This is a genomic window from Arthrobacter pascens, assembly GCF_017052465.1.
Lineage (GTDB): Bacteria > Actinomycetota > Actinomycetes > Actinomycetales > Micrococcaceae > Arthrobacter > Arthrobacter pascens.
Map to the genome: position 1 here is coordinate 115,150 of NZ_JAFHKT010000141.1, position 52,308 is coordinate 167,457.

Consider the following 52,308-nt stretch of genomic DNA (forward strand, 5'->3'; position numbering starts at 1 on the left):
ACCCCCGTGTTCGGTTGGGCAGGTTGGGATCACGCAGCTGCTGCCTTGGCATTGGCGCGGGCTACCGCCGAGCTTGACGCCGAAGGCGCTACTCCGGAGCAACTGAAGCCCCTGCTGGCTGGCCTGCACGAACTAGAGCCCTGGGTGGCTCAATGGCATGCTGACGTGGACCCGGCCATCGGCTCAAGCCCTGCAGTAGCCATCACAGGGATGTTGGACGGCTATCTTTCACGGTTGGCCCTGACGCGAGCTGACCTTATCAAGTTGCGACCCGCTGCATCCGCACTGAGAGGCCGCCGTCGTACTAGCGCAAGCGCCGAGGATACGGAGGCCTCTGTATGAACGCGACTATCAGCCTGCTGAAAGACGCCATTGATATTCCCGAGCATGTTGACGCAGCGGACTACGTTCTTCAACTTCACAGTGGCGTGGAAGCCGCCGAGAAAACCCTAAGTGAATATGTCGTCACTGATTCGCTGGCCAAGTCCTTTGATGAGGCCTTGGGACTTGTCGAACGATCCCTGGAGAACGGGCGCAGTAACGGTGCGTTTGTCCACGGTTCATTCGGTGCCGGTAAGAGCCACTTCATGGCCGTCCTGCACCTCTTGCTTGCAGGAAACCTCCACGCCCGGCAGCTGACAAATCTCCAGTCGAGCGTTGCCGAGCACGAGGGTCTCTTGTCGAAAAAACTGCTGGCAGTCGACTATCACCTGCTGGGCGCGGAAAGTTTCGAAAGCGCCTTGTTCCGGGGCTACCTGGACCAGACGCGAAAGCTGTACCCCGATGCGCCTGCGGCCGTTCTGCACCGCAGTGACGAGCTGTTTATAGATGCTGCAAACATGCGGAAGGAGCTCCAAGACGAGGCATTCTTCCGCATCCTGAACGGTGATTCGCAAAGTAGCGGTTGGGGCGAGCTCACAACCAGCTGGAACGGAGACAGATTCGATGCAGCTCTACTAGAGCCAGTCGGCAGCTCAGAAAGAGACCAACTGGCCCGGGCACTAACCGCCACGCTCTACCGAAGCTACGAGAACACCGGCCAATGGCTGGATATCTCCAGTGGGCTCCGAGCGATGACCGACCATGCGCATGGCCTCGGTTACGACGGCGTCGTTCTGTTCCTGGATGAACTCGTCCTCTGGCTGGCCCAGCACCTGGGCAACAACGACTTTATCCAGTCGGAAACGTCCAAAGTGGCCAAGCTCGTTGAAACAGGTACCGGCTCTCTCAGCATTCCACTGATCTCTTTTGTGGCGAGGCAGCGAGACCTGAAAGACTTCCTCGGAAGTACGGCCATCGGCGCCGAACGTGAAGCTATTGGTCAGAGCTTTTCGTGGTGGGAAGACCGATTTGAGGCTATAACACTGAAGGCCGCAGACCTCCCCCGCATCGTCAACCAGAGACTCCTGCAGCCCACTTCCACTGAAGGGTCCAGTGCCCTCGCCCAAGCTACGGCCAGTGTCAAAGCCAATCCCGGAGCCATGCGCCACCTGCTCTCCGATGAGGCCGGCTCGAGTGCCGTGGACTTCGAACTGGTTTACCCGTTTTCCCCGGCGCTCATAGACGCCCTGGTCGCGTTGTCCTCGCTTCTTCAACGCGAGCGGACGGCGCTGAAGGTGATGGGTGAGCTGCTCAGCTCGGGACGCGAACAGCTGCTGGTCACAGACGTTATCCCGGTCGGCGACCTGTTCGAGGCTGTCGTGTTGAGCGACAAGAAGCCTCTCAGCTCGGATATCGAGAAGCTATTTCGGATCGCTGCCGACTTCTACCTCAATAAGCTGCGACCCTACCTGCTGTCGAAGCACGGGATTAGCGAAGCTGATGCCGGGGCGCTTCCTCGAACTCACGCATTCGTTGCCGAAGACCGACTGGCCAAAACACTCCTGGTGGCCGAGATCGTACCGGGTACGCCGTCGTTGCAGAACCTCACGGCGGCAAAGCTGGCAGCACTGAACTACGGCACAATCAAAAGCTTCATTCCAGGTCAGGAAGCATTCGCCGTGCTGGAAAAGGTCCGGGACTGGTCCGGGGAGTTCGGCGAAATCAGTATCTCCGGTTCTTCCTCGGACCCGATTTTGAGCGTCAGCCTCTCGGGGGTCGACTATGACTCCGTTGTAGAGAGAGTCCAGAACGAGGACACCGAAGGCGCACGGCAGTCGGTTCTGCGCAACCTGGTCAGTGAATTCCTAGGTCTCCCACCGGCGGTGGGGTTGATGTCGACGCGCGAGTTCCCTCACGTGTGGCGAGGAACCAAACGGGTTGTTGACGTCATTTTCGGGAACATCCGTGACGCATCGTCGCTCCCGGACGATGCTCTCCGCGCTGAAGGGGATCGATGGAAGGTCGTCATCGACGTTCCCTTTGACTCCGGCAATCACAGTGCACAGGAAGATCTGAACCGCCTTGCACAACTGCGTGATGCTGGCCTTGAATCACGAACTATTGCCTGGGTTCCGCATTTCCTCTCCTCGGCACGTCTGAACGACGTCGGTCGGCTGGTCCTTCTCGAGCACCTCCTCAAAGGATCTGGAGAGCAATTCGAGGCGAATGCCAGCAACTTGCCCGTCTCTGATCGGCCGATTGCAAAACGTCAGCTTGAAAGCCAGCGCTCCAATATCAAGGAGCGCCTAAAGAGCGCGCTCCTTCAGGCCTACGGAATTGATAGCGCCACTGCAGATGATGTGGACGCGGTCATCGCCGGCGATTCAGTCCTCACAAGTCTCCTGCCCGGCCTTCAGCTTCAACCGCCGGTAGCAGCTGATCTGCGGGCCGGTCTCAACTCCGCGTTGGCGAACGCACTGACTTACCTCTATCCCAGACATCCGCTGTTTGAGCCTAGTGAAACGGAAATCAGAAAGGCCGAGCTCTCCGCTGTTGCCTCGTTGGTCGAAGAATGTGTATCCAGGGGCGGCCGTCTGGACGGGATAGAAAGGTCCAAAGCAGCGACACTTCGCCGCATTGCTATCCCCCTCCAGCTGGGTGAGCCACGAGAGACCGTATTCTCCCTTAATTCGTCCAACTTTGGGTGGATGGAGAACTTCACCAAGTGGACTGCCGCCGAAACACTCGACGTCAAGATACCCACCCTTCGGGCGCATCTGGAGGACTTTGGGGTATCCACCGATGTGGGTGACCTGCTAATCCTCGCTTGGACTTTGCTCGAAGACCGGCAATGGTTTCGCGCTCAAGCGCCGCTTCCTACAGCCCCAACGGTCGGTGGCATCACGTCCGACATGTCGCTCAGAACACCAGAGCTCCCTTCTGCGGATGATTGGACGATTGCAAACCACCGCGCCGCGACAGTGTTTGGTATTCCAGCAGAACCCCGTCTGAGCGCCCAGGGCGTCAGCAGACTGGCACGGCTGGTTCGGCAGGCCGCATCAGTGGCCCAGACGTCAGCTCACCAGCTTGTCCAAGAACTTCAACGGCACGCCGAGGTTCTAGGGTTTAACACTGAGAAGCATGAGTCGACCGGCAACGGCAACCGACTCAAAACCGCTACGGAGGCTTCAAGTTTGACAGCTGCGCTGGCTAGCGAAGTGAACGACACTTCGCTGCTAAGTGCCTTAGCCATTGCCGACATTCCAGCCGAACCTCAGGCGTTAGGCAAGTCTATTGCCAGTGCACCAGCCGTTGTTGCCATGCTCCGCAACGCGGAGTGGAAGGTTCTGAACCAGCTCACAACACGATCAGAGTCCGAATGGACCCATGTGCTGGACACACTCCAGACTGCCGCGATCGCTGACGAGTTCCATTCACCGCTCGCTCCGGCAATCGCTGCTGCCAAAGAGACCGCCCTCAGCATCCTCATGCGCCAACCTCCTCTGCCTCCGACGACTCCGCCTGAAGAGGTCGAAACCCCGACCACGGGCGGCGAGGCTGCTCCCGGGGACCTGCCAAGCAGGACTCAAGAGCCTCAATCAGTTCCAACGAAGCCAGCTGATCAAGCTAACGAGCCTACTGAAAAAGAGACATTGGCTACGGTTAACGCCGTCGATCTCATCCTGAATGGGCATGTAGTGGACCTGAGCCAATTCGAGATGCAGCTCAAGCGCGCGATGGTTGACCACCCGGGAAAGACAGTCCATGTGAAGTGGTGGATCGAGTGACCGTTTCGGAAGTTGGGTCCCCTCTTAGGGTGGCCTCACCGCAGATCATCGAGGAGTACGCGCAGCGGATAGCGCAGTCCCCCGAACCCGGCCGGATCATGCTCTTGGCAGCCCGCCCCATTTGGCAAGGCCCGTCATCGATCGCTACTCAGGGTGTGACGGTTTGGGTCAGGGCGGCCGTGTCGCAGCTTGCCGCTCTGGAGGCGGTCTCGGACCTTCCTGCTGGTGATCTCCTGATCATTCTGACTGACGTCCCGGAGGAGGAGCTAGGCGATGCAGTCACCATTCCGTCCCGTGGACAGCGGGTCAACTTCTTAGACGAGTGGTCGACCATTCCTGAGCTCTTCAGTGCTGTGAGCTATGACCCACAGCTACGGGAATACGGCAATTGGCTGCCGCAGAGCCTTATCGCACACCGCCCACCAGGAGGCTGGCCGAAAGCACCTTCTGGCATTGTTACTGCAGATCTGGCGATGAGCGGTCTTCTCACGTCTGCACTGGGGATGAGCGTCAACGATTCGACCGATGAAGCACACCTTCTGGTCGCATTGGATGTTCCAGAAATCCGGACTCGATGGGCCGGGGCTAGCTCGGAGCTTCGAACCGCCCTAATCTCCTGGGCCGGCCGAAGTCTCGGAGAGGCCGCTAGGCTCGCCTTGGCAGCTTCATCCACGAGCAAGATTTCAGTACTGGCCTTTGGAATCGCGCTAGATGTGTTGTGGCCGGATGCCGCCGATGCGGGCAGTCCAGCGACCGAACAGATAGCCGCGAGGACCCGAGCCGAACGCTATTTTGACAGCGCCCCGATTAGCCCCAGGGAAGCGCGTGCACTTGCATCGGCTTCCAGGCAGGCCCTGCTGCGAATGAGTCTCGCAGGTGACTCCATGGTCCCCGCGGTGATGCAACAAGCTGAAACGTGGCTCTCGGACCTCGGCTGGGCCGAAGGCGCTTCCCGGTCCGATCTAATGCCGGCAGGATTCGCTGCACGGGCCGGGCAGCTGGCCGAGGCCCTCATGGGTGTGGACCTGGCCTCCGTAGATCTGCCGCGGATCGAAGGCGTGCTTAATGATCTCTTGGACCACCAGCTTGCAGCAGGGCCGTCGGGGGAAGCCTTGGCGGCCCGTATGGTCGTCAGGCTCGTCCGTTGGCTAGCTTCGGAGGAACCAGTTCCGCAGTCGTTGAGCGATTGTGTTTCACTCCATATGACTGACGGCAGCTGGGTGGACCGTGCAGCTGCCACTGTCTGGACTGGATCCAACTTCGAGTCCAATGCTGCCGCCTACGCCCGTGTCCTGAATTCGGTTCAGGTGCGACGAAGTCTGCGTGATCGACAGTTTGCCAGAGAAGTCTCGGAAGAGCTCGCAGGTCGCCCTGTCGACACTGTGCCGGGAACGGAGGACATCCTGCCTCATGTTGTGAGGCCCCTTACTGGAGCGACTGGCTGCCTGCTGATAGTCCTCGATGGCATGAGTGCAGCTACGGCAAACTCAATTGTCGAAGATGTATTGAATAGCGGATGGCAGGAACTTGTGGAAGATCTCGAGGGGTCAGGCCATTCCCGCCGTGGTGTTCTCTCTGTAATTCCATCCGTAACGACCTTCTCCAGAACGTCCTTGTTTGCTGGTCATCTTGCGGCCGGCCAGCAGGCCGACGAGAAGCGCTCTTTCGGAGCGCCCTTGTTTCATAAAGACGATCTTCGTGCACCGGCCGGTGCCCGCTTGCCCGGCGAGTTAGTTGCGGGCCTCAACGACCCGCGAAAGCCGCTCATCGGCGTCGTTCTCAACACAATAGACGACGCCCTTGCCAAGCAAGATCCAGGTGGAACCACCTGGACGCTTAACAACATCCAGCATCTGGCGGATCTGCTCCAAGCCACCGCATTGGCAGGTCGGACGCTTATTATGACGTCGGATCATGGGCACGTCGTCGAACGAGGATCTGAATACCGACCTGTGGCGGAGGCCGCTGCCCGATGGCGCCCGACCATGTCGGGGCCGGCAGCGGCAGATGAGGTGGAATTGTCAGGGAGACGGGTGCTGGCACCGGGCGGCTCCGCTGTCCTGCCGGTTATTGAGGACCTCAGATACTCACAGAAGCAGGCTGGTTACCATGGGGGCTGCACGCTGGCGGAAATGATAGTGCCGGTTGTGGTTCTCAATCGGGCGGGGGCGCCGGCCCCCAAAGGTTGGCGGCCTGCGCCGCCTCAAACCCCAGGATGGTGGAACGATCCGGTCCGCGCGCAGCCCACGGACTACATTCAGGCCCGCCCGAGAGCCTCAAGGAAGGCAAAGGCGACAGAACCGCGCCAAGAACAGCCACTCTTCCAATTCGGCCCAGAGCCGGTGGCGGAACCGCTGGCCGCGGTTACTGGCCCATGGATCCCCCGGCTGCTGCAGAGCAGCATGTACAAGGACCAACGGTCCCGCGCGGGGCGCCGAGCACTCTCGGATTCCCGCGTAGAGCAGCTTCTGGCTTTGCTCGGGCAATACGGTGGGCGCATCCACAGGGACTCTCTGGCCAGCGCGGGTGGCGTGTCTGTGGCCGAGTTAACTAGCGAATTGGCTGCATTGCGGCGGCTTCTGAATGTCGAGGGCTACCAGGTTTTGACCCAAGACAGTGATGGCGTCACAGTCGTCCTGGATGTTGGCCTGCTGACTGAGCAGTTCAGTCTCGGAGTGGTCCGATGATTGACATCAGCCCTCGCCGACGCCGCGAAGTCATCGATGCTCTTCGTAGGGGCACGGTGCCTCAGCAAGGGCTTGATGTTCTGGCAGTGGGCCTGAATAGATTCGATCCAGCCATTTCCCACGAACTCGAATCCGTTGCCACGGGCGGTGCAGTTTTTAAGGCGGTCCGCGGTGAATATGGATCCGGCAAGACCTTCTTTGCGCGTTGGCTCGTGGAGGCGGCCAAGAAGCGTGGATTCGCGACTGCCGAGATGCAGGTTTCAGAGACAGAAACACCTCTGCATCGACTTGAGACGGTATATCGTCGGGTGACTGAGAATCTTGCGACTTCCGAATTCGCACCGAGCGCGTTACGAGAGATCGTCGACGGTTGGTTCTTTGCACTTGAGCAGGATGTGATTGCTGCCGGTTCCGCTTCCCGTGAGGATCCTGAGGCATTTGACGATGCTGTCGTGGCTCTCATGGAACGCAGGTTGGAGCGGGTAACACGCACAGCGCCTGCATTCTCAGCGGTGCTCCGCGCTTACCGTGAGGCGCTTCAGGTTTCCGACGCCGGTCAGGCGGAAGGACTTCTTGCCTGGCTGGGTGGTCAGCCTCACGTGGCAGCCTCCATACGACGAACGGCAGGAATCAGAGGAGAACTCGACCATTTCGGCGCTCTTGGCTCGCTACAGGGTCTTCTCGCCATTCTCCGGGACAGTGAGTACAAGGGCCTTGTCATCGTTCTTGATGAGGTCGAAACGCTCCAACGGGTCCGCTCCGACGTTCGCGAGAAGTCGCTGAACGCGCTTCGACAGCTGGTTGATGAAGTAGACGCGGGACGCTTTCCTGGCCTCTACATTCTGATGACTGGTACCCCTGCTTTCTATGACGGCCCCCAGGGCATGCAACGGCTCCAACCCTTAGCACAGCGCTTAGCAGTTGATTTCAACACCGACAGCCGGTTCGACAACCCTCGCGCGGCCCAGATCAGGCTTACAGGGTTCAGCCAGGAATCTCTGGTGGAGCTGGGCTGCAGGGTGCGGGACATCTACGCCTCGGGCAGCGACACGCCGAACCGCATTTTGTCCATAGTGGATGACCCGTATGTTGGGGTACTAGCACGTGCCATCTCCGGCGAGCTGGGAGGCCGTACCGGCGTCGCCCCAAGATTATTCGTCAAAAAACTCGTGGGCGATGTTCTGGACCGCGTGGATCAGTTTCCAGATTTCGATCCGCGCAGGGACTACGCGCTAACGGTGGCGAATGCTGAGCTCAGCGAGTCAGAACGGGCTGCTTCGAAGATGGGCGAAGTCCGCGGACGATCCGTGGACGATGTTGACCTCGAAATCTGATCATGGGTGACCCAACTGGACTGAACGAAGCTGTCGAGTATCACATTGTGAATTCGCTGGGGTGGTCCACGTTGCGACCGCTCCAGCGAACTGCAGTCAAGCCAATTCGTTCGGGATCGGACTGCCTTCTACTTGCCCCCACTGCCGGTGGCAAAACAGAAGCGGCAGTCTTTCCCTTACTCTCCGAGATGATAGACCGTGAATGGACCGGCCTATCCGTCCTGTACGTGACACCCCTCCGGGCGCTTCTGAACAACCTGCAGCCCCGCATCAACTCATATGCCTCATGGGTCGGCCGGCGCGCCGAGCTCTGGCACGGGGACGTTGGGCCGTCCCAGCGCAGGCGCATCCTCAGCAATCCCTCGGAAATACTTCTGACGACCCCGGAATCACTGGAATCGATGTTGGTTTCGCGGCGCGTGGACCATGCTTCTTTCTTCGCCAACATCAGGGCAATCGTTGTTGATGAAGTCCACGCCTTCGCTGGTGACGATCGCGGTTGGCACCTGCTGTCTGTCCTTCAGCGAATTCAGCGAATTGCGGGTAGACCTATTCAGCGGATTGGTCTGTCGGCCACCGTAGGAAATCCGCAGCAAATACTGGATTGGCTGCAAGGATCGGCCTTGTCTAAGGGAAAGTCGTCCGCCATCGTATCGGAAGAAGCCGCACAGGCTAATGATGTGGAAGTTGTGCTGGACTATGTCGGATCAATCGACAACGCAGCCCAGGTCATTTCCAAGCTGCATCGTGGAGAGAAACGGCTCGCATTTTGCGTTTCGCGATCAGATTGTGAAGAACTGGCCTATGCGCTGAGACAACGCGGAGTCACTGCATTCGTCTCTCACGCATCTCTCTCCGCAGACGAACGCAGGCTGAGCGAACAAGCATTTGCGGAGAGTCGTGACTGCGTAATCGCTGCTACATCCACCCTGGAACTCGGCATCGACGTCGGCGATCTGGACCGAGTAATTCAAATCGACTCAACCTGGACCGTCTCCTCGTTCCTGCAACGACTGGGACGCACGGGGCGGCGATCTGGCACGCGCCGCAATGCGCTTTTCCTTGCGACTAACTACGACACACTGCTCCGAGCGGCCGCTGTCTTGTTGCTCTGGAAGCGTGGTTTCGTCGAGGCAGTCGAACCACCGGCAGCACCCAACCATATAGCCGCTCAACAGATATTGGCCTTGGCTTTGCAAGAGGGGCAGTTCTCGCCTGGTTCGTTAACGCACTGGTGGGGCGATCTTCCCGTGATGGACAATGCCGGCGATATTCTGAAGTTCCTCCGCGACGACGAGTTCCTTGCGGAAGACGGCGGTTTTCTCTTCATCGGTCCTCAGGCCGAAAAGAAATTTGGCCGCCGGTACTTCATGGACCTGTTGAGCGCTTTTACCGCGGCGCCTGAATTGACCGTGATCGCAGGCCAGCGGGAAATAGGCTCCGTGGCGCCAATAAGTTTGGTAGCCACCGGTCCAGAGGGTGCGGCCCGAAAGCTGTTGCTTTCTGGACGCTCGTGGCTCGTGGAGGCGGTGGACTGGGATCGGCATGTTGTGCGCGTAAGCGAAATGGCCGAAAAAGGAGCTTCGCGATGGCAGAGCGGAAGCGTCGCAGAATCCTACGAGATGATGCAGGCCATGCGGGAGATCCTCTTAGGTGCAACGCCGGACGTGCAAATCTCTAGGCGCGCTCAAGAACATATGCCCCAACTCCGTGCGAGCCAGTCTGGAACGGTGGAGAAGTCGGGCCTCGTCATCCACCGCTCCGAGGAGAGCCAAGTTTTTTGGACCTGGGCGGGATTGAAGGCCAACCTCACGTTGCAGGCTGCTCTGGGAATCGACGATGCGCATGCCGATAACGCAATGATCCGTTTGCCAACTTCGGTGACCATTGCTGATATTCGCGAAGCTGCGAGCCGAGTGGCTTTCGCGCTGCCGTTCGTCCCCCCGCAGATGATTCAGGGGTTGAAGTTCTCTGCTGCCCTGCCGATGGAATTGGCAGTAGGCACGCTGGCTGACCGCGTGCGAGATCCACAGGCAGCTGCCGTTAGCTCTTCCTCATCCATATCAGTAGTAGAAGTTTCCAAGCAGGAAGGTCTGGTCAACGATTGACGAACTCCGCCGCGCACCCCAGTGCACAGAACACAGACAGCGTGATACAGAAACTCGACGCTTTGATGGACAAGGCAAATCGCGGCTTCGAATTGAGGGATTCTGCACCGACTCCCGAAATACTCACAGACCTTCACGAATTCTCTGCCGTCAATCGAGCTGATGAGGTCTACGGGCTATTGGTTCGGCGCGACAGCGCAGTTCTAGCCGGCTCCTTGTCACGGACGGTGCTGGAGTCGGCCCTGTCAAGTAAATGGATGGGCTCACCCTCGGGGAGTGCTGCAGCCTTGGAGTCCACTCTGGCCTCGGATCGAGAGTCACTTCACGAGTTCATCTCGAAAAGTGATCTGTCTGTTCCGAACATTGACCGCTGGTGCAACCCAATTCCGACGGATCGCCTGGCTAGCGCACATGCCGGTCCCGGACTGCCCAATTTCCAGATCGACCTTGCGCGTAGGGTACCGGTTACCGTTGAAGCAGTGACGGAGCTGCCCGCACCGGTAGCGAATTTGCTGGGCATGTGCGGCCACCTCAACTATGCCTCTACTTGGACTTCTGTCTCGCGGGAGTCCGGCAATATCGGCGCCACGGCCACGGCCCCCATGGCTGCACTCTTTGCGCAGGTCGCGGGGACTGCGGTTGCCTCTGTCCGAGGTCTGGATTCTGATTCGACCGTTACCGATCTCATCGATGCCTGCCAGGTTGATCACAAGCTAGACATCAGCGGACTTACAACGCCGAGAAAGTCGGTCGAAAATTTGGTTGCGCGACCACCTGCGACAAACTCGCCGTATTCCGATGCTGGGCGCCCGACGCGTCTCGTTAACTCGCTGCTTCGGGAGGCCACCGCGTCAGCTCAGCCACTAGTGGACCTCTACACCTGCGCTCCATCCCTAGCGGAGATCGAATCACGTGAAATCAACCTGACGTCGGCGCTTCCCTTCTACACGACGCTGGAGTTATTGCGCGTCGTCGTTAACTCCCTACGCGATGGAAGCTCGCCTTATCTCCTTGTGTCCGCTTCGCGGCTGCTCTTTGAGCACGGCGCCCGCATTGCTTGGCAAACCCATCGGCTTTCCGTCGAGGAAATCGAAAATCGGTATATAGCAGTCATGGACGACGCCACTTACCGCAAGAAATCAATGATCGATCAACTCACTAACCGTGGAGTAGCGCCCGAGATTAGCGAACGGCTCTTTTACCCTCTGGGGCGTGGCGACTACGCTGTCGACAACATGCGTACGCCAAACGGGACTAAGCGGCCCAGCCTTGCTTCTCCCGCCGAGCAGCTTCGGGCGCTGGATATCGGCTTCGCCGAACCGGGCTGGGTTGAGCTCGCATATAAGCTGCTATCAAACGGCGTCCACGCCACGCCGCTGGGCATGCTCCACACAATTGGCGGTTACTACGACGGGACGCCAGCTTCCGACTGGCTTAGTCCCGAGATGACCGCCCTTGCCCTGGATACGGCCTGCTTAGGAGCCGCCCTAGCAATGTACGGCATCGTGCCGATACTTCAACACCAGCATGGACTTTCCGATCAGGCTGAGTGGACTCGCGAGCTCATCGGACTAAGCAAGAGAGTCCACAATGCTTGCCTGCCGATTCATTTCCTCGGCTAGGCGATACAAGAGATGTAGGTGACTACTGCCAACGGCGAGCGGCGCTGCCGATTTCCCGCACCCACACCACGCCCTCGGCCAAGGCCCGACTCAGGCATGGATCGGTTTCGTTACTGCGCCACTGCGGCCGCTGTCGCAAACACGTCTGCAGGCATCGGGCGGTGCAGCTTCCAGGTGATCGCAATGGGCTTCTCCCCCACATGCTGAACGTATTCGACTTGGCCCAGGCAGGCATACGGAACCGTCAGACCAGTCTCGTCGTCCGCCGTGTCCCTCGTGAAGATCAAGATCTTCGAGCCATGCGACGCCCGGTTCAGGTACCGCTTACCCGCCGGGCTTCCGGGTGACGTCGCGTTCTGCGACTCCCAGTGGAACAGTTCGGGGCTGATGGCGTAGTCCTTGTACATCGTGGTGGCCGAATGCTTCTTGTCGTCCTTGTTGAGGGTGACAAAGAAGGCGTCGGTGGACGTCGCCGGGCACCAGGCAACGCCTTCCCGGTGCTGCACATTCTTGCCAAGCTCCAACGACCCGTACTGCAGGGCCGCCAGGACCTCTTCGCGCCGGTAGGTCGCGTGCGAAAGCAATGGAACGTGCTGCAGCCCCGCCCCGAGCCCCTTAGCGGCGTGCTTGGATGCAGCCACCCCCAGCTTCACGATCTGGCGGATCTCGCTGCACACAAACTGGTAGCCGCGCAGGTAGTCCAGTCCGTCGTCGTACGTCTGGAAACCGCCGCCGTCGTCCCACAGCGTGTAAAACAGCATGCGGGCGAATGTTTGCTCGCGCATTCCTAGCTCCGCGTAGCGGGGCGCTTCGGGGCTGACCAGCATCGAGTAAGCGTAGGCGCGTTCTGGATCGTCCACATGGATGAGTGCAGCCATACGGCCCAGGAGCTTCTTCTCATCCGCATCCGAGAGCTCCCGGATCCTCCCGCTGAGGGCCACCTCCAAAGGAGAGAACCCCTCGATCAGCCCCGCCTGTCGAAGGTACCCGGTCCACGAATCCCTGGTTGACCGGTAGATTGACTTCACGTCGTTCCCGGACTGATCCAGATAGGCCGCCAGCTCCGTCTCGGCATACGAGGCGATGTCCCGGACCAGCTGTGCCCGGTTGAACCGCAGCTGAGCCTTGATGTTATCCAGCACCACCTTCTGCGCCACCCTGTCCAGCGTGATCTGCGACCCGGACGGCAGATACGGGAACTCCTCCTCGACAGCCTTCTCCAGCTCCTTGCGCCCGTAACCGGTCAGAGCCCGGTACCGCAGATCGAAGCGGAACTCACGGCGTTGCTGGCCGATGAAGTCCATGACCGTCAGCACCGCCTTGCCCTCGGCACGGCGCAGCCCCCGCCCCAGCTGCTGTAGGAAAATCGTGGCGCTCTGCGTGGGCCGGAGCATCAGGATGGTGTCCACCTGCGGCAGGTCCAGGCCTTCGTTGAAGAGGTCGACGGCGAAGATGCAGTTGATCTCCCGCCGACGGAGTCGCTCGAGCGCCGCTGCGCGGTCGGCGTCATCGGTGCTGCCGTCGACCGCAATTGAGGCGATGCCGGCGCGGTTGAACACTTCGGCCATGTAGTGGGCATGCTGGACCGAGACGCAGAAGCCGATGGCCCGCATCTGGTCGGTACTGGTGACCTTGTCGCGGAGTTCGCGGATCACCTTGGCGGCGCGGGCGTCGTTGCCGGTGTAGAGGTTGCTCAGCTGTGTGCTGTCGTAATTGCCGCGCTTCCATTCCAGTTGGCTCAGGTCAACGTCGTCTGACACGCCGAAGTAGTGGAAAGGCACCAGCAGGTCAGCGTCCAGGGCATCCCACAGCCTCAGCTCACTGGCAGTGCGACCGTCGAAGAACTGCTTGGCGACGTCGACCCCGTCGCCGCGTTCTGGCGTCGCGGTCAGGCCGAGGAGCTGCTGCGGCTGGAGACAATCCAGTAGCCGGCGGTAGGTGGGCGCCATGGCGTGGTGGAATTCATCGATGACCACGACGTCGAAGAAGTCAGGCTCCAGCTGCTCGACGCCGAGCGAAGACAGCGACTGGACGGAGGCGAAGATGTGCTTCCACTGTGTGTGTTTGTGTTCCCCGACGTAGAGTTCGCCGAAGGTGCCGTCCTGCATGACGTCACGGTAGGTGCGCATCGCCTGTTTCAGGATTTCCTGCCGGTGGGCAACGAAGAGCAGCTTCAGATCACGGCCGGCAGCCTCGCACAGGCGCTTGTAGTCCAGGGCAGCAATGACGGTCTTGCCGGTGCCGGTGGCCGCGACCACGAGGTTGTGGTTGAAGCCCTTGAGACGCTCGGCTTCCAGGTCTTCGAGCATCTCCTCCTGGTGGAGGAACGGCTGGACTTCGAGGCCGGTGGCCGCGCCTGGGACGGCCGTGCGCCGGCCGCCATTGCGATCCAGGGCGGCGTCCAGCTTTTCGCCGTCGCGTTCCGGATCGTAGCTTTGGAAGGCGCGCTGCTCCCAGTAGCTGTCGAAGGTGACCTCGAACTTTTGCAGAAGCGCGGGCGTTCCGACGGAGCTGAGCCTGACGTTCCATTCGAGGCCATCCAGAAGGGCTGCCTGGCTCAGGTTGGAGCTGCCGACGTAAGCGGTGTCAAAGCCGGAGTTCCTGCGAAAAAGCCAGGCCTTGGCGTGCAGGCGGGTGGCCTGGGTCTCGTAGTTGATCTTCACTTCGGCGCCATACCGTGTGACGAGTTCGTCGATGGCGCGGCGTTCCGTGGCGCCCATGTAAGTGGTGGTGATGACGCGGAGTTTCGCACCGCGCCCCTTGAGCTCTTCGAGCGCCGGCTGGAGAAGGCGGAGGCCGGTCCAGCGGACGAAGGCGCAGAGCAGGTCGACGGTGTTCGCGGACTCGATCTCAGCCCTGAGCTCCGCGGCAAGATTCGGCTCGTCCTTGCTGTTGGTCAGCAGCGCTGAGTCACTGAGCTTGATGTTGGGACGGCGGAGTTGCCTGCGTCTGAGCGTGTCACGGCGGAAAAGAGACTGGAGCTGAGTGGGGCCGGGGCTAATGTGGTCTGACGCGCCCAATTGCTGAAGCAAACGATTCGCCAGGCCGACTCGTTCTGCCGGTTGCGCAGCCTCCAGGGCTCGGCGGACAGCGTCATAGACGTGGCGGGAAAGTATTTCCGATGTGTCTTCAACTTCTACGTCTCCAAAGCTGGCATGTAGCTCCGACACCCCGTGCAGGCGATGACCCAATGCATCTGTGTTTAGAAGTTCGTACAGGCCGGGCGACAGCTTGTCTGATGCAGGTCCCCCCAGAAATGAATTCACCGCGCCAGGGTATGCGGGATTGGCTCCCTAACCAAACCCTCTTGGCCAGAACAGCGAATACTCGAACGTCTTAGGGGCTCCCATACGCGAGCTCAACTCAAGTTCGCATGCCCACGAAAATGGATCCGAAACAAATGCCGAGCATCAATGGCACGCTGCGCTGCAAACGCCCGCACTCCCGATCGTAATCAAAAAATTTTGTACGCGTGCTCTGTCCTTGGCCGCAGTAAGCTTCATGCCATGCATACAGGGTCCAAGCCGGTCGCCAGAAACATGACTAAGGCGAGTCCATCACAGAGATCCGGCAGAGCCCTGTCGAGAGCACGTCCAACTCGGCGGTACGAGGCAAAATGAAGCACTTCGAACGGGTCGACGCTAGTGACTGGGAACTCATTGAGGACGAAACCGCGGGAGCCGAAATAAAGTGGTGGTTGCGCGACCCCGAGAACAACAGCTGGCTGTTCAAGTCTGTAACCGTAAAGGATGGCTTTCGATACGGAGAAGACTGGTCTGAGCTAATCGCCTCACATTTGGCGGGATTGCTTTCAGTCCCCACAGCGCCAATTCAATTGGCACAAAGGGATGGCTATGAAGGGAACATTTCACAAAATATAAGACCGGAAACCCATGAATTGCAGCCCGGGAGAGTATGGATGTCCTCCTTGCCCATTCACGGTTACGTCCCCGGAAACGTTCGCGGAAGGCCTGGCCACTCACTCTCTAACATTTGTAAAGCCTTGGATGGGCTACGCCCTCCGCCTAACAACGAATATCCACACGGCTTCACTGCATACGATGCTTTCTGTGGTCTTATGATCTTGGATGCCTGGATTTCAAATCGAGACCGACATGACGAAAATTGGTCAGTACTAATCCCACTTATTCCGGGCGAGGATAAGCACCTGTGCGGCTCATATGACCTAGCTAGCAGTCTTGGGTTCAACCTACACGAAGAAAAACTGCTTAGGGTCTTGGGCACGCCTCGCGGCGTTCATGTATGGGCCGAACGTGGCACTGCGCATAGACTGGAACATGTCCCACCTAAGGCGATCACCCTTGTTCAAGCCGCCAAAGCTTCCCTTGAGCTAGCCAGCGAGGAAGCCAGGCAGTACTGGCTGGCTAGAATCGACAACCTCGACACTACCGCTGCTACGGCTGTCGTTGCACGAGTTCCGGAGATGTCAGAGGCACGACGTAGGTTTATCACTGAACTTCTATCGATCAACGCAGAAAGGCTGCAAAATGAATGCTGCATCAACGCATGAGAGCCTGACTGCGGCCAAGCGAGTGGTCCAGCAACCACGCTCTCGGCGCCTCATCGTGACCTGGCAGCATCCTATTTCTCGTGCGATCGAACCGATCGGCGTCCTCCTTCGAGATGCTCAGGGCTATGAGTTTAGTTACGTTCGGAACGCCCATGACGTCAAAGACTTTCAGGGGCTGATCGGGTTTCCGAGCTTTTCAGAGGTGTACAGGTCCGATGACCTGTTTCCGCTCTTCTCTCAGCGCGCTATGGATCCACGAAGGCTCGACTTCAGTCGATACGTAAAAAAATTGGGCTTACCCGAGGACGCAACGCCCTGGGAGCAGATAGCGGCCTCAGGCGGCCGTCGCGCCGGCGATACATTACAACTATTTCCTGTTCCCGAAAAAATTCGAGAGGGCGTTTGGTCTTGCTCATTTCTGGTTCATGGAATACGCCATATTTCCAATAGATCGTTGAGTGTGGGTCATCAAGAGATGTGGGTTTCCAGCGATAAATTGGACGCTGTGTTGAACAACCTCAGAATTGGGGATCCGCTCCGTTTAATCAAGAATGAAGGAAACCCTGCTAATCCAGAGGCACGCCTGCTGGTCCAATCAGAAGGAGTTCCAGTCGGATTTTTGCCTAACCTTTTAGTTGAAGACATTGTTCGGCTTGGGGATGAGAATGTTTCTGCCTATGTTCAGGTCATCAATGGATCGGAAGCGCCCTGGCATATGCGCCTCTTGGCGCGACTAGAGTGCCGGGCCAGCAGTGAGTTTGAGTTCTTCAAAGGTGCCTCGTGGGAGCTTGCGCCTTCTGGAGAATGATTTTATTTGGCCGCATTTAGTAAGAAAAAATATCTCCTAATCCGAGCTGATCTAATTTGCATCGAGTTGACAGAAAATCACAGCACCGACTGTAAAGATCTTCAAGTTCGCCTGCTTTTATATCGCTTAGCAACGACTCATAGAGGGGAATCAGGTGTTTTACGTCGTTAGCGGCGTACTCCACTTGCTCAGGGGCTAAGGAGAGAGCACCCCAATCACTTGTCCGTGCGGCACCCTTTCGAACCTTGACCCCGAGCCGGCTCTCCAGTAATGCCTGCAACGAGTGTTCTCGCGCCCGATTACCTGCGACCAACTTTGAAGCTATCTTCGTGCAGACGATATTCCGGGGTTCCAATTGCCATGCCCTATACATAAATGCCAAATCAAAGGGAGCATGGTGAAACACTTTCTTGACGTGAGGATCTTGGATTAGGCGGATCAGATTTGTTGGGCGCTTGTCTCCGACACGGAGCAGGAGAGGGCCGTAGGTTGGCGCGAAGATCTGGCACAATTCCAGGCGATCGTTTGACCAGTCCAAACCGCTTGTCTCGGTGTCGCAGGCGACGATCGGTGAGGTCTCCAGCACGGTCAATACCGTGGTCGGAATGTCGTCGCGAAAGATAGTGGTCATATGACGATCCTAGCCAACTGACCGGAACCCCGTTGGTCTAAGTGGACAAAGCGACGTATGGAAATAGATTCAAAGGCTGCGTGCCCGCAGTTCTCCCTGCGGCAGTAACGTCCAGGTCCTTTTACAACCCCCGCTGCCGGAACACCGTGAACGGGGCCCGCCCGAACCACAGTCTCCAACGATACGTCCACCGTCCGAACACTGGGCCCGCCAGGTCAGCTTCCACCACACCCCTGTGATCCAGGAAAACACACCGGCCAACCCATATCGTGGATGCCATGTCGAACCGTTTTCCAGGGAAGTCCTGCGTGCTCTGTCCTAACCCGTCCGAGGGCGTTGGTGAACACGTGTGGCCGACTTGGTTGATCAAGGAGTTTCACGGGCTCTTCGTGGTTCGTGGTGAATTGGATTCCGTGTCTTGAAAGCTGAAGGGCTCGTAGCCCTGCTGTGATGGATGTTCTCTACGCATTCATCAAGAGTCAGGAGCTACGAGCCTTGATCGAGCCTACTTCCCCGCGCCCCGATGCTGCCACCGCCATTTTCAACCTGCCCGACTACCGCGTCGCTGACACTGAGGTCCTCGCATCCGGACAGCGGCGGATCCGCGTCGAAGCCACCGCCGAGGCTGGCTGCCCGTCCTGTGGCGTCATCAGCACTCGTCTGCATTCACGCCGGCCCCAACGTCTGCGTGACATCCCTGTCGCCGGCCCGGTCGAAGTGATCTGGGCCAAGCGGAGATTCTTCTGCGATGAGTATTTGTGCCCGCGCCGGACATTCGCCGAGGAAACGGCCCAGGTGCCGCGCCGCGCACGGTCCACCCGCCGGCTCCGCGATGCTCTCGTCAGTGCTGTCATCGGATCCGGGAGGGCCGCCGCGGAGGCGGCCTCCTCGTTCGGTGTCTCATGGTGGCTGGTCCAGCGGGCTTTGGACTCCGCGGCGCTGACGCTGCCGGACGTGGACGCCTTGGCACCCCGGATGCTCGGCATTGATGAACATCGCTACCGTTCCGTGCGATTCTTCCGCGACCCGGCTACCAAGGCCTGGAAACGCTATGAACCCTGGATGACCACCATTGTCGATCTGGACACCGGACAAGTTCTCGGGATCGTGGACGGCCGCGACAGCGAGGGCGTCGGAGACTGGCTCTTCGCCCGGCCGCTTCAGTGGCGCCTGGGCGTGCAGGTGGTCGCGATCGACCCGTCAGCCGCGTTCCGAAAGGCCCTGCGGATGTGGCTCCCGCGCACCGCTGTCTCGGTCGATGCGTTTCACCTGGTCAAGCTCGGCAACGACATGCTCACCGAAGTCCGGCAACGGCTCACCCAGAAGGTCCACGGCCGGCGGGGACGCTCCCTCGATCCGGCCTGGGCTAATCGGCGGCTGCTCCTGCGCGGCGGCGACACACTCTCAGACCGGGCACGGGAAAGGCTCAGCACCGTGTTCGCCACCGACGACACCACCGGGAAGCTACAGGCTGCCTGGCTGGTCAAAGAACAGCTCCGCACGCTGCTCGCCACCGGGTCCCTCGCCGACGCGGCCGCCGCGAAAGACCGCCTGCAGGAACTAGTCGAACGAGCCGCGCAGCCTGAAACGAACCGGCTCTGGCGAACGATCTGCCGGTGGTGGAAAGAAATCGAAGTCCTCATCGTCACCGGCGCGACAACGGCGAAAGTAGAAGCAAACAACACAGCCATCAAACACATCAAACGAACAGGCCGGGGATTCACCAACGCACGCAACTACAAAACGCGTATCCTGTTGCGCAGTGCCGCCAAAACAGCGGCATGAACATGCATCACGGCAGAACATTCACCACGAACCGTGAAGAGCCGTTTCACGGCGAAGGGCCTCTCACTATCGAGAAGGGTGGAAACCCCTATTCAAAGCGTGACGGGACACCTACAACCGCTACGGCCCTTCAAAGTGTTCATGTACCCATGTGCGAGGAATGCAACGGCCTGCTCAGCCGCTCGATAGAGGTACCGGCCAAGACCGTTATCCGAAAAATCATGCCAAAATCCGGCACACACACCTGCCCAGCGATTACTGCAACGGAAGCTGGAGTTCTGGCGCGGTGGTTTCTGAAGGTCGGGCTCCTGAATACCCACCCCGAGGCGGTACATGATTCTCCGCAAGTGCAAAAAGACGGGGCATTTCGACGCCACGATCAGGATGAGCCGGGGTGGCTGGAATGGATGCGGATGGAGGAAGCTCCGCCCGAATGGTTCTCAGTCTTCCTAACGCGGCAAAGTGTATCGGGCGCGCAGACTTGGGACGGGGGAAGACTCCTCCTGGAACTGCCGAATGTCAGCGTCGGGGCGAAGAATCTGCACTACCAGACGTGGGTCGCCGGCATTCGTGGCATCGCGGCAACCGTCGTGTGGCATCCGTACTGGCCTATTCAGCATGCGTTAGTCGAAGAAGGTCGAGCGGTTAAGTTGTGGCCCGATCCTTCGCCTGTGGATTTTGCAATGCTGCCAGATGTGCACCCTAATGAGTTCGGATTCTTGTTGACTGGCGACTCAGTTCACCTCACCGATGACGAGCACTTACGTCGCGTCGCACAGACACCACTCCAAGTCGGACTCGACGTATCCGAACACATTCTTAACAGCTAACTGAAACCCGCTGGTCTGCTGTGCCGGCCGGCCCAAGAGGATGCAGCACTTATATCGTCCGGCACCCCACGACGCCAGAACACGCCCGTCCAGACTGGCCGCGCCCCTCAAGTGACCTGAACCCACGACGGGGGTTCAGGTCACTTGATTCAGTCCATAAGCACCGGCTCCTTGGCACGGTCCTCAGATTCGACAACCGGCGAAACCTCCCCGGAACGGTGATGCATCCAGTTCGCCACGGCCAGAAGCGCCACGAGTGCGAAGGTGCTCAGGAGCTGGGGACGGGAATCCTCGCCGATGAAGCCCACCGTGAAGATCGCCGCAAGGATGACCAGACCAAACACCGTGAGCCACGGGAAGCCGGGCATCCGCAGGGGAAGCTCCGTTCCCTCGCGGTCGGCGCGGAGCCGCAGCGCGAGCTGGGCCAGCAGCGCGGACGTCCACACCAGCAGGCACGTCGAACCCACAATGTTGAGCAGGACGGGAAGGACCTTCTGCGGGAACGCCAGTTCCAGCACAACGGTGACAACGCCGAAAGCGACGCTGGCCAGGACTGCGACAACCGGGACACGCGCCTTGGACACGGAGGCGAGCAGGCGTGGTGCTTCGCCCCGCTCGGCGAGGGAGAACGCCATCCGGGAGGCGCCGTAGAGGTTGGCGTTGAGGGCCGAGAGCAGCGCTGCCACGGCCACCAAGGTGATGGCGGTGGCCGCACCGGGCATGCCGGCGGCCTCCAGGACCGCAGCAAAGGGGCTCTTCAGCCCCGCCGAACCCACGGGAACCACCGCCGCGATCACAAAGATCGCGCCGATGTAGAAGACCAGGATGCGCCACAGCACGGTCCGGACCGCCTTCTTCACGCTGCGGGCAGGCTCAGCGGTCTCAGCTGCCGCCACGGAGACGATCTCGGTGCCGCCGAACGCAAACGCCACCACGAAGAGTGCCGTGGCGATCCCGGCGAAGCCGTCGGGCGCGAACCCGTCGCCGGTGAAGTTGGCCAGGCCCGGCGACTGCACGCCCGGCAGCCAGCCGAAGAGCAGGGCAGCGCCCACCAGGAGGAACCCGACGATTGCCGCCACCTTGAGCAGGGCGAACCAGAACTCGAACTCGCCGAAGTTCTTCACACTGGTGAGGTTCACCGCGGTGAGCACCACGATGAACACGAAGGCCATCAGCCACACCGGCAGGGCAGGGAAGATGGTGGACAGCAGGCCTGCCGCACCGAGCGCTTCCGCCGCGATGACCACCACGAGCTGCAGCCACCAAAGCCAGCCCACCGTGGCACCTGCCACCGGCCCGTAGGCCTTGGCGGTGTAAACGGAGAAGGCGCCGCTGTCCGGGTTGGCGGCGGCCATCTCGCCGAGCGCCCACATCACCAGGATGATGAGGGTGCCGGCCACGAGATAGGAGATCAGCACCGCCGGGCCGGCAGCCTGAATGCCGGCGCCGGAGCCGATGAACAGGCCCGCGCCGATGGCGCTTCCCAGGCCCATCATGGTGAGCTGGCGGGGTTTGAGGGCCGCGCCGAGGGCGCGGGCAGACGTCTTTGTCTGTTGTTCCATGGGGAGTCCTCTGGTTGTAGGTGGAACGGATTGAATTTCAGGTCAGTCGGTTGTCAGGCTGCGTGGGCGGCCAGGAGCCGAAGCACGCGGTCGTTGGAGGCGGGATCGGCCACGGTGATCCGGACGCCGTCGCCCTGGTACGCCCGGACCAGGATGCCGGCGTCGTCGAACGCGTCCACCAGCCTCGCCCGGAGGCGGTCATCGGCGCGGATCCACAGGAAATTGCCCTGGCTCGGCTGCAGTTTCCAGCCCTGGGCCTCGAGCTGCGCGGCCATCCGTGCGCGCTCCTGCCTGACGGCGGCGACCCGCGCTTCCATCTCCTCCCCCGCGTCCAGGGATGCGACGGCCGCCTTCTGGGCCAGCGCGCTCACCGAGAAGGGAAGAGCGGTACGGCGCAGTCCCTCGGCGATGGCCGGAGCCGCCACGGCGTAGCCCACACGCAGGCCGGCGAGTCCGTACGCCTTGGAGAAGGTGCGCAGGATGCAGACGTTCGGGTACTGGCGGTAGAGCGCCAGGGAATCGGGGCCGCTGCCTGCTTCGGCGTATTCCACATAGGCCTCGTCGATCACCACGAGGATGTCGGAGCGGACGGACTGCAGGAAGGCCTCGATGCGCTCGTGGCTGATCGGCACGCCGGTGGGGTTGTTGGGGGTGCAGAGCAGGATCACCTTGGTGCGGTCGGTGACGGCCGCGGCCATGGCCTCCAGGTCGTGGCCCTCGGCGTCGTCCAGCGGGATGCGGACCGGCCGGGCGCCGGCCAGCTCAACCAGGATGGGGTACGCCTCGAAGGAGCGCCAGGCGAAGATCACTTCATCGCCGGCGTCGCACAGTCCGGTGATGATCTGCTGGAGGACGCCCACACTGCCGGGCCCCACCGCGATCTCCCCGGCGGTGACGCCCATGTGCCGGGCGATCCGCTCGCGGAGTTCGACGGCGGCACTGTCCGGGTAGCGGTTCATGGTGCCGGCCGCTTCGGCCACCGCAGCGGCGGCCGCCGGCAGCGGTTCGTAGTGGCTTTCATTGCTGGCGAGGGCTGCGATGTCCACGCCGGCGCCGCGCCGGCCCGGGACGTAGGGCGGGAGGCCGGCCACAGCGCCACGAAGGGTGGGAAGCGCAGTGTCCGGTGCGGTCAGGAGCTGATCACGGGTCATGAGGACCGATCATGATTGTGACCCGGCCCACAATGCAAGATACCCTCAACCCATTGGGACTTCTGCTCAACTTCTACTATCTGTGGTGAAAATATGACCATTCAGAACCCTCGCACCCTGGATTCCCTCGACGGCAGGATCATCCTGGCCCTCGACAAAGATCCCGAAGCCAGCGCCCTGGCACTCTCGCGGACGCTCGGCGTCGCACGGAACACTGTCCACGCGCGGCTGGCACGGCTCGAGCGCAGCGGCGCCCTCCGCTCCTTCAGCCGGAGGCTGGACCCCGCCGCGCTTGGCTATGACCTGATGGCCTTCCTCTCACTGTCCATCAGCCAAACCCGGACAGGTGCGGTGGAAGACGGGCTCGCCGCGATCCCGGAGGTCATCGAGGTGCACGCCACCACAGGGGACGCGGACCTCATGGCCAAGGTGGTGGCACGCAGCACGGCCGACCTGTACCGCATCACCAACGAGATCCTGGAAATTGAGGGGATCCAACGCACCAGCACGGCCATTTCCGTGCTGGAACTCATGCCGCCCCGCTACGACGGCCTCCTGAGCCGGCTGTCCGAGCAGGAATCCCGCCCTTCCCACTAAGTGCGGGTGACGCACGCCACAGGTGCGCATATTTTCACAAATTACCGCTACTCCTGCCAATTATCCCAATCAAACTCGACTCTCTTGCCTATCTGTGAACCAGCCCACAAGATTCCTGCATGACTTCACTTACTGTCTCCGGCCGCGTGGCACAGGTTCTCAGCAGCTACCTCAGCGACGTCTTCGGCGTGATGGGCAACGGGAATGTCTACTTCCTGGACGCCGCGGAAAAGCTGGGCCTCCGCTTCTCCCCCGTCCGCCATGAAGGCGCCGCCATCGCCGCGGCCGACGCCTACTACCGGACGTCAGGACGCCTCGCAGCAGGCACCACCACCTACGGCCCCGGCTACACGAACGCACTCACCGCATTGGCAGAAGCGGTCCAGGCGCAAATCCCCGTGGTGCTGGTCACCGGGGACGCGCCGAGCAGCGGCGCCCGGCCCCAGGACGTGGACCAGGCGGCTATCGCTGCAGGCCTCGGCGCGGCGACCTTCACCGTCACCCGCGACGCCGTTGGCGCCATCACGCAACAGGCAGTGGAATACGCGCTGACCAGGCGCACCGCCGTCGTGATTGCCATTCCCTACGACCTTGCTGCCCTCGAGGCTGCGGACGAAGAGCTTCCGGCGCCGTCGGCACCCAAGGTAACGGACGACGTCGACGGCGGCCTTGGGCAGGTAGCCCGCCTGCTCGCCGGGGCGAAGCGGCCGCTGATCCTCGCCGGCCGCGGTGCGCACCTCGCCGGCGCCGGCCCGGAGCTCCGGGAACTTGCCGACCGCCTGGGCGCGCTGACCGCCGGAACCGCCCTGGCGCTCAACCTCCTCCAGGGCGAGGGATACCTCGGCGTCGCTGGCGGCTTCGGCACGGACACCGCAGCCGGGCTCATGGGTGAGGCCGATGTGGTCCTCGTGGCCGGGGCAAGCCTGAGCCCCTTCACCTTGCGGTTCGGGCACCTGCTCGGCCCGAACAGCACCGTCATCCAGATCGACACCGCTCTGCAGCCGACCAACCCCCGGGTGGATACGTTCGTCAGCGCGGACGTGAAGTCTGCCGCGGGACGCCTACTCCGGATCCTGGATGGCCCGGCCTTGCCGGACGCCAGCCACGGACAAGCCTGGCGCACGGAGGCCCGCAAACGCCTGACCGAAGGACCGGGCCACCAGGCAGGCTCCGCGGAGACCCCGGACGGCCGGCTGGATCCGCGTTCCCTTGCCTCGGCACTGGATGCTGTGCTGCCGGAGCGCCGCACCGTGGTCCAGGACGGAGGGCACTTCATCGGCTGGGCGCCCATGTACTGGCACATCCCCAGGCCGCAGGACCTGGTCATGGTGGGCACCGCCTTCCAGAGCATCGGGCTCGGCCTTGCCAGCGCCGTCGGGGCAGCCCGCGCCGTGGAGGACGGCCGCACCCTGGTGCTGGCCTCCGGCGACGGCGGTTTCCTGATGGGCCTGTCCGACCTCGAATCGCTCATTGGGGCGGCACGTAGCGCCGTCGTCGTGATCTACAACGATGCCGCTTACGGGGCCGAAATCCACCAGTACGGTTCTCAGGGCCTGACCGAAAAGCCGATGCTGATCCCCGAGGTGGACTTCAGCGGCATCGCCCGCGCGCTCGGTGCCGAGTCGGCGATCATCCGCTCACTGGCGGACCTTTCTGCGCTTCAGGGGTGGATCGACGCCGGCGCCAAGGGAACCTTCGTGGCCGACTGCCGGATCACGTCGAGCGTGCGGGCCCCGTGGCTGAACGAGTGGATGAAGGCCAAGCAGGACGCGAAGGCTGCGGTGGCGGTGTAGGACTGGCGCCAGCCGCGTCGAGGTGCCGTTCACCCTCACCGTGCGACACACCACTTCGTGAAGTCATCTGGAATAGCGAAGCGACGCCATGCCGTTGTGGAAGTCATGAAGGCAATCTCTTACAGCACATACGGAAGCCCGGACGTCCTCGAACTGGGCGACCAGCCGATGCCGAAAGTCGGGCCTGGCATGGTCCTGGTCAAAGTCAAGGCAGCAGCAGTGAACCCGGTGGACTGGAAGATCATGGCGGGGTACCTGGATGCGGTCATGGACCTGCAGTTTCCCGCGATTCCCGGCTGGGATGTGGCCGGGGTTGTGGAGTCGGTGGGTATCGATGCCCGGCAGTTCAAGCCCGGTGATGAGGTCATCGCCTATGGCCGCAAGGACTACGTCCACGGGGGAAGCTTTGCCGAGTACATAGCGCTGCCGGAACGGCTCCTGGCCCGGAAGCCTGCCTCCCTCGGGTGGAACGAGTCGGCGGGCCTGCCGCTTGCGGGCCTGACCGCCTACCAGGTTCTCAACCGGCTGGGCGTGAAGACCGACGAAACCGTCCTGATCCACGGGGGTGCCGGAGGCGTAGGCTCCCTTGGCATCCAGATTGCCGTGGCCTTGGGTGCCAGCGTCATCTCCACTGCCTCGGAGAAGAACCACGAGTTCCTCCGCTCCGTGGGAGCCGAGCCGGTTGCCTACGGGGACGGGCTCGCGGAGCGCGTCCGGGCGCTGCGCCCGGACGGAGTGGACGTCGTTGCCGACTTTGTGGGCGGAAATCTCGACTCAACACTGGCGGTGCTGGCCGAGGGAGGCCGGCACGCCTCGATTGCCGACAGTGAAGTGGAGCAGCACGGGGGCGACTGGATGTGGGTCAATCCGGTGGGAGCCGATCTGCAAGAACTCGCCGATCTGGTGGACAGCCGGACAATCCGTGTGGAAGTGGCCGAGGTCTTTCCGCTGGAAAGGGCCGCGGATGCCTTCCGCTCCAACATGGAGGGACATACCCGCGGCAAAATCGTGATCGCCGTGGACCAGGAGTCCTAATCAGGCAGGCTGGCTGTCGGGGACCGATGGCGGGCAACCGCCAGATGGGCCATGATCGGAGCATGCGCCGCTCCGCTAAGCCTCGATCCTGGTGGATCCCGCCGTCGCTCCGCGGGTACGAGCTCGGGTGGCTGCGGCAGGACCTGGTGGCCGGCGCCGCGCTCTTCGCGGTCCTGGTTCCCGCGGGCATGGCCTACGCCCAGGCCGCCGGCCTCCCGCCGGTAACCGGCCTCTACGCAACCGTCGTTCCCCTGATTGCCTACGCGGCCGTGGGCCCGTCGCGTGTGCTGGTGCTAGGCCCGGATTCGGCACTCGCCCCGATGATCGTTGCCGCCCTTGTTCCCTTGGCCGCGGCCAATGAACAGAGATCCGTGGCCCTGGCGGGCCTCCTGGCTATCCTGATCGGTGCCATCATGCTGGTCGGTTCGGTGCTGCGGCTGGGCATCGTGACGGGGCTGCTGTCCAAGCCGATACGGCTGGGTTATCTCAACGGCATCGCCCTGCTGGTGGTGGTCTCCCAGGTTCCCACGCTCCTGGGGATCTCCGTGGACGGCGAGACGGCCTGGGACAAGCTTTTCGCCGCGGTGCCGAAGGTGCTCGCCGGCGAAACCAACATGGCGGCACTGCTGCTGGGGCTGGCGTCGCTGGCGCTCATCCTGGTGCCGCGGTGGCTGAAGTGGAAGGTCCCGGGCGTGCTGGTCGCCGTCGTCGTGTCCTGCCTCGCCGTGGCCCTGCTGGGACTCCGCGACCGGGTGGACGTCACCGGCGCCCTCCCGCAGGGGCTCCCGGCGCCCGCCCTCGGCGGTATCGGCTGGGCCGACGTCGTGGCGCTGCTGCCCGCCGCCGCGGGCATCGCGCTGATCGTCTTCGTTGACACCGGGACCCTGTCCCAGTCCCTGGCCGCGGCCCGGAACGGCAAGGTCAGCGGCAACCATGAGATGGCTGCCCTGGGCGCGGCGAACGCAGCCAGCGGCATGCTGGGCGGCTTCCCCGTTTCGGCCAGCACCTCCCGCACGCCGGTGGCGGTGGAGTCGGGGTCGAAATCCCAGCTCACGGGCGTGGTGGGCGCAGTCCTGGTGCTCGGTTTCATGCTGGCGGCGCCCGGGGTCACGGAGTTCCTGCCGTCTACCACCCTGGCCGCCATCGTCATCGCCGCAGCCGCGGGAATCGCCGACCCCGCAGGGGTGCGCCGGCTGCTCGGCATGAGCCGCAGCGAATCGCTGGTGATGCTCGCGGCGTTCCTCGGGGTCACCATCCTGGGCGTCCTCCCGGGCATCGTGGTTGCCGTCGGACTGGCGATCCTGGACTTCCTGCGGCGGGCCTGGGACCCCTACCGCGCCGAACTGGTGGACGTGCCGGGTGTACCCGGCTACCACGACGTGAGCCGCCACCCGGACGGCGAACGCGTCCCCGGCCTGCTGATCCTGCGTTTCGACGCACCGCTGTTCTTCGGCAACGGCGCGCTGCTGGGCTCCTTCGTGCGCAATGCGCTGGACGAGGCCCCGCCCGGCACCGAACGCGTGGTGCTGGCGGCCGAGCCCGTCACGGGAATCGACACGACTGCACTGGACGAGCTGGTGCAGCTTGACGAATGGCTGGAGCGGCACGGCGTGGACCTGGTGTTCGCGGAGATGAAGGGGCCGGTCAAGGACAGGTTGCTGCGGTACGGTATGAGCGCCCGCTTCTCCCCCGGACACTTCTACCCCACCACGAGCGAGGCGGTGCGGGCGTTTCAGCGGGAGGGGCGGGAAGCGTAGCCGCCGCACCCAAGTGCTCTGCCGCCGTCGTACATGCATCCGCTTTGCGCCTACGCCTCAGTCTGAACCGACCCACCTACACCACCGCGCGACGGGTGAAGACCAAATGGACCACCCCTTGCGGAGAGGGAGTCGCTTCAATGTCAAAGCGTTCTTCGAGTCCCTCGAGTCCGTCCCAGAGCCGTTCGCCCCGGCCCAGGACGATCGGCACGAGGACGATATGCATGTGGTCGATCAGGTCGGCCTCAAGGAACTGCCGCACCGTGCTGGCACCGCCGCCGATCCTGACATCGAGGCCACCGGCCAGTGCACGGGCCTGTTCAAGCGCCGAGGCGGGGTCCGCGTCAACAAAATGGAAGGTTGTTCCGCCTTCCATTTCGAGTACCGGCCGGGGATGGTGTGTCAGGACAACCACAGGCGTGTGGAACACAGGGTTGTCGCCCCACCACCCCTTCCAATCCTCGTTCTCCCAAGGACCGCGTTGAGGGCCGAACTTGTTGCGCCCCATGATTTCGGCGCCGACCCCTGGTCCCCACTGGCTGGCGAACGCCTCGTCGACGCCGAAGGATCCTTCCGAGTCCCCATGGATGCCCATGGCGCGGAAGGTCCGCGTCTCAAAGGCCCACTCCAGCAGCCGCGTGCCTGCGTGGCCGAACGGTGCGTCCAGTTGCTGGCCCTCACCTGTACCGAAGCCGTCGAGGGAGACCGAGAAGTTATGCACGCGGACAAGTGACATGTCGTCTCTCCTGAAGTGTCGTAGGCAGTCACTGTATGGCGTCAGACGCGTTCCGGGAAGGACTCCACCTTCGCGGGATCCCGCTCCACCAGGTCCCCCAGTACGGCATCCACCCGGCTGAGGAGCGCCGGGTCAAGGCGCACTCCCGCCGCCGTGACGTTGTCCCGGAGCTGCTCCGGCCGTGACGCGCCCACAAGGGCGGAGGAGACATTCTGGTTCTGCAGGACCCAGGCCACGGCAAACGCCGCCATGGACAGGCCTGCCTCTTCCGCCAGCGGCTTGAGCTCCTGGACCCGCTCCAGCACCTCCTCCTGCATGTACCGGTGCTCGGTCTTGGCCGCGCCGCCATCCACCGTGTTGTCGACGGCTGAACATTCCTCGCCTGTGGCCCGAATGTTCAAGATGTGCACCACGTTCCGAGTCCTACTAGGCCCATACCCCAGCAACCTGTTCGAGGGCGACGTCCAAAGGCCCCGGATCAGCCGAACAGCGCCGCCACACGGGTCAGGGTTTGAAACACCCCGTAGCCCAGCGGCAGCCCGACGAGCGCCCAGGCCACAGCAAGCTTGCTGACGGATACTTTGACGGGCGCCTGCGCGCCGGGGGTGTGTGCAGTGCTCATCTCAGGCCTCCATGGCAGGTTCGTGTGCCCGTCCGCGGTCGGGGCGGGGTTCGTGGAATCGCGCGTCCACCGGTTTCACCCTCAGGTTGGCCAGGAAACCGACCACCAGCAGCGCCACCATGGTCAGCAGCGCGGGCTGGTAGGACGCCGCGTCCAGCTGGCCGGGCTTGCCCTGGGCATCCAGGAAGGCGTTGACGATCAGCGGACCCGCCACCCCGGCAGCGGACCAGGCGGTCAGCAGCCGGCCGTGGATGGCGCCCACCTGGAAGGTCCCGAAAAGGTCCCGCAGGTAGGCCGGCACGGTCGCGAACCCTCCCCCGTAGAAGGAGATGATGACGAACGCGAGCGCCACGTAGAGGACGGTAGTGGTGGAGCCGGCCAGCGCCAGCACCGTGTAGAGCACGGCGCCGACGCCGAGGTACACCATGTAGATGCGCTTGCGGCCGGTGACGTCGGAAGTGGCAGACCAGGCGAACCGCCCGGCCATGTTGCCGATGGACAGCAGTCCCACGAAGCCGGCGGCGACGGCGGCACTTACCAGGGAGACGCCGTCGGACTTCCGGAAGAAGTCCTGGATCATCGGGGCGGCCTGCTCCAGGATGCCGATGCCTGCGGTGACGTTGCAGAACAGGGCGATCCAGACCAGCCAGAACTGCCTGGACTTGACGGCGTTCTTTGCCGAGACATTCTCCGTGGTGACGAGTTTGGCGGCCTTCACCTTGGCGGGGTCGAACCCGGCCGGCTGCCAGCCTGCGGCCGGGACTTTGATGGTGAAGGCGCCGAAGAGCATGTAGGCCAGGTAGACGACGGCGAGGGTCAGGAAGAGCTTGCCCACGGCATCGCCACTGGCCACCCAGTCCTTGGCGCCGGAGTTCGGGTCGTACAGCTTGAGCAGCGCCGTGGAGACAGGGCTGGCGATCAGCGCGCCGCCGCCGAAACCCATGATGGCCATGCCGGTGGCGAGGCCGGGCCGGTCCGGGAACCACTTGATCAGGGTGGACACGGGCGAGATGTAGCCGATGCCCAGGCCGATGCCGCCGACAACGCCGTAGCCAAGGTAAACGAGCCACAGCTGGTGCGTGAAGATGCCGAGGGAGCCGATCAGGAAGCCGCCGGACCAGAACACGGCCGAAGTGAACATCGCCTTGCGCGGGCCGCTCCTGTCCACCCAGGTGCCCATGGCCGCAGCCGACAGACCCAGCATCACGATGGCGATGGAGAAGATCACGCCGATCTCGGTCAGGCTGGCACCGAAATGCTTGACCAGGGCCGTCTTGTAGACGCTCGTCGCGTAGGCCTGGCCGATGCAGAGGTGGACGGCGAGCGCCGCGGGCGGTACGAGCCAACGGTTGAACCCCGGCGGGGCAATGGTTCGTTCTCGGTCCAGCCAGCTCATAAATACTCCTCGTCAACGACGTCGATGTCCCTGCGCTGTTCCAGTGCATGGCCCGGCGCATGTCCCACTGGCGCATGTCCCAGCGGGTGAAGGCAAACGGCGCATTCAGCGGCCGTTCGCCTCCGGCAATCATGGTGCACGTCACACTCGGGCGCCGCCGTTCTGCGGTGAGCGGCGGCACATTCGCGACGAGCGGTGGACAAACCGGAGTTCGGTGAAGGAGCAGGGACAGAAATCGTCGCCTACTGCCGCGGCTCCTACTGCGTTTACGCGGACGACGCCGTGCGTGAGCTTGCGGACGACGGGCGCCAGGCGCTGCGGCTTGAGGAAGGTTTCCCGGAGTGGAGGGCGGCTGGCCTCCCCGTCGAACCGGTCACAGTCGCGCCACGCAGCGGGCGCGGGATAACGGAGGCATGACCGGCCGGGACCACGACGAGGACCTGTGGCAGGAGTTTGATCGGATTCAGTCGCTGCCGCCGTCGGAAATGTCCCGACGGCGGCAGGTCAAGCAGGACAATGGGTCAGCGCGCCCCCACCACGGCCACGGCCTCAGCGGCGGCTGAAGCGCCCGGGGAAGCGCTGGCCGCGACGTCCGCGAGCCGGAGCCAGGTGTCCACCACGGTGTCCGGGTTCAGGGAGACGGAATCGATGCCCTGATCCACCAGCCACTCGGCGAGGTCCGGGTGGTCGCTGGGGCCCTGGCCGCAGATGCCCACGTACTTGCCGCGTTCCCGGCAGGCCCTGATGGCCATGCTGAGGAGCTTCTTGACGGCAGGATCGCGTTCATCGAAACCTGCGGACACGATCGCCGAGTCGCGGTCCAGGCCCAGCGCCAGCTGGGTCATGTCGTTGGAGCCGATCGAGAAGCCGTCAAAGTAGTCCAGGAATTCGTCGGCAAGCAGCGCGTTGGAGGGAAGCTCGCACATCATGATCACTTCCAGGCCGTTCTCGCCGCGGCGCAGCCCGTTCTCGGCGAGCAGCTCGATGACGCCGCGGGCCTCGTCCAGGGTCCGTACGAACGGGATCATGATCTTGACGTTGGCGAGGCCCATCTCGTTGCGGACGAAGGACAGGGCCTCGCACTCCAGGTCGAAGCAGTCGCGGAAGGACGGCTCCAGGTAGCGTGAGGCGCCGCGGAAGCCGAGCATCGGGTTCTCTTCGTGCGGCTCGTAGGCCGGTCCGCCCAGAAGGTTGGCGTACTCGTTGGACTTGAAGTCGGACATGCGCACAATCACCGGTTCCGGCGCGAATGCGGCGGCGATCGTGGAGACACCTTCGGCGAGGCGCTTGATGTAGTACTCCCGCGGGCTGCTGTAGGCGGCAATGCGCTCCCGGATCTGAGCGGCCACGTCCTCCGGCTGGCTGTCCAGGTTCAGCAGCGCCTTGGGGTGGATGCCGATCTGGCGGTTGATGATGAACTCGAGCCGGGCCAGGCCCACGCCGTGGTTGGGCAGTTGGGCGAAGGTGAACGCCTGCTCCGGGGTTCCCACGTTCATCATCACCTTGACGGGGGCCTCCGGCATCTCAGTGATCCCGGTGTCCTCCACGGTAAAGTCCAGCAGGCCTTCGTAGATGACGCCGGTCTCGCCGTCGGCACAGGAGACGGTGACGTCCTGCCCGTCGGACAGCGCGTCCGTGGCATGGCCGGTTCCGACGACGGCGGGGATCCCCAGTTCCCGGGCGATAATGGCCGCGTGGCAGGTCCGTCCGCCGCGGTTGGTCACGATCGCGGAGGCGCGCTTCATGATCGGTTCCCAGTCCGGGTCGGTCATGTCAGCCACCAGGACGTCGCCGGTCTGGAACGAGGCCATCTGGTCGATGGCCGTAAGGATGCGGACGCTGCCGGCGCCGATGCGCTGGCCGATCGCGCGGCCCTCGGCCAGGACCGGGCCGGTTTCGTTGAGGCGGAAGCGGCTCTGGCTGCCGGGGGCGCGGCGGGACTGCACCGTTTCCGGACGTGCCTGCAGAATGTACAGGCCGCCGTCGATCCCGTCCTTGCCCCATTCGATGTCCATGGGGCGGCCGTAGTGGTTCTCAATGGACACGGCGTGCCTGGCGAGCTGCTCCACATCCTCGTCACTGAGGCTGAAGCGGTTCCGCAGGGACGCCTCCACCGGGACAAAGTCGATGGTGCGGCCGATCTCCTGGCTGCTGGTGTACGTCATCTGCAGGGCCTTCTCGCCCAGACCGCGCTTGAGGATGGCGGGCCGGCCCGCCTGCAGCGCCGGCTTGTACACGTAGAACTCGTCCGGGTTCACCGCACCCTGGACTACGGCCTCGCCGAGGCCGTAGGAGGACGTGACGAACACGGCGTCCTGGAAGCCCGATTCGGTGTCCATGGTGAACATGACGCCGGATGCCCCGACGTCGGAACGCACCATCCGCTGCACACCCGCCGAGAGTGCCACGTCGGCGTGCTCGAACTTGTGGTGCACCCGGTAGGCGATGGCGCGGTCGTTGTAGAGCGACGCAAACACGTCCTTGATGGCGGCCAGGATGTTCTCGATCCCGCGGACGTTCAGGAAGGTTTCCTGCTGCCCGGCGAAAGACGCGTCGGGCAGGTCTTCCGCCGTCGCGCTGGACCGCACAGCCCAGGAGAGGTCATCGGAGCCGCCGTGCTTCTCCACCAACTCCCGGTAGGCATTCCGGAGCTGCTCCTCAAAATCGGGGAGGAAGGGGGTCTGGCGCACCAGGGTCCGGATGTCCTGACCGGCAGCTGCCAGGGCCGTCACGTCATCAGTGTCCAGGCCCACCAGACGGTCGGCAATGTGCTGGTCCAGCCCCGACTCAGCCAGGAAGCGGCGGTAGGCATCTGCAGTGGTGGCGAACCCGTCAGGCACCTGGACGCCGGCAGAGGTCAGGTTCTGCACCATCTCGCCGAGGGAGGCGTTCTTACCGCCCACCCGGTCCAGGTCTTTGAGCCCGAGTTCCGAGAACCACAGGATGTCTGTTGCCATAGTTACTGCTCCTTCGCAGAGGGTGAAGTGCCAAGGCCCTGCTCCCGGCGGTGGCCGGTTGAGGGCATAAGTCCCGTTCACCTTGGCAGGCCTGTGAGAGGGCCGCCACATGATGTGCGCCACATCACCTTTGTGAAACTTTTCCTTAATGCTTGAGGTTCATCTTTTGCAGGATGGTGGCCGCCATCTCCTCGACCGACACGCTGGCCGAATTGAGGTACGGGATTCCGTGGAATTCGTAGAGCCGCTCCGCGCTGCGCAGCTCGAATCCGCACTGGCGCAGTGAGGCATAGGAGGACCCGCGGCGCCGTTCGGCGCGGACCTGGCTCAGCCGCAGCGGGTTGGTGGTCAGGCCGAAACATTTCGACACGAACGGCTTCAGCGACTTGGGCAGCCCTTCCCGGGCAAAGTCCTCCTCCACCAGCGGGAAGTTCGCGGCGAAGATCCCGTGCTGCAGCGCCAGGTACATGGTGGTGGGCGTCTTCCCGCAGCGGGACGGCGCCACCAGGATGACCTGGGCCTTCTCCAGCGCACGCAGGCTCTGGCCGTCGTCGTGCTCCATGGCATACTCGACGGCGGCCATCCGGGACTGGTAGCGCGCAGCGTTTCCCAGGCCGTGCGCCCGGCCGGGCTCACCGCTGGCGTGACTGCCCAGTGCCTGCTCCAGCTGTTCCACGTACGTGCCGATGAGATCGACGATGGTTCCCTTGCACGCAGACAAAGTCTGGCGGATTTCACTGCTGACCGCCGTCGAAAAGACGAGCGGGGCAGGTCCGGCGGCGGCGGCGCCGTCGATGACTTTGACGACCGACCGCGCCTGCTCAACGGTGGTGATGAACGGGATGGTGATGCGGTCGAAATTGTTCCCGGGAAACTGCGTCAGCAGCGTGTTGCCCAGGGTTTCCGCGGTGATGCCGGTGCTGTCCGAAAGGAAATAGACGGGCCGGAGAGCGTCAGTAGTCATGAAATGACCTTAGCTGGCCGTTGCGCACCCGCCGCGGCGCAGTTCGGGGGTTCGCGTTCTCCGCCAGGTACGTGGACGTGAACCTCACGGCTCCGGACAGCCTCGGAAGCATGAAAGCGCACTCGGACAAGATCAAGGGCGCGGCCCAATCCCGGTAACACCTTAGGACGGCGGAAGAAGATACCGCCGGCCAGATTTTCGTGGCCTGCGAGTGGAACGTTGGCGACAACCGCCAGGAAGGGGCTTCCGGCCCATGACAAGTCCACCCGGGGTTGGAAGACTCGGCGCATGATGCCAACACGAAACCTCAGCAGACTTCCTGCCGCCGCAGCGCTCACGTGGCCGACGGCCGGATCACGTCGAGCGTCCGGGCACCGTGGCTGAGCGAATGGATGCATGCCTCGCAGGCCGCGAAGGCTGCGGTGGCGGCTAGCTAATGCCCGCCGTCGATATACTCCAAATATGCCAATCACGCGCCTTGACCGAGGCACCCACACCCAGCCGTCCGCCGTCGAGCACTACAGGGGCGATCTGTGAGCGGCGGTCTCGTTGCCCTGCTGGATGACGTCGCAGCCCTTGCCCGCATAGCTGCCGCCTCGGTGGACGACGTCGCTGCCGGAGCGGCCAAAGCGGGGGCCAAGGCCGCCGGCGTGGTAATCGATGACGCCGCCGTTACCCCGCAGTACGTGTCCGGGGCGGACCCCTCCCGCGAACTGCCGATGATCAAGCGGATCTTCTGGGGTTCGCTCCGGAACAAACTGCTGATCATCCTGCCGGCCCTGCTGGTCGTCAGCGCCTTCGTCCCATGGGCCATCCCGTTCATCCTCATGCTGGGCGGCACGTACCTTTGCTACGAGGGTGCCGAGAAGGTCTGGCACAAGCTCCGGGGCCACCACACCGCAGAGGAAGATGCGCCGGCGGTCGAGCGCGGCCCGGAGGCCGAGGCCAAGGTCGTCAAGGGCGCCATCACCACCGACTTCATCCTGTCCTGCGAGATCATGGTCATCTCGATGAACGAGGTGGCCCAGGATTCCTTGCTGTCGCGGGCGATCATCCTGGTGGTCGTGGCCCTCGTGATTACGGTGGCCGTGTACGGTGCCGTTGCACTCATCGTCAAGATGGACGACATCGGGATGCACCTGGCCGCTAAAGACTCCGCAGGCTCCCAGCGCTTCGGCGAGCTGCTCGTCAAGGGGATGCCCGCCGTGCTGGCCGGGATAACCTTCATCGGAACGATCGCCATGCTGTGGGTTGGCGGCCACATCATGCTGCAGGGGGCCTATGACCTCGGCTGGCACGGTCCGTATGACCTGGTCCATATCCTCGAGCACCCCTTCGAGGGGATCGCGGTGGTTGGCGGCTTCCTGGCCTGGCTCGTGAACACGTTGTGCTCGGCAGTCATCGGACTCGCCTGGGGCATCGTCGTCATGGCTATCGTGCATCCGCTGCTCAAAGCGCTGCCCTTCGGCAAGAAGAAGGGCGGGCACGAGGAGGGCGACATCCGCGCCGAACTTGCCGGCTACCGGCCGGCGAAACGTGACGCCGATCCCGACGCTTAGCTAGCGAGCAGGCGGGCCGGCCTGCTGAGGCAGCCAGCCGTCAGGGATTTCCCGTAAGCCTGGCCACGGCGGCAATGTCCTCGGGGGTCGTCCGGCAGCACCCGCCGAGGAGCCGGGCACCAAGTTCACGCCATGCGGCGGCTCCTTCGGACAGGCTTGCGGGCCGCTTGTTACCGGCTCCCCCAGATGTGTCCCCGGACGCGGCCGGCCGCCACTTTTTGGTGACCGCGTCGTAGATTTCGCCGGAATTTGGATACGCGATCAGGGGCGTGTCCGTGGCTTTGCCCAGGGCGCCCAGGGCTGGGGAAACCAGCTCCAGCGGCACACAGTTCACGCCAATGGCCACGACGTTCGAATGCGCCCTGGAGAGCTGTGCCACCTGGGCCAGCGGTGTGCCGTCGCTGATGTGCCCTCCGTCCCGCAGCGTGAAGGAGAGCCAGCCTTCGACGTCGAACTCTTCCATGAGTGCCGTCAAGGCCTCGGCCTCCGGCAAGGACGGCAGCGTCTCACAGGCAAGAATGTCCGCTCCGGCGTCCACAAGCGCGGCAATTCGAGGCCGGTGGAACTCCATGAACTCGTTTCGGCTGAGGACGTAGTCGCCCCGGTACTCCGACCCATCGGCCAGGTATGCGCCGTATGGACCGACCGATCCTGCAATCAGCAGGGGGCCTGCCCCCGGGTTTTCGGCCAGGTGCTCGCTGCGAGCCTCGTCGGCCAGGCGCACACTCAGTGCCACCAGCTCCAGGGCCTCTTCTTCGCCAATGCCGCGCCGCGCAAATCCCTGGGGTGTCGCCTGATAGCTCGCCGTGATCGCGACCGCGGCTCCGGCGCGGAAGTAATCGCGGTGCACGCGCTTGACGAGCTGCGGCTGCTCCACGAGGACTTTGGCCGACCACAGGGGGTCGTCCAGATCGCAGCCGTGCGCTTCCAGCTCGGTGGCAAGCGCGCCGTCCACGGTCAGGTTCGCTCGGGCATCCAGCATGCGGGAGAGCTTGGTGTTACTGGGCATTATTTGGGCTCCAAGCGGTTCGTTCGTCCATGACTGGCGGGCACGGTGCAGGTTCGATGCACGGTGGCTATGGTCATAATAAGCATCTTTCAATGCTTGTAATGATCATCACACCGTGCCACGATGGCATGCAAACACGTTACGAACCGATCAGGAGACTTCCCTTGAAGATTGAAATGAAACCAGTACGCAAGCTGCGTGTGCATTGGCCCGTAGCGTCGGAAACCTTCTCGCGGCTCGCCAGCGGCGACGCGGAAGCCTTCAAAGACGAGGCGGGCATTGCGGCCCTGCTGACCGCTGTCGCGGAATCCCCTGACCTCGGGGACTTTGGCAACTACCGGCATGTCTTCGAATCCGGTTTGGGCTTTGAGGGGTTCACTTGCGCTGAAGGCGCCAATCCTACGTTGGGGCAGGTTGGTCAGCAGACAATTTCGCCGACCCTGGTCTTGACGACGTATTTCGATGCTGCGCTCGACGACGCTGCCGTGGAACGCTTGCTGCAGCACATCGTGGATATCCACCCCTGGGAGGTGCCGGTCATTGAGCTGACAGGGCCCATCGGCGTTTCCAACACTGCCCTTCCGGCACTCGTCGAAAGCCAGGCCACGTCATGACTGAAGTCACCACAACCGCCCTCTGGGACGGGCTGCAGACCCTGTTTGCGGGCAGATCATTCACTGACCTGACGCACGCCTTCCACCCCGGCCAGCCACATTTCCCGGCATTCCCCGACGAAATCAGGGAGCCCGTCTTCGACCTGGAGAAAGGTGACGGTTTCACCGCACACCGCTACTCGATCATCGGACAATGGGGAACACACGTTGATCCTCCCTCGCATTTCATCTCAGGAGGAAGGACTTTGGACCAGATTCCCGTGGAGGAGATGGTCCTTCCGCTGGTCGTCTTGGACATCACCGAGCGCGTCATCGCTAATGCGGACGCCACTCCCCGGATGGAGGACGTCCAGGCCTGGGAACACCGCAATGGTGCCATCCCACCCGGGGCCTTTGTGGCGTTGCGGACAGGCTGGAGTGGCCGTTGGCCTGACGCTGCCGCCATGGCAAACAGGGACGATCACGGTGTCAGCCACACACCGGGCTGGTCGCAGGAAGTCCTCTCCTTCCTGATTGGGGAGCGGTCGGTTACCGCCGTCGGTCATGAGCAGACGGACACAGACCCGGGACTGGCCACATCCCGCCAGGATTTCACACTGGAGACCTACGTCCTGGCGCAGAACCGGTGGCAGATCGAGCTGATGGCGAACCTGGACGGACTTCCAGAAGCGGGCGCTGCCCTCATTGCCGCCTGGCCCAAGCCACTGCGGGGCAGCGGTTTTCCTGCCCGGGTATTCGCCATCCATTAGGAGGCGTTCGTCCAGTGACTAGAATCGGACCCATGTCTAAGACATCCAGCATGGGCCGGGGAATTATGGCTGTCCTAGCGGTGGGCTCCCGCAACGCCGAAGGCCTGCCTGGCGGAACGGTCGCTGATATAGCAACCGACCTGGGCAAGGACCGCAGCCAGGTAGCGCGCAGCCTGCGGACGGCCCAGCAGGAGGGGTTCCTGGTCCGCAAAGACCACCGGACCTACGCCGTCGACTGGTCGCTCCTGACGGACGCGCAGCTGTTGTCCGAACAACGCCTGCAGACTGACGGCGCCACCGCGCTGGCAGGCTTGGCCCGTGAAACTGATGAGGGATGCTTCCTTGGAGTTCTGAGCGGAGACAGCACCGTCACCATCGGTGAGCATGTTCCGGCAAGTAGCAACATGATCGGTTCATGGCTGGGCCGGCCCTATCCGGCCTACTGCAGCGACGCCGGCCAGGCACTGCTGTGGGAAGCGTCCGACGACGAGGTCCGGACCCTTTTCTCCGGTGTCGCTTTCGTGCGCCATGGCCCCAATACGCCCCTTGACGCGGAGGATTTCCTGTCACGGCTGCGCGCGGCCCGGGAACGGGGATACTCCATCGTCGACGAGGAAGCCGAGCCGGGGCTGTATTCCCTGGCCGTTCCGATTCGGGACTTCAAGGGCGACGTCGTGGCAGCGCTCCAGGTCGTAGGCGCCAAGACCCGTCTGCAGCCGAGGATGGAGGCCTGCGCCACGGCTCTCGTGTCCTGGGGAAGGTGGCTTGAGTCGATGCTGGGCCAGGTCCCGCCGCGGAACGAGCCTTAGCTGGCAAGACCCTTCCGGCCAGCGTTGTTCCGCGTGCCGCCCTGACAGGACCCCAGCCGTTGGGCTGCTTCCCACAGGGCCTTTGCAACGTCATCGGTGCCGGACATGGTCTCGGCCCGGCTGCCCAGGACGCTGAGCGCTGCAAGAACGGAACCGTCGGCGGCGCGGACCGGAACCGCCAGTTCGTAGACTCCATGCTCGAACTCTTCCTCCGCGACAATGAAGCCGCGAGCCCGGTCCCGGTCCATCAATTCGACGACTTCCTGCGGAGAATGGGCCGCACCCGGACCGCCCACGCCAATGAAGTTGACGTCCGCAAGGAGGGCCTCAACGGCTGGCTGCTCCTCGTCCCACAGCAGGGCCCGGCCGGACCCGGTGCACCACACGGGTGTCACCATGCCCGGTTTCACGAAGCCGCCGGGAACGGCGTCATTGCTGGAGGTCCGCAGGAGGATGACGCGGAAGCCCTCCCGGACGGAGAGTCTGGATCTAAGGCCGAACGAGGCCACCAAAGCCTCAAGTTCGGTTCTTGATTCGCGGACCCAGCCTGTATTCAAAGCGGCAGCCAGGCTAAAAAAACGTGGACCGGTCCGGAATGGCCCGCGTTCGACCCGTTCCAGCAGTCCCAGCTCGCACAATTCCTGAGTCAACCGGGAGACACGGCTTTGGTCCATCTCCAGCTCGGATGCGATCTGGGAAACGCCGAGTAGCCGCCTTCCCCACTTCTCCCGGTCTGCGACCAGCCGAACTATCCGAAGGCCTTGGGCCATGGATGACGCTTCCGAGGAAGAATCCATGCTCCGTGCTCCTTCCGCCTGATGACTACGCCTATTCTCACATGCGCCCACAGAACGCCGAGCTTGGTGGCGGGGGACGAAACCCTCCCGCCACCAAGCTACGTGGACGATGGTTTTGTGACGGCGTCAGGAGGGCTGGTTTGCGCGCGCGTTGCGTCCGTACTTGAAGTAGAAGAAGGCATAGCAGGCGCCAACGAAAGTGAATCCGAAATAGAGCGCTGCCACCTGGTTCGGGTCATAGGCGATGCCGATGAGCGAGATGACACAGAGCGAGAAGGCCAGGATCGGCACCAGCGGGAACAGCGGGGCCTTGTAGGGAAGCGCAGCGACATCACCGCCGTTCCTGACGAAGGATCTCCTGTGGAAGAAGTGGGAGGCGGTGATGGACATCCAGACCCCGACGACGGCGAAACCTGCCACCGATACGAGAGCCAGATATACAGTTTCAGGTGCGACGACGCTGCTGATGAGGGATGCCAGGCCACCGAGCATGCTGACGGAGAGTGCAGTCATGGGAATACCGCGCCGGGTCAGCTTCTTCAGCGCCCGGGGCGCGTGCCCCTCGTCGGCAAGGGAGTAAAGCATCCGTGCGCAGGAGAAGAGGCCGCTGTTACCGGCTGAAAGGAGCGCGGTGATGATGACGAAGTTCATGATGTCGGCGGCATAAGGAATGCCGATGGATGAGAAGACCGTCACGAACGGGCTTTCATCCAGCCCAACCTGCTCGAAGGGGATGGTGGCGGCGATGACAGCGATTGCCCCGACGAAGAAGATCAGCAGACGGATGACGGTGCTGCGCATCGCTTTGGGGATGCTGGTGGCCGGGTCGGCGGTTTCGCCCGCCGCCACACCGATGAGCTCTGAGCCCGAGAAGGCGTAGAACACCGCAAGCGCTGTGACCAGGACACCAGTGAAGCCGTTGGGGAAGAGACCGCCGGAAGTGTTGAAGTTTTCAAACATGCTGGGGTGGTTGGCCGCCTCGCTGAGCGGGTGGAAGCCGAACAGTGCCGCGCCGCCGAAAACGATGAGAACCACGATGGCGCCGACCTTGACGATGGCAAACCAGAACTCAGATTCGCCGAAGAATTTCGAAGAAACCGCATTGAAGCCGAAGAGGACCGAGGCGAAGATAAGGCACCAGACCCAGACGTCAACACCCGGGAACCAGCGCTGCATCAGGAGACCGGAAGCCGTGAACTCCGATCCGATGGCCACCGCCCAGCAGAGCCAGTAGAGCCAGGCGGTGGTGAACCCGGTGGCCGGCCCGATCGACCTCGCCGCGTAGATATGGAAGGCCCCTGAGACCGGATAAGCGATGGCAAGTTCACCGAGGCAGGCCATCACCAGGTACACAAGAAAGGCGCCAATGAGATACGCGATGACCGCCCCAAGCGGCCCGGCCTGGGAAATGGTGTACCCCGAGCTCAGGAAAAGCCCGGAGCCGATCACCCCGCCCATGGCGATCATGACCAGATGCCGTGCCCCCATGGACCGCCGGAGCCCCGAATCGGTCGACGGCGGAATGGTTGGCTGCGGTTCTAGCTGGACAGGTAATGACGGTTCCATGGTTTCTCCCAGGTGAGTGGCAGGTGTGATGCGAAGGATGCGCATGTGGCCTGGCGTGGGTCAAGCCGGCTCGAGCTGCGCAGTAGCGACAGTGATGAAAGTAACACGAAACGGCCGTTTTGGTCATTAAAAACATCTCCACATGTCTATGTTGAACGTAAGTTACGTCCGGCGTGCATGACGAATCGACAGGCAGATGGTCAGTTCGCCCTGCTTTTCGGTCACAATCACATGCGCTGACGGACATGGATTGCGGTCAGCATTGGAGGACCGATGTAACTGACTGAAGGAGCAGCATGACCACCTACGACATTGCGCTGATTGGCTTCGGCGGCGTCAACAGGACGCTGGCCGAACTGATCGCGACACGTGGTGAGAGACTTCGTTCCGAACTGGGCTTCGGCCTGCGGATCGTGGCCATCACCGACCTGCGTCTCGGATCCCTGGTCCAGCCGGAAGGCGTGGACCTCTCCGTTGCCCTCAAACTGGGCGGCGAAAATGAAACCTTTGCAGCCCATGGCGGATCTGCCGACACCAACAACGAATCCGTGATCCGCAACTGCACAGCGGACATTATCTGCGAGGCCACCTTCACTAATCCCGACGACGGCGAGCCGGCAGTTTCACATGTGCGCTGGGCACTCGAATCCGGCAAGAGCGTCTGCACCACCAATAAGGGCCCGGTTGCCCTCCGCGGCGCCGAACTGAGCTCCCTCGCCGAGCAGAACGGCGTGCACTTCGAGTTCGAGGGCGCCGTCATGAGCGGCACACCCGTCATCCGCCTGGCCAAGAAGATGTTCGCGGGGCTGAAACTGAACGGATTTGAAGGCATTCTCAACGGCACCAGCAACTATGTGCTCGGGCGGATGGAAGCCGGCCTGGACTTCCACGCGGCCATCAGGGAGGCGCAGGAACTCGGCTACGCCGAAGCAAACCCCGCAGCCGACATCGAGGGCTACGACGTTCAGCTCAAGGTCCTCATCCTCGCCAACGAACTGCTGGACGCCGGCATAGAGCTCAAGGACGTTCATCGGCAGGGGATTTCCACCGTGACGCCTGAAGATATTCGGAAGGCAGCCCGCGAGGGGCGCCGCTGGAAGCTCATCGGCGCGGCACGTCGGAACCCGGACGGGTCCGTGACGGCAGGCGTTTCCCCAGTGGCGCTCCCCCTTGATCATGGGCTCGCCGGGGTTTCCGGGGCGACCAATGCTGTGTCCTTCGAGACCGATCTTCTGGGCACCGTAACCATCTCCGGACCAGGAGCCGGGCGTGTGGAGACCGCATACGCGTTGCTCTCTGACATCATCGCCATGCACGCAGCCAGGACGGAGGTATCCGCAAATGCCTGAATCCACAGTGTGTTCGGCAGAAACCGCGCTGCCACAGTTCCATGACGTGACGAGCCCCTACGACGGCAGCGTGGTCGGTGCTGTTTCGCTGACCGAAGCCACCGCCGGCGAAGCCGTGATCGAAACGGCCCGCGTCGGCGCCCGGAAGGCACGAGCCCTGTCCCGCGCCGCACGCGGGAAGATCCTGGACGGCGCCGCAACGGAGATCGAGCAGCGCAGCGAGGAGTTCGCGCTTACGATTGTGTCCGAGGCCGGGAAGACGATCCGCCAGGCACGGAAGGAAGTGCTGCGCGCGGTCAACACGCTCCGCCTGTCCGCTGCCGAAGCGCGCCGGAACGCAGGCGAAGTCATCCCCTTCGACTCCTATGAAGGCTCAGAGGACCGCACCGGGTGGTACTCGCGCGAACCACTGGGCATCATTGCCGCGATTACCCCGTTCAACGACCCCCTCAACCTGGTGGCGCACAAGGTCGGCCCGGCAATCGCCGGAGGGAACGCCGTGATTCTCAAACCCTCTGCGCTGACGCCGCTGTCAGCCCAGCATCTCGCGGACGCCCTCGTGAGCTCGGGGCTCCCGCCGGAGGCCCTCACAATTGTCCACGGCGGCCGGGAAGTGGCCGAAACAATCATCAGGTCCAGGGACGTACGAATGGTGTCCTTCACCGGGGGGTTCTCCACGGGTGAAAGCATCGCCCGCACGGCGGGCTTGAAGAAGCTGTCCATGGATCTCGGCGGAAACGCACCCGTGATCGTCCTGGACGATGCCGACATCGAAAAGGCGGTGGAATCCTGCGTCTCCGGAGCATTTTGGGCCGCCGGCCAGAACTGCGTGGGGGTGCAGCGGATTCTCATAGCCGCCCCGGTCTACGGCGCGTTCCGCCGGCGCTTCCTGGAGGCGGCGGACAGGCTGGTTGTTGGAGATCCTTCAGATGAACGGACAGACGTCGGGCCCATGATCAGTCGGGCTGCGCTGCAGGAGCTCCAAACCAAGCTGGACGAGGCCCTCGGCGCCGGCGCTGTCCTTCTTTCAGGCAATGTCACGGACGGCAATGTGCTTCACCCGACCGTCCTGGAAGCGGTCCCGACGGACAGCCGGCTGTGGAAGCAGGAGGTTTTCGGGCCCTTGGTCATGTTCCGCCAGTTCGGCACGTTCGAAGAGGCCATCGAAGTCGCCAACGCCATCGAGTTCAGTCTTCATGCGGGCATCTTCACCGACTCCCTGGCCAGGGCCATGGACGCAGCCCAACAGCTCGAAGCAGGCGGCGTCATGATCAACGACTCCTCTGATTACCGCTTCGACGGCATGCCGTTCGGCGGGGCCAAGTACGGAAGCATGGGCAGGGAGGGCGTCCATTTCGCGTATGAGGAGATGACCCAGCCAAAGGTCATCTGCATCAGGAACTGATCGAACCGGAGGCGGCGCGGGCATCTCCGGGGCCCCGCCTGATGTAGCTGGACAGCGTCATGGCCGTCACCGTGTCCGTGACGCCGGGAATGGCCGCAATCTGTTCCCAGATCTCCTGAACCCTCTCCAGCGACCGGGCCTCGACCCTCACCAGCAGATCAAAGTCACCGCTCACAACATCACACAAAACCACTTCCGGAATCGACCGCAGTACGGTGATGACGTCCGACCCCCGCACCCGGTCCTTCCGGTAAACCATCAGGAAGGCGGACACCGGCCCCTGCCCCGGCGGGCCGGCAACGATCGTGTACCCCTGGATATACCCTTGCCGTTCCATCCGTTCGATCCGTTGGCGCACGGCATTCCTCGACAGCAGGACTTTGGTCGCCAGCTCCGCGTGGCTCATCCGAGCGTTCTTCGTCAGCTCCGCAAGAATCCTCTGGTCTATCTGGTCAAGACTCACTCGATCCATGCCTACCCTTCACACCAAAAATTTTCCCCGGCACAGCCAGAACCGAACCAACTCCACGACCGAAAGCACTCGAAAAATGACACTACTGCAGCAAGACCGTCCACCTCTCACCGGCATTAGCTGCGTCCTGTTCGACATGGACGGAACGCTGCTGGATTCAGCACCCGGCGTTACGGCAAGTGCTGCCCGAGCCCTGGCAGCCGTGGGCGCGCCGGTCCCCGCGATGGACAAACTGCGGCAATTCGTCGGCCCGCCGATGATCGAGTCCTTCAGAACAGTCTCACAGTTGGACGACATAACCGCCCAAAAGGCGCTCCAACACTACCGCAAGGCATACGCCGACCACGGCGCTGAACAGTCCAGCCCCTACGACGGGATCATCGAACTGCTCGACCAACTGCACTTGGCCGGCATTCCGATGGCTGTGGCCACATCCAAAGTGGAAGATCAAGCGGTAAGACTCGCACGAAGGTTTGGCATCGAAGGCCATTTCATCAACATCTGCGGGGCGTCCGACCGCGATGGAAGAGCAAGCAAGGCAGAGGTCGTCGCCGAATTGCTGCTCCGCCTTCAATCCGAAGGCGTAGACATCTCCAGTCCCGTGATGATTGGGGACCGGAGCTACGACATCGCCGGAGCCGCCCAACACGGAATTCCGACAATATTCGCGCACTGGGGCTACGGGGACGCGGGCGAAGCATCGCAGGCGGCCGGCGTTGTCTCCTCTCCTGCAGCCCTGCTGCCGCTGATCGTGGCCAAACGCCGCCCGTCGGATGACCGAGTGGGAGGGTAAGGCGTGACATAACAAGGACGCAGTACCGAACTTGAGGACGCGGGACTGCCGCTGACGGCACTGGCCGGGACGGCGGGCTATTCACAGGTCAACGGCCTAACATGTCCCCCATGAAGGCTGCCCGGGATGCCCGCTCTGCCGCCGTGGTGATCAACGCCGGATCACGCCGAGGGGCGGCACACGAACTTGCGGTGGACACGATGAAACAGGCAGGCGTGCCGATCTCCTCCGTGCACCACGTGCTGTCCGGGGGCGAGCTGGCCGCGACGCTTGACCGGGTGGTGGCGGACGGGCACGACCTGGTGGTTGTCGGCGGCGGCGACGGGACCGTGTCCTACGCCGCCGGTCGGGTTGCCGGCACCGACGTCATGCTCGGCGTTCTTCCACTGGGCACCGCCAACGACTTCGCCCGCACGCTGGAGATACCCAATAATCTTACCGAGGCGTGCGCCACCGTCGCAGACGGGAAAGTGGTGGACATCGACCTGGGCCGGGCCAACGGTGAGCCATTCCTCAACGTCGCGTCCGTGGGCCTGTCGGTGGCTGTTACCGAAGCTCTCAGCCCACGCCTGAAGCGGTACATCGGACCGCTGGCCTACGGCATTGCCACCCTGCGCGCTTATGCGGGGCACAAGGCGTTCCGGGCCCGACTCGAGTTCCCCGAGGGGGACCACGAGCCGATGGAGCTCGAAAACCTGCTCCAGGTGGCCGTCGGCAACGGCCGGCATTACGGCGGCGGCAACACGGTCTCCCCCACGGCAGGGATCGACGACCACACCCTTGACATCTACGCCATCCTGGCGGCGCCGCTCCGGGAGCACGTGAAGATCGCACGGTTGCTCAAGGACGGAAGCTTCATCGAACACGACCGGGTGTACCACCTGACCAGCCGACACGTCCGGCTGGTCACCGAGCAGCCGCTGCCCGTGAACCTCGACGGCGAGATCGCGACCACAACGCCCGCCGACTTCACCGTCCAGCGCAACGCCGTCCACGTCGTGGTGCCCCAGAGCAGCACCAGCGCGTTGTTCGACGGACCGGGCGCCGCGAACGGGCCGTCCAGTTGAAAGCCTACAACCGCCGCTGCCGGAACATCGGGAACAGCTCCCGCACCCTCGCCACCGTCTCCAGCGACACATCGAACGCCTGCACACCAGGCTCGAGCCCGAGGTCCGCTTCAACGACCCCCATCGGATCCACCAGGACGCTGCGGCCCACGGAGACCGGCGGCGCCTGGCACACTCCCGCCACGTACACGCTGTTCTCGATGGCTCGCGCTGCGTTCAAGGCCAGCCACTGCTCCGTCTTGTGGGTGCCCGGCACCCATGACGAGCGGACCAGCAAAACGTGAGCGCCGGCGTCGGACAGTGACCTGGCCAGCTCCGGGAACCGCAGGTCGTAGCAGGTCATCAGGCCGAAGCGCGCTCCCCCGAACTCAAACACCACCGGATCGGTCGACGGTCCGGGCTGGATGAACGTCGATTCCCCGAAGCCCTGCGCATCGAAGAGGTGGATCTTCCGGTAGAAGGCGAGCTGGCCGCCGTCGGGCGAGGTTTACCACGAGACGCTCACGGAGCCCTACGCGTACTTCATCCCCTACCCGATCGAGCTGCTGCACAAATCGAACTGCGACCACGTGGCGCTCGTGGCAGCGCTGCGTGCCGGCGATGTCCAGGAGGCCGTGGAGGTCTCGCGCAAGCACGTGGATATCCTGTACCGGACGATGTTTATGGGCCTGACCGAGGGTGGAGCCAGCTCCGGTTGATGTACGACGGCGACACGGCGGCAGTCCGATGCGAGGCACGGGCGGGCGGACTCGACGTGGTCATGCAAGCAGCATCACTATTCCGACTGCCTTCGTTTGGAGTGCACTCAAGCGAGCAGGAATCTCAAGACGTGCCATGAAACCTCAGGATCGGCTCAAGAAAGCCCGAATGTTGACTGAGGATTAGCCCAGCACCGCAGCTGGGGCCGGAAAAGAAAATAAGCTCATTCTCGACGAGGTTGTAGCGGCACCGGGCACGTTGGTGAATGTCCGCAATCCCGCCGGATACCAGAATTGACGGGATGACCTCCTTGATCGACTGGCAGTCCTAGAGAAGCCATTTGCACGCAAAACTGGGGGCATCACTCGTGACCGAAAATATTCCCTTCCAAGGGATTCCTGAAAGTGGACGCCGCCATCCTTCAATGACCATCTCGGCAGGTCAAAAATTAATAACCTCTCGCTGTGGTTCTTGGCTGAAGCAGTAACTGCCGCAACACATTAAAGACTTCAACTTGCAATCTGGCAAAGCCGAAATTTGAACGACTAAAAGAATTATGGGGAACAAATGTCACATCAGCAGGGTTACCAGCAGACGGCACCGGGGCAGCCGGAACAGCCACCTTTCGGACAGCCGGGTTATGGTCCGCCAACGCAGACGTTCCCGCCCCGGCCAACGAAGACGAAGAAGCAGTCCAACGTCCTCGGGCTGATCGCGCTTATCACCGCGGCACTCGGGTTCATTTTCGCCTGCATCCCCGGTGCACTCATCGTTGGCTGGATACTGCTGCCGATCGCATTTGTTCTGGGTATCGTTTCACTCTTTTTGAAAGACAAGGTCAAGTGGACGGGCGTCACCGCCCTGATCGTCTCTATCGTGGGCACGATCGTAGGGTTTACCGTGTTCTTCGCCGTTGTCGGGACGTCGATTGACAACGCTCTCGGCAGCGGCGACACCAAAGTCGCCACACCGTCTGGGGATGCGGGCACGAACGACCAAGCAGCAGCAAAGGAAGATCCTGCCGCCAAAGCAGGAACCCGTGAGAACCCGTCCCCGATAGGCTCGGTTGTAGAGTCTGACGACTGGCGCGTCGTGATCAACTCGGTCACGCTCGCCGCCACGGATGCCGTTGTCGCGGCCAACCAATTCAATGAGGCGCCGGCCAAGGGGTCGGAGTACATCTTGGTGAACTACTCCGCTACGTACATTGGCGATGACCCTGACGGGCAGATGCCTGCCTTCGTCTCAGTCGAGTACGTCACAGCGAACGGCACGACTGTCAATGGACTCGACAAGCTCGTCACCGCACCAAAGCCGATCAACACCACGAGCACGCTCTACAAGGACGGCACCGCAACAGGCAACATGGCCATCGAAGTGCCGACCGCCACTGCTGGCCAGGGCGTCCTCGCCGTCAGGCCGGGCATGCTGGCCGACAAAGTTTTCGTAGCCGTCAAGTAACACTCCTAAGGAAAGTGCAAAGCCCCCGGTACATTGAACCGACCTCCAGTAGTCGAACTGAATTTCTTAGTCCGGCTTTGGGGGGACAGTTCACATCACCCGGGGGCTTTGCCGCGCTTGGGTGGAGCCTATCCGGTGACGGTGTCGCCGTCTCATAACCCCAGGGAGGCGAGTTCAGGTGGTGAGTGCAACACCCTGAAGTCTGTGGGGCGTCGTCGATGGGCAGACCGTGGTCGCCGTTGAGTGTTCGTTTAGCATTCGGGGAAGGGCTGGATGCCGTGCTGTCGGTCGCCGTAGCGGCGCAGGCCGCGGGGTTGTCACGTCCGACCGCGTACCGGTGGTTGAGCGACCACACGTGATGTTGCTGCATCTGTCTGAGGACCACACCGCCCGCACCGTCGCCGACGCCACGATCACCGCGATGAATACCCTGCCCGAGCAGCTGCGCCGTTCGACGACCTGGGATCAAGGAGCGGAGATGTCCCTGCCTCAGGAGATCACACAATGGCAACGGGTATGCCGATCTACTTCTGCGACCCACATTCGCCCTGGCAGTGCGGCAGCAACGAAAACACCAACGGGCTCCTGGAGTGGTCCCCGAAAAGCACCGACCTGTTGGGGCGGCCTGGCCCTGCTGCTGGTTTCAGGCGCCCTGATCTGACCAACATGGTGACAGTGGTCAAACTCGGCACCGTCCTGGTACTGATGCTCAACGGTCTCAGCATCGGGCCAGCCATGCACCGGCTCCTTGCGCTCCCGGCCCGCACACGCTTCAGCGAGCTAACGCGCAGGCTGCGTCTTCGGCTTCTGATTGCACTCACTGTCTCCCAGACCTGCTGGCGGACCGCAGTTCTCATCGGCCTCATCAACAGCACGCTGCGTCGCTGGACCCGCGCCTGACTCGACGCGGACCCGTTCCGCTACCTTGGGAAGTCGCAGCCGACACGGCTTGGCCGGGTCGGCTGCATTTTATCCAACCAAACGTTGCCCATGACCGTCCCCGGCAATGGCGGCATGTTCAGGGACGTACCTTAAAGGATTCGACCTTCTGCGGGTCGCGTTCCGCGACGGGGCCCAGCAGCTCGTCGATTTCGGCCATCAACGACACATCGAGTTTCACGCCGGCAGCTGTGGCGCTGTCCTCGAGCTGTTCGGGCCGTGACGCGCCGACGATGGCGGCGGAGACATTGCTGTTCTGCAAGACCCAGGCCACGGCCAGCGCGGCCATGGACAGGCCGGCCTCCGCGGCGAGGGGTTTCAGTTGCTGGACGCGTTCGAGGATGTCCTCATTGAGGTAACGGTTTTCCTTCAGTGACCCGTCGTCGGCCGCGAACCGGGACTGTGCCGGGGCGGCCTGACCGGGAAGGTACTTGCCGGTCAAGATGCCCTGGGCGAGCGGGGACCAGCAGATCTGGCCGATGCCGAGCTCGACGCTGGCGGGGACCACTTCCTCCTCGATGACGCGCCAGAGCATGGAGTACTGCGGCTGGTTGGAGATCACCTGGATGCCGAGCTCCTTGGCCAGGGCGGCGCCCGCCCGGATCTCGTCCACCGTCCATTCCGAGACGCCGATGTAGTGGGCCTTGCCGGCCCGGACGACGTCCGCGAAGGCCTGCATTGTCTCTTCCAGGGGTGTTTCGTAGTCGTAGCGGTGGGCCTGGTAGAGGTCCACGTAGTCGGTGCCGAGCCGGGACAGGGAGCCATTGATGGATTCCATGATGTGTTTGCGGGACAGGCCGCGGTCGTTCTTGCCCTCCCCGGTCGGGAAGTAGACCTTGGTGAAGATCTCCAGGCTTTCCCGGCGGGTGCCGCGCAGCGCCTCGCCAAGCGCGCTTTCAGCGCGGGTGCCCGCGTACGCATCGGCGGTGTCGAAGGTGGTGATGCCCAGGTCCAGCGCCTTCCTAACGCACGCGGTCGCGGCCTCCTGGTCGATCTGTTCGCCGTGGGTGACCCAGTTACCGTAGGCCAGGGCGCTGATGTACATTCCGGATGAACCGAGCTTGCGGTATTCCATTAGATCTCTTCCTTGCTCTGTGGGGAGGTGGGGCTCTCTGGGGAGGTGGTTGAATTGAACGACGGCGGTGCGGTGCTGCGCCGCAGTACCAGCCGGGTGTCAATGGTCCGGTGCGCCCGGGGCGCCCCGGGACCGGCAGTGAGGGTTTCGAGCAGCAGCCCGGCGGCTGCCTCGCCCTGCCCGCGGATGTTCTGGTCGATGGTGGTGAGGTCCATGACCTCCGAGAGGTCGTGGTTGTCGAAGCCCACGATGGAGATGTCCCGTGGAACGGTCATTCCGGCCGCCCGCACCACCCCGAGGGCGCCGAACGCCATCTCGTCGGACCCGACAAAAACGGCTGTTGGCATTTCGGGCGCGGAGAGGAGCCGGGTCATCGCCTCTGCCCCGCCCGCCACGGAATTGGCTCCGAACTGTTCGAAGTCCTCATCCAGCGCAATCCCGGCTGCCAGCAACGACTGGCGATAACCGGCCAGCCGCGAAAGCGGCGGCGTGCTGCCCATCGTGACCTCTTCGGCGTCGTCGATTCCGATCAGCCCAATCCGGCGGTGCCCCAGATTGATCAGGTGCCGGACGGCGCTCCGGGCGGCCGCCCTGTCGTCAACGCGCACGCTGTCGAAGACCTCGGAGCCCTGCCCGAGCAGGACCACCGGAAGCCCTAGGTGTATTTCCCACGGAGGTTATGAACAGCGTGGCGTGATGTAAGAAACGAGAGCCTCCGGTATCGATTTGGGTTACCACACTCATCTCGACGCCAGGAGGCTCTCGTGTCCTACGTTACCCATGCCAACACTGACCTGACACCCAAGGCCAGGGGAAAGCTCGCCCGGTTGGTCATCGAGCAGGGCTGGACCCTGCGCCGGGCCGCGGAGCGGTTCCAGTGCTCGCCGGCCACCGCGAAGAAGTGGGTGGACCGGTACCGGGCCCGTGGCG

General features: G+C 62.8%; 41 protein-coding genes and 3 pseudogenes (1 of these 44 only partly in view). 27 read left to right on the forward strand and 17 right to left on the reverse strand.

What is annotated here, in order from left to right:
- The 6 genes in view from pglX to JYA52_RS12680 are tightly spaced (at most 41 nt apart) and all read left to right on the forward strand, a layout consistent with a single transcriptional unit that may run on beyond the window.
- On the forward strand, positions 1-342 hold the 3' portion of the coding sequence (gene pglX / locus JYA52_RS12655; RefSeq protein WP_205653536.1) for a BREX-2 system adenine-specific DNA-methyltransferase PglX. 3,279 nt of this gene lie to the left of the window's left edge; only the last 342 of its 3,621 coding nucleotides appear in the window; its start codon lies beyond the left edge, outside the window; its stop codon occupies positions 340-342.
- Positions 339-4,109: a DUF6079 family protein gene (locus JYA52_RS12660; RefSeq protein WP_205653537.1), complete on the forward strand. Its 3,771-nt coding sequence runs from the start codon at positions 339-341 to the stop codon at positions 4,107-4,109. The genes pglX and JYA52_RS12660 overlap by 4 nt, the downstream gene beginning before the upstream one ends.
- A complete protein-coding gene (gene pglZ / locus JYA52_RS12665) occupies positions 4,106-6,796 on the forward strand; it encodes a BREX-2 system phosphatase PglZ (RefSeq protein ID WP_205653538.1) in 2,691 nt (896 codons plus the stop codon). The genes JYA52_RS12660 and pglZ overlap by 4 nt, the downstream gene beginning before the upstream one ends.
- A complete protein-coding gene (brxD, locus tag JYA52_RS12670) occupies positions 6,793-8,130 on the forward strand; it encodes a BREX system ATP-binding protein BrxD (protein ID WP_205653539.1) in 1,338 nt (445 codons plus the stop codon). The genes pglZ and brxD overlap by 4 nt, the downstream gene beginning before the upstream one ends.
- Before the next feature lie 2 nt (positions 8,131-8,132).
- Positions 8,133-10,238, forward strand: coding sequence for a DEAD/DEAH box helicase (locus JYA52_RS12675; RefSeq protein WP_205653540.1), 2,106 nt, complete (start codon positions 8,133-8,135; stop codon positions 10,236-10,238).
- Positions 10,239-10,279: 41 nt separating this feature from the next.
- A complete protein-coding gene (locus JYA52_RS12680) occupies positions 10,280-11,860 on the forward strand; it encodes a hypothetical protein (protein WP_205653541.1) in 1,581 nt (526 codons plus the stop codon).
- Positions 11,861-11,970: 110 nt separating this feature from the next.
- Here the strand turns inward: JYA52_RS12680 and JYA52_RS12685 are convergent, their stop codons facing one another.
- On the reverse strand, positions 11,971-15,090 hold the full coding sequence (locus JYA52_RS12685) for a DEAD/DEAH box helicase (protein ID WP_240460294.1): 3,120 nt from the start codon (positions 15,088-15,090) through the stop codon (positions 11,971-11,973).
- A gap of 386 nt (positions 15,091-15,476) precedes the next feature.
- On the opposite strand from JYA52_RS12685, the gene JYA52_RS12690 reads away from it, so the two are divergent.
- On the forward strand, positions 15,477-16,391 hold the full coding sequence (locus JYA52_RS12690) for a HipA domain-containing protein (protein ID WP_205653543.1): 915 nt from the start codon (positions 15,477-15,479) through the stop codon (positions 16,389-16,391).
- A gap of 55 nt (positions 16,392-16,446) precedes the next feature.
- Positions 16,447-17,199 carry a hypothetical protein gene (locus JYA52_RS12695; protein WP_205653544.1) on the forward strand — a complete coding sequence of 251 codons (753 nt, stop codon included), beginning with the start codon at positions 16,447-16,449 and terminating at the stop codon, positions 17,197-17,199.
- A 16-nt stretch (positions 17,200-17,215) separates the two neighbouring features.
- On the opposite strand, the gene JYA52_RS12700 is transcribed toward JYA52_RS12695, so the two are convergent.
- On the reverse strand, positions 17,216-17,830 hold the full coding sequence (locus JYA52_RS12700) for a ribonuclease D (RefSeq protein ID WP_205653545.1): 615 nt from the start codon (positions 17,828-17,830) through the stop codon (positions 17,216-17,218).
- A gap of 495 nt (positions 17,831-18,325) precedes the next feature.
- On the opposite strand from JYA52_RS12700, the gene JYA52_RS12705 reads away from it, so the two are divergent.
- Together JYA52_RS12705 and JYA52_RS12710 are read left to right on the forward strand one after the other, a co-directional pair.
- A complete protein-coding gene (locus JYA52_RS12705; protein ID WP_205653546.1) occupies positions 18,326-19,615 on the forward strand; it encodes an ISL3 family transposase in 1,290 nt (429 codons plus the stop codon).
- Positions 19,612-20,445, forward strand: a complete 834-nt coding sequence (locus JYA52_RS12710; RefSeq protein WP_205653547.1) for a hypothetical protein — start codon at positions 19,612-19,614, stop codon at positions 20,443-20,445. Before JYA52_RS12705 ends, JYA52_RS12710 begins: the two co-directional genes overlap by 4 nt.
- A gap of 149 nt (positions 20,446-20,594) precedes the next feature.
- On the opposite strand, the gene JYA52_RS12715 is transcribed toward JYA52_RS12710, so the two are convergent.
- Positions 20,595-22,007, reverse strand: a complete 1,413-nt coding sequence (locus tag JYA52_RS12715; RefSeq protein WP_205653548.1) for an amino acid permease — start codon at positions 22,005-22,007, stop codon at positions 20,595-20,597.
- A 53-nt stretch (positions 22,008-22,060) separates the two neighbouring features.
- Complete coding sequence (hisC, locus tag JYA52_RS12720; RefSeq protein ID WP_205653549.1) at positions 22,061-23,158, reverse strand: histidinol-phosphate transaminase; 1,098 nt, start codon at positions 23,156-23,158, stop codon at positions 22,061-22,063.
- Between the two features lie 93 nt (positions 23,159-23,251).
- Here hisC and JYA52_RS12725 point away from each other — a divergent pair, with 93 nt between their 5' ends.
- The 4 genes from JYA52_RS12725 to JYA52_RS12740 all read left to right on the forward strand — a co-directional run bounded on the left by JYA52_RS12725 (position 23,252) and on the right by JYA52_RS12740 (position 28,340).
- Positions 23,252-23,755, forward strand: a complete 504-nt coding sequence (locus tag JYA52_RS12725) for an Lrp/AsnC family transcriptional regulator (RefSeq protein WP_205653550.1) — start codon at positions 23,252-23,254, stop codon at positions 23,753-23,755.
- Between the two features lie 119 nt (positions 23,756-23,874).
- The gene (locus tag JYA52_RS12730; RefSeq protein WP_205653551.1) at positions 23,875-25,548 is read left to right on the forward strand and encodes a thiamine pyrophosphate-binding protein; all 1,674 of its coding nucleotides are present in this window, start codon (positions 23,875-23,877) and stop codon (positions 25,546-25,548) included.
- A gap of 105 nt (positions 25,549-25,653) precedes the next feature.
- Complete coding sequence (locus JYA52_RS12735; protein ID WP_205653552.1) at positions 25,654-26,583, forward strand: NADP-dependent oxidoreductase; 930 nt, start codon at positions 25,654-25,656, stop codon at positions 26,581-26,583.
- A 62-nt stretch (positions 26,584-26,645) separates the two neighbouring features.
- Complete coding sequence (locus JYA52_RS12740; RefSeq protein ID WP_205653553.1) at positions 26,646-28,340, forward strand: SulP family inorganic anion transporter; 1,695 nt, start codon at positions 26,646-26,648, stop codon at positions 28,338-28,340.
- Between the two features lie 76 nt (positions 28,341-28,416).
- On the opposite strand, the gene JYA52_RS12745 is transcribed toward JYA52_RS12740, so the two are convergent.
- The 4 genes from JYA52_RS12745 to JYA52_RS12760 all read right to left on the reverse strand — a co-directional run bounded on the left by JYA52_RS12745 (position 28,417) and on the right by JYA52_RS12760 (position 31,094).
- Positions 28,417-29,076, reverse strand: a complete 660-nt coding sequence (locus tag JYA52_RS12745) for a dihydrofolate reductase family protein (RefSeq protein ID WP_205653554.1) — start codon at positions 29,074-29,076, stop codon at positions 28,417-28,419.
- Positions 29,077-29,117: 41 nt separating this feature from the next.
- Positions 29,118-29,489 (reverse strand): aldo/keto reductase, encoded by a 372-nt coding sequence (locus JYA52_RS12750; protein ID WP_372433837.1) that lies wholly within the window; start codon positions 29,487-29,489, stop codon positions 29,118-29,120.
- Positions 29,490-29,554: 65 nt separating this feature from the next.
- Positions 29,555-29,698: an MFS transporter small subunit gene (locus JYA52_RS12755; protein WP_205653555.1), complete on the reverse strand. Its 144-nt coding sequence runs from the start codon at positions 29,696-29,698 to the stop codon at positions 29,555-29,557.
- 1 nt (position 29,699) lies between these two features.
- On the reverse strand, positions 29,700-31,094 hold the full coding sequence (locus JYA52_RS12760) for an OFA family MFS transporter (protein ID WP_205653556.1): 1,395 nt from the start codon (positions 31,092-31,094) through the stop codon (positions 29,700-29,702).
- 195 nt (positions 31,095-31,289) lie between these two features.
- Between JYA52_RS12760 and JYA52_RS12765 the strand changes: the two genes are divergently transcribed.
- A complete protein-coding gene (locus JYA52_RS12765; RefSeq protein ID WP_205653557.1) occupies positions 31,290-31,511 on the forward strand; it encodes a rhodanese-like domain-containing protein in 222 nt (73 codons plus the stop codon).
- Between the two features lie 104 nt (positions 31,512-31,615).
- On the opposite strand, the gene ppsA is transcribed toward JYA52_RS12765, so the two are convergent.
- Both ppsA and JYA52_RS12775 read right to left on the reverse strand, forming a co-directional pair.
- A complete protein-coding gene (gene ppsA, locus JYA52_RS12770; RefSeq protein ID WP_205653558.1) occupies positions 31,616-34,051 on the reverse strand; it encodes a phosphoenolpyruvate synthase in 2,436 nt (811 codons plus the stop codon).
- A gap of 145 nt (positions 34,052-34,196) precedes the next feature.
- On the reverse strand, positions 34,197-35,015 hold the full coding sequence (locus tag JYA52_RS12775) for a pyruvate, water dikinase regulatory protein (RefSeq protein WP_205653559.1): 819 nt from the start codon (positions 35,013-35,015) through the stop codon (positions 34,197-34,199).
- A 533-nt stretch (positions 35,016-35,548) separates the two neighbouring features.
- Here JYA52_RS12775 and JYA52_RS12780 point away from each other — a divergent pair.
- Positions 35,549-36,574, forward strand: coding sequence for a DUF808 domain-containing protein (locus JYA52_RS12780; protein WP_205653560.1), 1,026 nt, complete (start codon positions 35,549-35,551; stop codon positions 36,572-36,574).
- Between the two features lie 40 nt (positions 36,575-36,614).
- On the opposite strand, the gene mmuM is transcribed toward JYA52_RS12780, so the two are convergent.
- On the reverse strand, positions 36,615-37,583 hold the full coding sequence (gene mmuM / locus JYA52_RS12785) for a homocysteine S-methyltransferase (RefSeq protein ID WP_205653561.1): 969 nt from the start codon (positions 37,581-37,583) through the stop codon (positions 36,615-36,617).
- A 92-nt stretch (positions 37,584-37,675) separates the two neighbouring features.
- On the opposite strand from mmuM, the gene JYA52_RS12790 reads away from it, so the two are divergent.
- Genes JYA52_RS12790 through JYA52_RS12800 form a run of 3 tightly spaced genes read left to right on the forward strand, consistent with a single transcriptional unit; the run spans position 37,676 to position 39,755 of the window.
- Positions 37,676-38,197 carry a YqfO family protein gene (locus JYA52_RS12790; protein WP_372433838.1) on the forward strand — a complete coding sequence of 174 codons (522 nt, stop codon included), beginning with the start codon at positions 37,676-37,678 and terminating at the stop codon, positions 38,195-38,197.
- Positions 38,194-38,946 carry a cyclase family protein gene (locus JYA52_RS12795; RefSeq protein ID WP_205653562.1) on the forward strand — a complete coding sequence of 251 codons (753 nt, stop codon included), beginning with the start codon at positions 38,194-38,196 and terminating at the stop codon, positions 38,944-38,946. Before JYA52_RS12790 ends, JYA52_RS12795 begins: the two co-directional genes overlap by 4 nt.
- 32 nt (positions 38,947-38,978) lie before the next feature.
- Entirely contained in the window at positions 38,979-39,755 is a 777-nt protein-coding gene (locus tag JYA52_RS12800) for an IclR family transcriptional regulator (RefSeq protein WP_205653563.1), read from the forward strand.
- On the opposite strand, the gene JYA52_RS12805 is transcribed toward JYA52_RS12800, so the two are convergent.
- Positions 39,752-40,552 carry an IclR family transcriptional regulator gene (locus tag JYA52_RS12805; RefSeq protein ID WP_205653564.1) on the reverse strand — a complete coding sequence of 267 codons (801 nt, stop codon included), beginning with the start codon at positions 40,550-40,552 and terminating at the stop codon, positions 39,752-39,754. The genes JYA52_RS12800 and JYA52_RS12805 overlap by 4 nt on opposite strands.
- Positions 40,553-40,678: 126 nt before the next feature.
- A complete protein-coding gene (locus JYA52_RS12810) occupies positions 40,679-42,118 on the reverse strand; it encodes an amino acid permease (protein WP_205653565.1) in 1,440 nt (479 codons plus the stop codon).
- 296 nt (positions 42,119-42,414) lie between these two features.
- Here JYA52_RS12810 and JYA52_RS12815 point away from each other — a divergent pair, with 296 nt between their 5' ends.
- Both JYA52_RS12815 and JYA52_RS12820 read left to right on the forward strand, forming a co-directional pair.
- Positions 42,415-43,467 carry a homoserine dehydrogenase gene (locus JYA52_RS12815; RefSeq protein WP_205653566.1) on the forward strand — a complete coding sequence of 351 codons (1,053 nt, stop codon included), beginning with the start codon at positions 42,415-42,417 and terminating at the stop codon, positions 43,465-43,467.
- Positions 43,460-44,872 carry an aldehyde dehydrogenase family protein gene (locus JYA52_RS12820; RefSeq protein ID WP_205653567.1) on the forward strand — a complete coding sequence of 471 codons (1,413 nt, stop codon included), beginning with the start codon at positions 43,460-43,462 and terminating at the stop codon, positions 44,870-44,872. Before JYA52_RS12815 ends, JYA52_RS12820 begins: the two co-directional genes overlap by 8 nt.
- On the opposite strand, the gene JYA52_RS12825 is transcribed toward JYA52_RS12820, so the two are convergent.
- A complete protein-coding gene (locus JYA52_RS12825; RefSeq protein WP_205653568.1) occupies positions 44,862-45,344 on the reverse strand; it encodes an Lrp/AsnC family transcriptional regulator in 483 nt (160 codons plus the stop codon). The two genes, JYA52_RS12820 and JYA52_RS12825, sit on opposite strands and share 11 nt — an antisense overlap.
- A 76-nt stretch (positions 45,345-45,420) precedes the next feature.
- On the opposite strand from JYA52_RS12825, the gene JYA52_RS12830 reads away from it, so the two are divergent.
- Together JYA52_RS12830 and JYA52_RS12835 are read left to right on the forward strand one after the other, a co-directional pair.
- A complete protein-coding gene (locus JYA52_RS12830; protein ID WP_205653569.1) occupies positions 45,421-46,137 on the forward strand; it encodes an HAD hydrolase-like protein in 717 nt (238 codons plus the stop codon).
- Between the two features lie 110 nt (positions 46,138-46,247).
- The gene (locus tag JYA52_RS12835; RefSeq protein ID WP_205653570.1) at positions 46,248-47,204 is read left to right on the forward strand and encodes a lipid kinase; all 957 of its coding nucleotides are present in this window, start codon (positions 46,248-46,250) and stop codon (positions 47,202-47,204) included.
- 4 nt (positions 47,205-47,208) lie between these two features.
- Here JYA52_RS12835 and JYA52_RS12840 read toward each other — a convergent pair.
- Positions 47,209-47,667 (reverse strand): annotated as a pseudogene (locus tag JYA52_RS12840) (nitrilase-related carbon-nitrogen hydrolase); the annotation flags it as partial.
- Between the two features lie 58 nt (positions 47,668-47,725).
- Between JYA52_RS12840 and JYA52_RS12845 the strand changes: the two are divergent.
- From JYA52_RS12845 to JYA52_RS22505, 3 genes and pseudogenes are all read left to right on the forward strand, one after another.
- Positions 47,726-47,902 (forward strand): annotated as a pseudogene (locus JYA52_RS12845) (FCD domain-containing protein); the annotation flags it as partial.
- Positions 47,903-48,470: 568 nt separating this feature from the next.
- The gene (locus JYA52_RS12850; RefSeq protein WP_240460277.1) at positions 48,471-49,364 is read left to right on the forward strand and encodes a hypothetical protein; all 894 of its coding nucleotides are present in this window, start codon (positions 48,471-48,473) and stop codon (positions 49,362-49,364) included.
- A 355-nt stretch (positions 49,365-49,719) separates the two neighbouring features.
- Positions 49,720-49,979 (forward strand): annotated as a pseudogene (locus tag JYA52_RS22505) (IS30 family transposase); the annotation flags it as partial.
- 403 nt (positions 49,980-50,382) lie between these two features.
- Here JYA52_RS22505 and JYA52_RS12860 read toward each other — a convergent pair.
- Together JYA52_RS12860 and JYA52_RS12865 are read right to left on the reverse strand one after the other, a co-directional pair.
- The gene (locus JYA52_RS12860) at positions 50,383-51,378 is read right to left on the reverse strand and encodes an aldo/keto reductase family protein (protein WP_205653571.1); all 996 of its coding nucleotides are present in this window, start codon (positions 51,376-51,378) and stop codon (positions 50,383-50,385) included.
- Positions 51,378-52,025 carry a LacI family DNA-binding transcriptional regulator gene (locus JYA52_RS12865; RefSeq protein ID WP_205653572.1) on the reverse strand — a complete coding sequence of 216 codons (648 nt, stop codon included), beginning with the start codon at positions 52,023-52,025 and terminating at the stop codon, positions 51,378-51,380. The genes JYA52_RS12860 and JYA52_RS12865 overlap by 1 nt, the downstream gene beginning before the upstream one ends.
- A 117-nt stretch (positions 52,026-52,142) precedes the next feature.
- Between JYA52_RS12865 and JYA52_RS12870 the strand changes: the two genes are divergently transcribed.
- A partial coding sequence (locus JYA52_RS12870; protein ID WP_205653579.1) for a helix-turn-helix domain-containing protein occupies positions 52,143-52,308 on the forward strand: 166 nt, incomplete at its 3' end.

Coding starts and splice junctions, on each gene's coding strand:
- JYA52_RS12660 (WP_205653537.1), top strand. CDS start 339: ATGAACGCGACTATCAGCCTGCTGAAAGACGCCATTGATATTCCCGAG.
- brxD (WP_205653539.1), top strand. CDS start 6,793: ATGATTGACATCAGCCCTCGCCGACGCCGCGAAGTCATCGATGCTCTT.
- JYA52_RS12675 (WP_205653540.1), top strand. CDS start 8,133: ATGGGTGACCCAACTGGACTGAACGAAGCTGTCGAGTATCACATTGTG.
- JYA52_RS12690 (WP_205653543.1), top strand. CDS start 15,477: ATGAAGCACTTCGAACGGGTCGACGCTAGTGACTGGGAACTCATTGAG.
- JYA52_RS12700 (WP_205653545.1), bottom strand. CDS start 17,830: ATGACCACTATCTTTCGCGACGACATTCCGACCACGGTATTGACCGTG.
- JYA52_RS12710 (WP_205653547.1), top strand. CDS start 19,612: ATGAACATGCATCACGGCAGAACATTCACCACGAACCGTGAAGAGCCG.
- JYA52_RS12715 (WP_205653548.1), bottom strand. CDS start 22,007: ATGGAACAACAGACAAAGACGTCTGCCCGCGCCCTCGGCGCGGCCCTC.
- hisC (WP_205653549.1), bottom strand. CDS start 23,158: ATGACCCGTGATCAGCTCCTGACCGCACCGGACACTGCGCTTCCCACC.
- JYA52_RS12725 (WP_205653550.1), top strand. CDS start 23,252: ATGACCATTCAGAACCCTCGCACCCTGGATTCCCTCGACGGCAGGATC.
- JYA52_RS12730 (WP_205653551.1), top strand. CDS start 23,875: ATGACTTCACTTACTGTCTCCGGCCGCGTGGCACAGGTTCTCAGCAGC.
- JYA52_RS12735 (WP_205653552.1), top strand. CDS start 25,654: ATGAAGGCAATCTCTTACAGCACATACGGAAGCCCGGACGTCCTCGAA.
- JYA52_RS12740 (WP_205653553.1), top strand. CDS start 26,646: ATGCGCCGCTCCGCTAAGCCTCGATCCTGGTGGATCCCGCCGTCGCTC.
- JYA52_RS12745 (WP_205653554.1), bottom strand. CDS start 29,076: ATGTCACTTGTCCGCGTGCATAACTTCTCGGTCTCCCTCGACGGCTTC.
- JYA52_RS12755 (WP_205653555.1), bottom strand. CDS start 29,698: ATGAGCACTGCACACACCCCCGGCGCGCAGGCGCCCGTCAAAGTATCC.
- JYA52_RS12760 (WP_205653556.1), bottom strand. CDS start 31,094: ATGAGCTGGCTGGACCGAGAACGAACCATTGCCCCGCCGGGGTTCAAC.
- ppsA (WP_205653558.1), bottom strand. CDS start 34,051: ATGGCAACAGACATCCTGTGGTTCTCGGAACTCGGGCTCAAAGACCTG.
- JYA52_RS12775 (WP_205653559.1), bottom strand. CDS start 35,015: ATGACTACTGACGCTCTCCGGCCCGTCTATTTCCTTTCGGACAGCACC.
- mmuM (WP_205653561.1), bottom strand. CDS start 37,583: ATGCCCAGTAACACCAAGCTCTCCCGCATGCTGGATGCCCGAGCGAAC.
- JYA52_RS12790 (WP_372433838.1), top strand. CDS start 37,676: ATGCTTGTAATGATCATCACACCGTGCCACGATGGCATGCAAACACGT.
- JYA52_RS12795 (WP_205653562.1), top strand. CDS start 38,194: ATGACTGAAGTCACCACAACCGCCCTCTGGGACGGGCTGCAGACCCTG.
- JYA52_RS12800 (WP_205653563.1), top strand. CDS start 38,979: ATGTCTAAGACATCCAGCATGGGCCGGGGAATTATGGCTGTCCTAGCG.
- JYA52_RS12805 (WP_205653564.1), bottom strand. CDS start 40,552: ATGGATTCTTCCTCGGAAGCGTCATCCATGGCCCAAGGCCTTCGGATA.
- JYA52_RS12810 (WP_205653565.1), bottom strand. CDS start 42,118: ATGGAACCGTCATTACCTGTCCAGCTAGAACCGCAGCCAACCATTCCG.
- JYA52_RS12815 (WP_205653566.1), top strand. CDS start 42,415: ATGACCACCTACGACATTGCGCTGATTGGCTTCGGCGGCGTCAACAGG.
- JYA52_RS12820 (WP_205653567.1), top strand. CDS start 43,460: ATGCCTGAATCCACAGTGTGTTCGGCAGAAACCGCGCTGCCACAGTTC.
- JYA52_RS12825 (WP_205653568.1), bottom strand. CDS start 45,344: ATGGATCGAGTGAGTCTTGACCAGATAGACCAGAGGATTCTTGCGGAG.
- JYA52_RS12830 (WP_205653569.1), top strand. CDS start 45,421: ATGACACTACTGCAGCAAGACCGTCCACCTCTCACCGGCATTAGCTGC.
- JYA52_RS12835 (WP_205653570.1), top strand. CDS start 46,248: ATGAAGGCTGCCCGGGATGCCCGCTCTGCCGCCGTGGTGATCAACGCC.
- JYA52_RS12850 (WP_240460277.1), top strand. CDS start 48,471: ATGTCACATCAGCAGGGTTACCAGCAGACGGCACCGGGGCAGCCGGAA.
- JYA52_RS12860 (WP_205653571.1), bottom strand. CDS start 51,378: ATGGAATACCGCAAGCTCGGTTCATCCGGAATGTACATCAGCGCCCTG.